Annotated in this window: 57 protein-coding genes, 3 tRNA genes, 1 pseudogene and 1 riboswitch (1 of these 62 running past the window's edge); of the genes and pseudogenes, 29 read left to right on the top strand and 32 right to left on the bottom strand. The window is 40.0% G+C overall.

The annotated features are described in order from the left end of the window. Positions 1 to 1,298, bottom strand: the 5' portion of a protein-coding gene (locus H5116_RS05595; protein WP_182715712.1) for an EAL domain-containing protein. 892 nt of this gene lie to the left of the window's left edge; 1,298 of the gene's 2,190 nt are visible here — the first part of the coding sequence; its start codon is at positions 1,296 to 1,298; the stop codon falls past the left edge of the window. A gap of 111 nt (positions 1,299 to 1,409) precedes the next feature. Between H5116_RS05595 and H5116_RS05590 the strand changes: the two genes are divergently transcribed. Together H5116_RS05590 and H5116_RS05585 are read left to right on the top strand one after the other, a co-directional pair. Further along, positions 1,410 to 1,991 (top strand): SRPBCC family protein, encoded by a 582-nt coding sequence (locus H5116_RS05590; protein ID WP_182715711.1) that lies wholly within the window; start codon positions 1,410 to 1,412, stop codon positions 1,989 to 1,991. Continuing rightward, the gene (locus H5116_RS05585; protein WP_039485422.1) at positions 1,960 to 2,847 is read left to right on the top strand and encodes a TIGR03899 family protein; all 888 of its coding nucleotides are present in this window, start codon (positions 1,960 to 1,962) and stop codon (positions 2,845 to 2,847) included. The genes H5116_RS05590 and H5116_RS05585 overlap by 32 nt, the downstream gene beginning before the upstream one ends. A gap of 33 nt (positions 2,848 to 2,880) precedes the next feature. On the opposite strand, the gene H5116_RS05580 is transcribed toward H5116_RS05585, so the two are convergent. From H5116_RS05580 to H5116_RS05545, 8 genes are all read right to left on the bottom strand, one after another. After that, a complete protein-coding gene (locus H5116_RS05580; protein WP_002957929.1) occupies positions 2,881 to 3,651 on the bottom strand; it encodes a TIGR04219 family outer membrane beta-barrel protein in 771 nt (256 codons plus the stop codon). A 3-nt stretch (positions 3,652 to 3,654) separates the two neighbouring features. Continuing rightward, on the bottom strand, positions 3,655 to 4,641 hold the full coding sequence (locus H5116_RS05575; protein ID WP_182715710.1) for a DUF2333 family protein: 987 nt from the start codon (positions 4,639 to 4,641) through the stop codon (positions 3,655 to 3,657). A gap of 8 nt (positions 4,642 to 4,649) precedes the next feature. Next, positions 4,650 to 5,159, bottom strand: a complete 510-nt coding sequence (locus tag H5116_RS05570) for a copper chaperone PCu(A)C (RefSeq protein WP_404936166.1) — start codon at positions 5,157 to 5,159, stop codon at positions 4,650 to 4,652. Between the two features lie 79 nt (positions 5,160 to 5,238). Next, positions 5,239 to 5,565 (bottom strand): hypothetical protein, encoded by a 327-nt coding sequence (locus H5116_RS05565; protein ID WP_002957925.1) that lies wholly within the window; start codon positions 5,563 to 5,565, stop codon positions 5,239 to 5,241. A gap of 172 nt (positions 5,566 to 5,737) precedes the next feature. Next, positions 5,738 to 5,944, bottom strand: coding sequence for a PspC domain-containing protein (locus H5116_RS05560; RefSeq protein WP_002957924.1), 207 nt, complete (start codon positions 5,942 to 5,944; stop codon positions 5,738 to 5,740). Between the two features lie 9 nt (positions 5,945 to 5,953). Further along, positions 5,954 to 6,634: a PspA/IM30 family protein gene (locus H5116_RS05555; RefSeq protein WP_154903844.1), complete on the bottom strand. Its 681-nt coding sequence runs from the start codon at positions 6,632 to 6,634 to the stop codon at positions 5,954 to 5,956. Between the two features lie 245 nt (positions 6,635 to 6,879). Next, positions 6,880 to 7,812: a tRNA dihydrouridine(20/20a) synthase DusA gene (dusA, locus tag H5116_RS05550; protein ID WP_259398787.1), complete on the bottom strand. Its 933-nt coding sequence runs from the start codon at positions 7,810 to 7,812 to the stop codon at positions 6,880 to 6,882. Positions 7,813 to 7,935: 123 nt separating this feature from the next. Continuing rightward, positions 7,936 to 8,556 (bottom strand): MarC family protein, encoded by a 621-nt coding sequence (locus tag H5116_RS05545; RefSeq protein ID WP_002957920.1) that lies wholly within the window; start codon positions 8,554 to 8,556, stop codon positions 7,936 to 7,938. A gap of 95 nt (positions 8,557 to 8,651) precedes the next feature. Between H5116_RS05545 and H5116_RS05540 the strand changes: the two genes are divergently transcribed. From H5116_RS05540 to H5116_RS05530, 3 genes are all read left to right on the top strand, one after another. Beyond that, on the top strand, positions 8,652 to 9,089 hold the full coding sequence (locus H5116_RS05540) for a transcriptional repressor (protein ID WP_002957918.1): 438 nt from the start codon (positions 8,652 to 8,654) through the stop codon (positions 9,087 to 9,089). Between the two features lie 75 nt (positions 9,090 to 9,164). Beyond that, positions 9,165 to 9,632 (top strand): chemotaxis protein CheX, encoded by a 468-nt coding sequence (locus tag H5116_RS05535; RefSeq protein ID WP_024595807.1) that lies wholly within the window; start codon positions 9,165 to 9,167, stop codon positions 9,630 to 9,632. Further along, positions 9,629 to 10,057 (top strand): secondary thiamine-phosphate synthase enzyme YjbQ, encoded by a 429-nt coding sequence (locus H5116_RS05530; protein ID WP_024595808.1) that lies wholly within the window; start codon positions 9,629 to 9,631, stop codon positions 10,055 to 10,057. The genes H5116_RS05535 and H5116_RS05530 overlap by 4 nt, the downstream gene beginning before the upstream one ends. Before the next feature lie 234 nt (positions 10,058 to 10,291). Here the strand turns inward: H5116_RS05530 and H5116_RS05525 are convergent. The 4 genes from H5116_RS05525 to orn all read right to left on the bottom strand — a co-directional run bounded on the left by H5116_RS05525 (position 10,292) and on the right by orn (position 11,428). Beyond that, positions 10,292 to 10,367: transfer RNA gene (locus H5116_RS05525), tRNA-Gly, on the bottom strand. 43 nt (positions 10,368 to 10,410) lie between these two features. Further along, a tRNA-Gly gene (locus H5116_RS05520) sits at positions 10,411 to 10,486 on the bottom strand. A 43-nt stretch (positions 10,487 to 10,529) separates the two neighbouring features. Then, positions 10,530 to 10,605, bottom strand: a tRNA-Gly gene (locus tag H5116_RS05515). Positions 10,606 to 10,882: 277 nt separating this feature from the next. Continuing rightward, positions 10,883 to 11,428, bottom strand: coding sequence for an oligoribonuclease (gene orn, locus H5116_RS05510; protein ID WP_004336052.1), 546 nt, complete (start codon positions 11,426 to 11,428; stop codon positions 10,883 to 10,885). Positions 11,429 to 11,549: 121 nt separating this feature from the next. Here orn and rsgA point away from each other — a divergent pair, with 121 nt between their 5' ends. Both rsgA and asd read left to right on the top strand, forming a co-directional pair. Then, complete coding sequence (rsgA, locus tag H5116_RS05505; RefSeq protein ID WP_004336055.1) at positions 11,550 to 12,608, top strand: small ribosomal subunit biogenesis GTPase RsgA; 1,059 nt, start codon at positions 11,550 to 11,552, stop codon at positions 12,606 to 12,608. Positions 12,609 to 12,623: 15 nt separating this feature from the next. Next, the gene (gene asd, locus H5116_RS05500; RefSeq protein WP_004336058.1) at positions 12,624 to 13,490 is read left to right on the top strand and encodes an archaetidylserine decarboxylase; all 867 of its coding nucleotides are present in this window, start codon (positions 12,624 to 12,626) and stop codon (positions 13,488 to 13,490) included. A 456-nt stretch (positions 13,491 to 13,946) separates the two neighbouring features. Here asd and H5116_RS05495 read toward each other — a convergent pair whose 3' ends face one another. The 8 genes from H5116_RS05495 to H5116_RS05460 all read right to left on the bottom strand — a co-directional run bounded on the left by H5116_RS05495 (position 13,947) and on the right by H5116_RS05460 (position 21,583). Then, a complete protein-coding gene (locus tag H5116_RS05495) occupies positions 13,947 to 14,696 on the bottom strand; it encodes a HesA/MoeB/ThiF family protein (protein ID WP_182693472.1) in 750 nt (249 codons plus the stop codon). After that, the gene (gene thiE, locus H5116_RS05490; protein ID WP_182693471.1) at positions 14,689 to 16,227 is read right to left on the bottom strand and encodes a thiamine phosphate synthase; all 1,539 of its coding nucleotides are present in this window, start codon (positions 16,225 to 16,227) and stop codon (positions 14,689 to 14,691) included. Before thiE ends, H5116_RS05495 begins: the two co-directional genes overlap by 8 nt. A 10-nt stretch (positions 16,228 to 16,237) precedes the next feature. Next, a complete protein-coding gene (locus H5116_RS05485) occupies positions 16,238 to 17,029 on the bottom strand; it encodes a thiazole synthase (RefSeq protein ID WP_182715707.1) in 792 nt (263 codons plus the stop codon). A 5-nt stretch (positions 17,030 to 17,034) separates the two neighbouring features. Next, a complete protein-coding gene (gene thiS / locus H5116_RS05480; RefSeq protein ID WP_024606375.1) occupies positions 17,035 to 17,229 on the bottom strand; it encodes a sulfur carrier protein ThiS in 195 nt (64 codons plus the stop codon). Positions 17,230 to 17,236: 7 nt separating this feature from the next. Continuing rightward, a complete protein-coding gene (locus H5116_RS05475; protein WP_182715706.1) occupies positions 17,237 to 18,238 on the bottom strand; it encodes an FAD-dependent oxidoreductase in 1,002 nt (333 codons plus the stop codon). Positions 18,239 to 18,344: 106 nt separating this feature from the next. Beyond that, positions 18,345 to 20,297: a phosphomethylpyrimidine synthase ThiC gene (gene thiC / locus H5116_RS05470; protein WP_220487434.1), complete on the bottom strand. Its 1,953-nt coding sequence runs from the start codon at positions 20,295 to 20,297 to the stop codon at positions 18,345 to 18,347. A gap of 140 nt (positions 20,298 to 20,437) precedes the next feature. Beyond that, positions 20,438 to 20,552, bottom strand: a riboswitch (TPP riboswitch). A gap of 107 nt (positions 20,553 to 20,659) precedes the next feature. Beyond that, positions 20,660 to 21,058: an META domain-containing protein gene (locus H5116_RS05465; protein WP_010555269.1), complete on the bottom strand. Its 399-nt coding sequence runs from the start codon at positions 21,056 to 21,058 to the stop codon at positions 20,660 to 20,662. 126 nt (positions 21,059 to 21,184) lie between these two features. After that, the gene (locus H5116_RS05460) at positions 21,185 to 21,583 is read right to left on the bottom strand and encodes a thioesterase family protein (RefSeq protein ID WP_010555268.1); all 399 of its coding nucleotides are present in this window, start codon (positions 21,581 to 21,583) and stop codon (positions 21,185 to 21,187) included. Positions 21,584 to 21,667: 84 nt separating this feature from the next. Here H5116_RS05460 and H5116_RS05455 point away from each other — a divergent pair, with 84 nt between their 5' ends. Continuing rightward, positions 21,668 to 23,806, top strand: a complete 2,139-nt coding sequence (locus H5116_RS05455) for a TonB-dependent receptor (RefSeq protein WP_182715705.1) — start codon at positions 21,668 to 21,670, stop codon at positions 23,804 to 23,806. 291 nt (positions 23,807 to 24,097) lie between these two features. Here H5116_RS05455 and epmA read toward each other — a convergent pair whose 3' ends face one another. After that, positions 24,098 to 25,072: an elongation factor P--(R)-beta-lysine ligase gene (gene epmA / locus H5116_RS05450; RefSeq protein WP_182715704.1), complete on the bottom strand. Its 975-nt coding sequence runs from the start codon at positions 25,070 to 25,072 to the stop codon at positions 24,098 to 24,100. A 57-nt stretch (positions 25,073 to 25,129) separates the two neighbouring features. Then, positions 25,130 to 25,696 carry an elongation factor P gene (gene efp, locus H5116_RS05445; protein ID WP_182715703.1) on the bottom strand — a complete coding sequence of 189 codons (567 nt, stop codon included), beginning with the start codon at positions 25,694 to 25,696 and terminating at the stop codon, positions 25,130 to 25,132. 41 nt (positions 25,697 to 25,737) lie between these two features. Here efp and epmB point away from each other — a divergent pair, with 41 nt between their 5' ends. Next, positions 25,738 to 26,751 (top strand): EF-P beta-lysylation protein EpmB, encoded by a 1,014-nt coding sequence (gene epmB, locus H5116_RS05440; protein ID WP_182715756.1) that lies wholly within the window; start codon positions 25,738 to 25,740, stop codon positions 26,749 to 26,751. A gap of 8 nt (positions 26,752 to 26,759) precedes the next feature. On the opposite strand, the gene H5116_RS05435 is transcribed toward epmB, so the two are convergent. After that, positions 26,760 to 26,969, bottom strand: a complete 210-nt coding sequence (locus tag H5116_RS05435; RefSeq protein ID WP_002960797.1) for a hypothetical protein — start codon at positions 26,967 to 26,969, stop codon at positions 26,760 to 26,762. Positions 26,970 to 27,040: 71 nt separating this feature from the next. On the opposite strand from H5116_RS05435, the gene H5116_RS05430 reads away from it, so the two are divergent. After that, positions 27,041 to 27,331, top strand: a complete 291-nt coding sequence (locus tag H5116_RS05430; RefSeq protein ID WP_002960798.1) for a hypothetical protein — start codon at positions 27,041 to 27,043, stop codon at positions 27,329 to 27,331. Positions 27,332 to 27,379: 48 nt separating this feature from the next. On the opposite strand, the gene H5116_RS05425 is transcribed toward H5116_RS05430, so the two are convergent. Continuing rightward, on the bottom strand, positions 27,380 to 27,871 hold the full coding sequence (locus H5116_RS05425; protein ID WP_024606381.1) for a DUF3016 domain-containing protein: 492 nt from the start codon (positions 27,869 to 27,871) through the stop codon (positions 27,380 to 27,382). A 276-nt stretch (positions 27,872 to 28,147) separates the two neighbouring features. On the opposite strand from H5116_RS05425, the gene galE reads away from it, so the two are divergent. Continuing rightward, positions 28,148 to 29,164 carry a UDP-glucose 4-epimerase GalE gene (gene galE, locus H5116_RS05420; RefSeq protein WP_002960801.1) on the top strand — a complete coding sequence of 339 codons (1,017 nt, stop codon included), beginning with the start codon at positions 28,148 to 28,150 and terminating at the stop codon, positions 29,162 to 29,164. Between the two features lie 567 nt (positions 29,165 to 29,731). Here the strand turns inward: galE and H5116_RS05415 are convergent. Then, positions 29,732 to 30,412 carry a Fe2+-dependent dioxygenase gene (locus tag H5116_RS05415; RefSeq protein ID WP_002960803.1) on the bottom strand — a complete coding sequence of 227 codons (681 nt, stop codon included), beginning with the start codon at positions 30,410 to 30,412 and terminating at the stop codon, positions 29,732 to 29,734. 89 nt (positions 30,413 to 30,501) lie between these two features. Further along, positions 30,502 to 32,682 (bottom strand): TonB-dependent siderophore receptor, encoded by a 2,181-nt coding sequence (locus H5116_RS05410; RefSeq protein WP_182715702.1) that lies wholly within the window; start codon positions 32,680 to 32,682, stop codon positions 30,502 to 30,504. 217 nt (positions 32,683 to 32,899) lie between these two features. Here H5116_RS05410 and H5116_RS05405 point away from each other — a divergent pair, with 217 nt between their 5' ends. The 6 genes from H5116_RS05405 to H5116_RS05380 are packed head-to-tail and all read left to right on the top strand — an operon-like array spanning position 32,900 to position 37,885. Continuing rightward, positions 32,900 to 33,673: a DUF3450 family protein gene (locus H5116_RS05405; RefSeq protein WP_182715701.1), complete on the top strand. Its 774-nt coding sequence runs from the start codon at positions 32,900 to 32,902 to the stop codon at positions 33,671 to 33,673. Further along, positions 33,673 to 34,998, top strand: coding sequence for a MotA/TolQ/ExbB proton channel family protein (locus H5116_RS05400; RefSeq protein WP_182715700.1), 1,326 nt, complete (start codon positions 33,673 to 33,675; stop codon positions 34,996 to 34,998). Before H5116_RS05405 ends, H5116_RS05400 begins: the two co-directional genes overlap by 1 nt. Beyond that, positions 34,991 to 35,371, top strand: coding sequence for a MotA/TolQ/ExbB proton channel family protein (locus tag H5116_RS05395; RefSeq protein WP_182715699.1), 381 nt, complete (start codon positions 34,991 to 34,993; stop codon positions 35,369 to 35,371). The genes H5116_RS05400 and H5116_RS05395 overlap by 8 nt, the downstream gene beginning before the upstream one ends. A gap of 4 nt (positions 35,372 to 35,375) precedes the next feature. Beyond that, positions 35,376 to 35,780 (top strand): biopolymer transporter ExbD, encoded by a 405-nt coding sequence (locus H5116_RS05390; protein WP_010555259.1) that lies wholly within the window; start codon positions 35,376 to 35,378, stop codon positions 35,778 to 35,780. Between the two features lies 1 nt (position 35,781). Next, positions 35,782 to 36,438 (top strand): energy transducer TonB, encoded by a 657-nt coding sequence (locus tag H5116_RS05385; RefSeq protein WP_182715698.1) that lies wholly within the window; start codon positions 35,782 to 35,784, stop codon positions 36,436 to 36,438. 19 nt (positions 36,439 to 36,457) lie between these two features. Beyond that, positions 36,458 to 37,885, top strand: coding sequence for a lipopolysaccharide assembly protein LapB (locus H5116_RS05380; RefSeq protein WP_182715755.1), 1,428 nt, complete (start codon positions 36,458 to 36,460; stop codon positions 37,883 to 37,885). Between the two features lie 294 nt (positions 37,886 to 38,179). On the opposite strand, the gene zapE is transcribed toward H5116_RS05380, so the two are convergent. Further along, positions 38,180 to 39,289, bottom strand: coding sequence for a cell division protein ZapE (zapE, locus tag H5116_RS05375; RefSeq protein WP_182715697.1), 1,110 nt, complete (start codon positions 39,287 to 39,289; stop codon positions 38,180 to 38,182). Between the two features lie 59 nt (positions 39,290 to 39,348). On the opposite strand from zapE, the gene rsuA reads away from it, so the two are divergent. The 3 genes from rsuA to H5116_RS05360 all read left to right on the top strand — a co-directional run bounded on the left by rsuA (position 39,349) and on the right by H5116_RS05360 (position 42,119). Beyond that, the gene (gene rsuA, locus H5116_RS05370) at positions 39,349 to 40,047 is read left to right on the top strand and encodes a 16S rRNA pseudouridine(516) synthase RsuA (RefSeq protein WP_182715696.1); all 699 of its coding nucleotides are present in this window, start codon (positions 39,349 to 39,351) and stop codon (positions 40,045 to 40,047) included. A gap of 386 nt (positions 40,048 to 40,433) precedes the next feature. Further along, a complete protein-coding gene (rluA, locus tag H5116_RS05365) occupies positions 40,434 to 41,087 on the top strand; it encodes a bifunctional tRNA pseudouridine(32) synthase/23S rRNA pseudouridine(746) synthase RluA (protein WP_170071657.1) in 654 nt (217 codons plus the stop codon). An 81-nt stretch (positions 41,088 to 41,168) separates the two neighbouring features. Continuing rightward, on the top strand, positions 41,169 to 42,119 hold the full coding sequence (locus H5116_RS05360; protein WP_182715695.1) for a DUF3530 family protein: 951 nt from the start codon (positions 41,169 to 41,171) through the stop codon (positions 42,117 to 42,119). Here H5116_RS05360 and djlA read toward each other — a convergent pair. Genes djlA through H5116_RS05345 form a run of 3 tightly spaced genes read right to left on the bottom strand, consistent with a single transcriptional unit; the run spans position 42,102 to position 44,654 of the window. Further along, positions 42,102 to 42,968: a co-chaperone DjlA gene (gene djlA / locus H5116_RS05355; protein ID WP_165734652.1), complete on the bottom strand. Its 867-nt coding sequence runs from the start codon at positions 42,966 to 42,968 to the stop codon at positions 42,102 to 42,104. The genes H5116_RS05360 and djlA overlap by 18 nt on opposite strands. A 31-nt stretch (positions 42,969 to 42,999) precedes the next feature. Beyond that, positions 43,000 to 43,656, bottom strand: a complete 657-nt coding sequence (gene murU / locus H5116_RS05350; RefSeq protein ID WP_182715694.1) for an N-acetylmuramate alpha-1-phosphate uridylyltransferase MurU — start codon at positions 43,654 to 43,656, stop codon at positions 43,000 to 43,002. Then, positions 43,653 to 44,654 (bottom strand): aminoglycoside phosphotransferase family protein, encoded by a 1,002-nt coding sequence (locus H5116_RS05345; RefSeq protein ID WP_182715693.1) that lies wholly within the window; start codon positions 44,652 to 44,654, stop codon positions 43,653 to 43,655. The genes murU and H5116_RS05345 overlap by 4 nt, the downstream gene beginning before the upstream one ends. A gap of 100 nt (positions 44,655 to 44,754) precedes the next feature. Here H5116_RS05345 and lptD point away from each other — a divergent pair, with 100 nt between their 5' ends. From lptD to H5116_RS05300, 9 genes and pseudogenes are all read left to right on the top strand, one after another. Next, a complete protein-coding gene (gene lptD, locus H5116_RS05340; RefSeq protein ID WP_039485527.1) occupies positions 44,755 to 47,007 on the top strand; it encodes an LPS assembly protein LptD in 2,253 nt (750 codons plus the stop codon). Between the two features lie 30 nt (positions 47,008 to 47,037). After that, positions 47,038 to 48,333: a peptidylprolyl isomerase SurA gene (surA, locus tag H5116_RS05335; protein WP_002960833.1), complete on the top strand. Its 1,296-nt coding sequence runs from the start codon at positions 47,038 to 47,040 to the stop codon at positions 48,331 to 48,333. A 2-nt stretch (positions 48,334 to 48,335) separates the two neighbouring features. Further along, the gene (pdxA, locus tag H5116_RS05330; RefSeq protein ID WP_024589800.1) at positions 48,336 to 49,328 is read left to right on the top strand and encodes a 4-hydroxythreonine-4-phosphate dehydrogenase PdxA; all 993 of its coding nucleotides are present in this window, start codon (positions 48,336 to 48,338) and stop codon (positions 49,326 to 49,328) included. Next, positions 49,325 to 50,131, top strand: coding sequence for a 16S rRNA (adenine(1518)-N(6)/adenine(1519)-N(6))-dimethyltransferase RsmA (gene rsmA / locus H5116_RS05325; RefSeq protein WP_002960838.1), 807 nt, complete (start codon positions 49,325 to 49,327; stop codon positions 50,129 to 50,131). Before pdxA ends, rsmA begins: the two co-directional genes overlap by 4 nt. Continuing rightward, the gene (gene apaG, locus H5116_RS05320) at positions 50,115 to 50,504 is read left to right on the top strand and encodes a Co2+/Mg2+ efflux protein ApaG (RefSeq protein ID WP_002960839.1); all 390 of its coding nucleotides are present in this window, start codon (positions 50,115 to 50,117) and stop codon (positions 50,502 to 50,504) included. Before rsmA ends, apaG begins: the two co-directional genes overlap by 17 nt. A gap of 8 nt (positions 50,505 to 50,512) precedes the next feature. Next, positions 50,513 to 51,331: a symmetrical bis(5'-nucleosyl)-tetraphosphatase gene (locus H5116_RS05315; RefSeq protein ID WP_024589801.1), complete on the top strand. Its 819-nt coding sequence runs from the start codon at positions 50,513 to 50,515 to the stop codon at positions 51,329 to 51,331. Between the two features lie 137 nt (positions 51,332 to 51,468). Beyond that, on the top strand, positions 51,469 to 53,484 hold the full coding sequence (locus H5116_RS05310) for a methyl-accepting chemotaxis protein (protein WP_182715692.1): 2,016 nt from the start codon (positions 51,469 to 51,471) through the stop codon (positions 53,482 to 53,484). Between the two features lie 438 nt (positions 53,485 to 53,922). Continuing rightward, complete coding sequence (locus H5116_RS05305; RefSeq protein ID WP_182715691.1) at positions 53,923 to 55,365, top strand: capsule assembly Wzi family protein; 1,443 nt, start codon at positions 53,923 to 53,925, stop codon at positions 55,363 to 55,365. Between the two features lie 41 nt (positions 55,366 to 55,406). Continuing rightward, positions 55,407 to 56,371, top strand: a pseudogene (locus H5116_RS05300) (IS481 family transposase). A 227-nt stretch (positions 56,372 to 56,598) separates the two neighbouring features. On the opposite strand, the gene H5116_RS05295 reads toward H5116_RS05300, so the two are convergent. Further along, entirely contained in the window at positions 56,599 to 57,603 is a 1,005-nt protein-coding gene (locus H5116_RS05295) for an NAD-dependent epimerase (protein ID WP_182715690.1), read from the bottom strand. Between the last annotated feature and the right edge of the window lie 68 nt (positions 57,604 to 57,671).

Here is a 57,671-nt window from a genome sequence, read left to right as displayed (position 1 = left end):
CATAAACCCAATCTAAAATCGATAGGCAATGTATGCTCTTCTGCACAAAATGGAACACCTAACTGCTCATTCAATTTTTTTAAGTCGAGTTCATCACGGCGAATAATAAAACCAAAAACATCAGCACCAATACGAGATAGTAACTTAGCTGTTGGGTAGTTTTCTTTTAACCTTTGCACAATGCCAATTAATACTTTATTACCGACCTCTTGCCCTAAGCCATTATTAATATCTGCAAAATTAACTATATCAAGTAGTACAAATACATAATCATTCACGTGCGGCTTTTGATAACGCTCTACCCGTTCAATAAAATTGGTACGATTTGAAATACCTGTAAGCACATCTTTATAAGCTGCATCTCTTAACTTTACAAACAGCCTTATATTATCGAGGGCAACACTCACATTTGTTAAGAAGATTTCAGCAAACTGCAATTGTGCTTGCAAAGGAACATGGTCACATTCTATATATAAAGCCGCTTTTCTATGCTTACTTTTTAATACAAATGTTGCACTTGAGTCTGTATGTTGATGCTTTGATAAATCAAAACACAACTCAACTTGTTTAAATACTTTGCTATCAACATTAATTAATTTTTCACCAAAGTAGTCTTCGTAATGCCCACAACCACCTAATACTTGAATAAAGTCATCGCCGTCTAATTTGCTGCACACAAGCCCTCGAGGTGAACACTTTAAAATAATACTCATGTGCTTGATGATTTCTTTGCATAGTTGCTTAATATCAGTAAGCCCTAAAATAGACTTTGATGCAGAAACAATCGTGTTCATTGCATCACTTTGATATTCAAGCTGGCATACCTGCTCGTAAGAGCGAATAGCGGTTATGAGCGATGTTACTAATTTAGAGCGAGTGAGTTCTGTTTTAGTTTTATAATCATTTATATCGTATTCACGTATTACTTTTTCTTCTGGTATATTACCAGCTTGCCCTGTTCTTAAAATAATTCTCACATGTTGATTATTTAATTCGTCACGCACCCTTTTTACAACCTGCAAGCCAGCATCGTCAGTTTCCATAATAACGTCTAAAAAAATAACTGAAATATCGTTATTTTCAGCTAAAATCTCTATTGCTTCAGCTCCCGAATAGGCATCATGAAATCGCAAGCCTGCCCCCAAAAACTCAACCCCAGACAAAGCTAACTTTGTTACAGAGTGGATCTCAGGTTCGTCATCAACAATTAAAATATCCCAAAACTTAGTCGGCTCAATTACTGCATCATCTTCATAGTCTTGTTCAAAAAATAAAAAATCGTTTTGATCTGACGACATTCGCTCTCCTAGGTAGCAATTTATAAATTATTTTTGGTTTATAATCTAATTCATACTATAGTCGATTAATAAAAAGTTGTTGTATTTCAACTCAAAAAACTAATAAAAGGTGTGCTTATTAAACCATTAAAAATATTAATCAAAGGCGTACTGTTATTGTTATTGGTATTAGTGCTGGTAGGGCTGATACTTCCCCAAAGTTATAATGTAAATAAAACAATAGAAATCAATGCAAATATTGACGCAGTAAAACCGCTTATTACTGACTTTAATCAATGGCAAAAATGGTCTCCATGGGAAAAAGTAGACCCCAGTATACGTTTTACCTTGGGCGAACCTAGCTCTGGCCTAGGTGCTCATCAGTCTTGGAAAGGAAAATGGGGGTATGGTGAAATGATCATAACTTCGGTGAATCAAAATAAGGTCAGCTTTAATATACTTTTAAATGCTGAGCATATTATTAGGGGGACTTTTAATTTTAGTGAGCAAAACGGTATCGTCACTTTAATATGTAAGATTAACGGACAAACAACCGCCCCTTTAATATCGGGTTACACCGCAATTTTGAGCGAATATGTGCTCCGTAATACAGTTTCAATGGGGTTAAATAACCTTAAAACTGTTGCTCAGCTTAGTCATTCACAAAGGACAATGCACAGCCATGCCAGTCAAGACAGCACAAGCGAGAATTAACCTTGCTAACATTATCGAATCCTTACTTGGTTACCCTATAACAAAAATAGGCAGTAACGGAATATTGCCTACCCCCGAACAAAATTACGATATTAAAGGCCAAGTTAAGCCGCTTTATCATATCAACAGTGAAAACTCTGTTTTAGCTCGTGCCCAAAAGCGCCAAGATTTACTACTAATAAAACAACAACAAAATATAGAGTCAATTTTAGCAATGGCTATGGGGTTTTGCCCCGATGTAGCAAGTACTAAACAACCCGATGCTGACTGGGTAGAGCATTTTATCGCACTGTGCGAAGATACTTCAAATGCGTCAATGCAAACTTTATGGGCCAAAATTTTAACGGGAGAAACACTCAACCCTGGTACGTTTTCAATTAAAAGCCTGCAAACGTTAAAGCATATGACACAGCGAGAAGCTGACTCTTTGCAAAAATGTGTGTCGCTCTCAGGCTATAACGAAAAAGACGACAGCCACTTTATTTTACTCGGCTTTTACAAAAAACCGTCATTGTTTGATTTGCTACGAAAAGGCAATAAAGTGTCTCTAAATTTAGGAAAAACAGGTATTAGTTTTCCTGATATTTTAACACTTATGGATCTTAATTTACTGTATAGAAAAGAAATTGAATCTGCAGTGCTTAAAGCGGGGCAAGAACTTACCCTTTCATTTTTATCGCAAAAAGTAACGTTAAAAGCAAAAAGCAGTGATTTGGTATTAAGCTATTATAAATTCACGCAAACAGGTGATGAGTTATCTAAACTCATTAATTTTCCTGTAAATAAAATTTATAAGCAGTTAATTAATAATGCGCTGGAGGGAGAGTTTGATTTAGCGTGGCACGCAATAAAATAATATGCCACGCTTTGTTTAATTAGAAAATACTAATTAAAAGTGAACCTGAATACCCGCAAATGGGCCTGATGCATCAATATCAGTAGTAATATCATCTACATCATCAAGTTCTAATACCATAGAGCGGTAACCTGCTTTAACAGCAACATCTACTGCTAGGTTATCAATAAGTTCCCACGCTACGCCTACTTGGTAATCTTGTACTTTGCTATCGTCAATAGCCAAAAAGCTACCTTCAAAAAATACACTTAAACCAGTAAATGGTAAGCCTGCTTCGGCACGGCCATATGCAAGAGGAACAAAACCAGAGAAGTCTTTTGTTTCGGTAAAGTTAGTACCACCATTTTGAGTAGTACCATTTACAACAATATCACCATCAAACTGCTTAGCATTTAAACCTAAGTCAATTGAGATTAAATCGTTATCAAAAATCTCATAATAAAAAATGTAATCGATGTGTGTTAAATCACTTACAGTATTTACCGTAGAGCCTACAACATAATCAGAGCCATTAAAGCTAAATGTATCTGTAAGTAGCGCAGAACCATTTAACTCAAGCTCGGTATACTTTAATTTAATATTTGGAACTAATGGTACAGGGTGCTCAAGTGCCGCGTAGTAACTTACAAAAGTCTCATCTTCAAAATTAAAATCTTGAGATGCATTATTTTTATAAGAAAATTGACCATCGTTATCTGACTTCCACCCATCAACACCTACGTATAAACCTAGTAGAGTGTCAGCTTGCGCTGCTGGTGCTAAACATGCCATTGAAAGGGCTGCTGCTAAACAATACTTTTTCATTTTTTATCCTTGAGCTAGTAGTTCGCTGAGTTCGATTAAAGCCGCATTGGCTCTAGAAATATAATTTGCCATAACTAAAGAATGGTTAGCAACATAGCCAAAACCATTACCGTTTAAAATAAGTGGGCTCCATACTATTTCTTGAGTCGCCTCAAGTTCACGTATGATTTGTTGTAAGCTTACACGTGCATTTTTCTTTTCAAGCACGTCATTAAAGTCATACTCTATCGCTTGTAAAAAATGCAGTAACGCCCAAGTAGCACCGCGCGACTCGTAAAACACATCGTCAATTTCTAACCACGGTGTTCTTACTTGCTGCTGCAGTGGCGCAAGAGTTGCTTGTTTATTAGATGAATTACCCGCTAAATCGGTGTTCACTTTTTCTTGGCCTACACTGGCACTTAAACGTTGGCTTAAGCTACCTAAACGTTTCTCAGCTTCTTTAAGCCAACTACGTAAGTTATCTGCTCGTGCGTAAAATTGGCTATCGCGCTCATGCTCATTAGCAATTTGTCCACGATATACCATTAAGTAGTCAATACCTTTTTGGTACTCACCTTCGGCACTTGGCCATGCCCATGCCTCAGAGCTTATATTAAACTGCGGCTGCGCCTTTTTAAGGGCTTCATGTTCCGTTGATTGTGATTGAGAACGGCTAAAATCTTTTCGCATAGAAAGCGATAAATCACGTACCATTTCTAGTGCGCCATATTCCCACGCTGGCATATCATCCATAATAATACTTGGTGGTATTACATCATTTGATAAGTAGCCACCCGGTTTATCTAGTAAGGTATTGGCTACCGTAATTAATGTAGAAGTAGTTACATAACCCGTTACTATTTTTTCATTACGAAGCTGCGCTTGCTCTTTCGCGTTTGCAACAACGTCAAAACGTGAAGGTTCTGTGCTCCAATAAACAGCAATTGCGTAAAAAATGATAAGCAGTAAAACAATTATTCCTGCTATTTTTCCTTTATGTTGCGACATGTGTACTCCTAATGATGAGCGTGTTGAGTAGATGGTTTTGACTGCTTAGCTTGCGCCTCAAGCGACACGACTTGAGCATTAGTAAATAAGCGATTACCGTCACTAAAATATAGTGTGAGTTTACGTTCTTGTCCTACTTTTAATAGCTCTTGTGGTTCAAATGCCATTAAATGATAACCGCCAGGCTGAAAGCTGACACTTTCGTGCGCCTTAATTTCAACCGATTCAACTTGTTGCATTTTCATCATGCCGTCTACATGTGAATGCTCGTGTATTTCAACACGCCCCAAGCCATCAATAGTTGCCTTAGTTAAAGTTGCTGCGGCTCCACTGTGATTAATAAGGGTTAAATAACCTACAGTTGAAGTACTGCCAGGTAAAAACTCTCTAACTTGCGCGTTAGTTACTTCGAGCACAGCCACATCAGAACCATGATCGTGCCCTGAGTGCGCCGCCAACGATGACGAAAAAAAACTAAATATTAATGCAGAAGCCATCGAAAAACATAGTTTCGTCATCATTATTATCCTTATGAAAACTTTAAATTACAGGCTAAATTTAACATAGTTAACCTATAATAGTCAGTCAAATTAAGGATTAAGAGGCTACTTTTTTGTTATCAGCAACAAGCCAACACAACACTGCAACAAATAGTAACGGCCATGCAATCATTATAGATCCGAATAAAAGCGCTAAAACAGTCCCTGCTAATGCCACTACACCGGCACCAACTAATCCCATAGTAATTAAAGCCACTACCGCAACTACAGCAATAATTGCGGCCAAAGCACCTACAAGCTCGAGCCCAGCCCAACTAATGTCAGCAATCCATAACGGCAACTGCCAAGAATCAATCTGCACAAACGTTATTAAATCAGTAAACAGTAATAAATAGATAATTACACATACTGCCAAAGCTTTCATAGTAATTCTCCTTATACCAACCGGCTTATACATGAGGTCTATTTAACGATAAGAAAATTGCGCTATAACTAGGCAAAAATTTTTATACCTAGCTGTTCTAAATTAAAATTTTTAACAACGTTATAGGGTGATTTAATTCGTTAAATTGTTCAAATATTTATGCCTGTTGGTATTAATACTCTTTATTTTCAAGGCAGCAATGCGCTATAAAATAGCCAAGTGCAACTGCAAACGGAAAACTCAAAAACAACAAAATAGTAACTACGCGTGTTGCCCAAACCGGAAAGTCCAATCTATGGGCTAAACCACTACAAACACCAGATATTTTTTTATTCAGAGTATCTTTATACCAACCTTGTTGACGATTAAAGCTGTTCATAGCAATCTCCTAAGCAGTGTGTTTTAAATTAGTATTTAAGTTCGCCTTTAAGCGAGCCAACTCAGCATCAACTTTTTCATTTTTAACTAACGACTCAATTTGGGCACTGGTAGAACTTGCTGTATCAGTCAGCTCATAAGCCTCTACTTGAGCTTCAATACCTTCAACACGCTGCTCTATTTGTTCAAAACGAGACAACGCATGGGCAACTTTATCGCTTTGTAGTTGCGTACTGATTCGCCCTCTAGCAATAGCAACATTATGGCGTTGCATTAACTGAGCTTGCTTAGTTTTAGCCATAGCCATTTTTTGCTGCAAGCGTTCACAATCAGACTTAATTTTTGCAATAGACTCTTGCAATGTTTCTAGTTGAGTTTGCTTATTTTCAATGCTTTCGTTAACGCGTTGCTTCTCAAGTAAAGCTGATTTAGCAAGGTCATCACTGCCCTTCTCAACCGCACGTTCTGCTTTCATTTGCCAAGCTGCTAATTCTGTTTTTTTAGTATCAATTTGGCGATTAATTACTTTCTCTTCACACAATAAAGCGGCTGCTGTACTACGACACTCATTCAATGCATCTTGCATCTCGGTAAGCATTAGGTTTAAAAGTTTTTCTGGATCTTCTGCTTTATCAAGCATGGCGACAATGTTTGATTGAATTACATCATTTACGCGGTTAAAGATTCCCATGGTATTCTCCTGTTGATTTTTAATTAATTTCAACAAGAAGATTCCAAGAGTTGTGCCAAGTCCATCAAAACAAAAATAAAACATTTAAAATCATAATGATAAACAATAATCACTCTAAATTTTAGTGACTTTAAGCTGAACAACATAGAGTGTAATTGGCCAATAAATTATGATTTTGACTAATTTTTAGGATCAAAAAAGCCACTCGAAAGTGGCTTAAATTTAGAATTTTTAAAGCTTAGTTTTTATTCTGCTACAAAGCTTAATGCTTTATCCATTACCGATAAATCAGCTTGCTTACCGTGACCACTTTCAGAAAGGTGGCGTCTAAAACCTCGCGCACCAGGCTGCCCCTGAAAAATACCGAGCATGTGACGTGCAATATGCCAAAAATTAGCACCCAAACGCATTTCTTCTTCAATGTAGTCATACATTGAACGCACTACGTCGTGGCGTGACTGCGTGTTTGCAGCATCACCATAAATTTTCTCATCAACGTCATTGAGCATAAATGGGTTGCTGTAAGCCTCACGCCCAATCATTACACCATCAATATGTTGCAAATGTTCTAGGCTCTGCTCAATTGTTTTAACACCGCCATTTAGGCTTAAGTCTAGCTGCGGATAATCTTTTTTAAGTTGATAAACACGTGGATAATCAAGCGGTGGAACTTCACGATTTTCTTTCGGGCTTAAACCATTAAGCCATGCTTTACGAGCATGAATAATAAAATCATCACACCCTACTTTATGAGACGCTTCAATAAGCGCACATAAAAACTCATACGAATCTTGCTCATCAATACCAATACGCGTTTTAACGGTAACAGGAATGCTTACTTCGTTTTTCATTGCTGCTACGCACTCAGCAACTAATTGAGGTTCAGCCATTAAACATGCGCCAAATCGGCCATTTTGAACTCTGTCTGACGGGCAACCTACATTTAAATTTATTTCGTCATAACCACGCTCACCTGCAAGTTTTGCACATTGCGCAAGCGCTTTAGGATCAGAGCCACCAAGTTGCAGCGCAACTGGGCCTTCGTGTTTATTAAAATGTAAGTAGTCGCCTCGACCAAATAAAATAGCCCCTGTGGTTATCATTTCAGTATAAAGCACAGTATGTTTAGTCATTTTGCGATGAAAAGTACGACAATGGCGATCAGTCCAATCAAGCATGGGGGCCACAGAAAAGCGTCTATCCAAAGTACATTTATTCAAAGCAAACCTCAGGGTATTAAAGTTATTAAGCACAGCTTAAAAGGCGCTGCATTTTACACAAAAGCCTAGCGAGCATCAATGTTAAGAGAAAACCTGCAAGCCAAAATAATGGGCTATGCCATTTAAAATATTGGTAACCGCAACCGAGCTTAAAATAAGCCCCATAATTCTACTTATTATACTTGCACCACTATCACCAATTAATTTATGTACATGTGTTGCAAGCAGTAACAAAACCAGTACAACCGCTAATACAGCAAGCATCATCGAAGACGTTAGTAACTGCTCAACCCAGGTATATTCTTCATTACGAGTCATTAATACGGCGCCTAACATAGCGCCAGGGCTCGCGATAGAGGGAATCGCAAGCGGAAAAATAGCGGTTTCAGTGCTGTCGCGTACACTTTTAATTTCGGCTTCTGGTTTACTTTCACCAAATATCATTGAGAGCGCAAAAATAAGTAATATGATACCGCCGGCTATTTGAAAAGCCGAAAGCGGAATTTCAATTGCGTTAAGTAATTGCTCACCTGCAAGTACAAAAAATAAGAGCACTAATGCAGATACGCCTACCGCTTTATATATAACTTTACGTTTAAATTTCTCATCATCACCACGTGTGACTGCAATAAATACAGGTACAGTACCAATGGGGTCAATAACCGCAAAAAAGAAAATAAATATAGCTAATAGTTCGTGCATTACTGGGTTTCCTAGGTAAAAAGCGCTTAATAAAAACGCTGCAACTACAACACAGTATGTTAGTATATCACGGTAGCATAAGGATAAGAGTAATGATGAATATAGAATCACTCGTAAGTAAAGCAAAACAAGTTTGTGACAACCGTGGTGCGCGTTTTACGCCTATCCGCGAGAAAGTATTTCGCCTATTAGCCAGCGCACAAGGTGGTGTTGGTGCATACGATTTGCTTGAGCAATTAAAAATAACTGAAACGGGTGCTAAACCTGCAACTATTTATCGTGCATTAGACTTTTTAGCTGAGCTAGGTTTTATTCATAAAATTGAAAGCACAAATGCATTTATGCTGTGTCATCATTTTGATCATATACACCCAGTACAATTGTTAATTTGCGATACCTGTGGTTTTGTCAAAGAATTACACTCGAGTGTAATTTCGCATGAGCTAAATAATTTAGCTGCCGAAGGTGGGTTTGTTGTATCAGGGCAGACAATAGAAGCACATGGTAAATGTGAATCTTGCAGAGCATCATAATCCTTCAAAGTTATCCTTAGTGACTATACTCAAACTATATAGTCATTTCACAGAACAAATTTAAGAGTAGCCACTATGAATGTAGAATTCATCAATCCTTTTTTATCTTCTTTAATTAATGTTTTGAGCACTATGGCTCAAACTCAATTGAAGCCAGGTAAACCTCGCATTAAAACTGATGAGATAGCCTGTGGTGATGTATCAGGTTTGATTGGGATGGTTGGCCCGCAAACGCGAGGATCATTTTCAATAACATTTGATGAAGAACTAGCATTAACCATCATGGAGCGTATGCTTGGCGAACGCCCTGATGCTATAGATGAAGAAGTTACTGATATGGTTGGCGAAATAACCAACATGGTAACAGGTGGTGCTAAAAATTTACTTGGCGAGAAAGGCTTCGACTTTGATATGGCAACGCCTATTGTGGTATCGGGTAAGGGTCATACAATTACTCACAAAAGCCAAGGTAAAAAAATCATCATGCCATTTAGCTGTGATGCTGGTAATGCAAACATTGAAGTTAGTTTCGATAAACTATGAGTTGGCAGCAAAAGCAAATTACATTAAAGCCTCGCCCGCGAGGTTTTCATATAATTGATGATGAAATATTGTCTCAGCTGCCTGAACTGGCGAGTTATAAAGTTGGTTTGTTGCATTTATTTATTCAGCATACCTCAGCGAGCCTTACAATAAACGAAAATGCAGACCCCACTGTTCGTATGGACATGGAGAGCCATTTCAATAAATTCGTTCCTGAGCGTCAGCCTTATTATCGCCACGATTATGAAGGTGACGACGACATGCCTGCACACATAAAAACCAGTACGTTAGGCTGCGAGTTAAGTATTCCTATTTCAAATGGTTATTTAGCGTTAGGTACATGGCAAGGTATTTATTTAGGTGAACATCGTGATTCTGGTGGCTCTAGACGAGTTATAGCAACTATTCAGGGGGAGCTTTTTTAACTCAAGCTTCTCGGTTTAAAATGTTAACCTCTGTTTTTCTTCAGCCATACCCTCATAGATTCAAAATACGCCACTCTATAGACGTAAATCTTAGGCGCGCGAAGTAATAATTTCTAACAACCAAAACTTTAATGCTGAATATTGTACATAGAATAAAGTAGATAAGAGAGATTTTAAATTATAATTTTATTTATGATTTTTAATACAGAGAATTTTGAAAGGATATAAAAAGATTGGAGCGGTACACGAGGCTCGAACTCGTGACCTCGACCTTGGCAAGGTCGCGCTCTACCAACTGAGCTAGTACCGCATTTTACTTCTTTTAATCACTACAATTTCTTTTGGTTAGAAATTGGAGCGGTACACGAGGCTCGAACTCGTGACCTCGACCTTGGCAAGGTCGCGCTCTACCAACTGAGCTAGTACCGCATTATATTTTCATTCAACACTACAATTTCTTTTGGTTAGAAATTGGAGCGGTACACGAGGCTCGAACTCGTGACCTCGACCTTGGCAAGGTCGCGCTCTACCAACTGAGCTAGTACCGCATTTTTTATTTCTTCAGTTATTTTACGTTGGTGCGCGACAGGTCGCTTTCAACATTCTAGCAACTGAGCTAGTACCGCATTTTTTATTTCTTCAGTTATTTTACGTTGGTGCGCGACGGGTCGCGTTCAACATTCTAGCAACTGAGCTAGTACCGCATTTTAATTATGGATGTAAAACGACCACAATAAAAACAACTCAAACACACTAACCCCGCGTGGGTTATCGTCTTGAGCGGGGCAGGATTCTACAATAATCCGATGTGTTTGCAAGTGTTTTTTACAAATTAAAGAAATTTTCTCTATAGACTTTTAATTCCATAATCGAATCTTTAATGTCATCCAAAGCAAGGTGCGAGCCTTTTTTATTCACTTTTGCAAGCACTTCGGGTTTCCAGCGACGTGCTAATTCTTTAATAGTACTCACGTCAAGATTGCGGTAATGAAAAAAATCTTCAAGTTCACGCATGTATTTATTCATAAAGCGGCGGTCTTGCCCAATTGAATTACCACACATTGGTGATACACCTGCAGGCACCCACTGTTTTAAAAAATCTAACGTTTGTGCCACGGCATACTCTTCATCGAATGTACTTGCTTTACAGCGCGCTGTTAAACCCGACTTACCATGCTGCGTAGTACACCACTCGTCCATACCATTTAGTAATTCATCACTTTGATGAATAGCTATGGTTGGCCCTTCAGCTAATATATTCAGGTCTGCGTCAGTGACAACCGTCGCAATTTCGAGTATTTTATCGGTCTCTGGTTCGAGTCCTGTCATTTCAAGATCGAGCCAAATTAAATTTGATTTATTAATAGTCATAATTACCTAAGCGGTGCTTTCCTTTAGATCCAACGCATTTCGATATATCATATTAGCATCAACCGTCGAGCTAAAGCTTTTTTTAGGAAAAGCGACATTTAACTAAGGTTATAGGCCTCCAGTGGCAAAACAGAAAAAATTAAGTAAAGGCCAATCGCGTCAGATCAAGGCCAACCACCAAAAGCGCATTAATAGCGCAGACTCAAGACCAGCTAAAAAAGGCGCGCAAGAGTGGCAAACCGATAATTTAGGTCAGGTCGAGAGCGCAATTGTGATCAGTCGTTTTGGCCAACACGCCGATGTCGAAACTGAAAATGGCGATGTACTTCGTTGTAATATACGACGTACCGTGTCAAATTTAGTGTGTGGTGATGAGGTATTGTTTCGCCGTGCCAAAGTAAGTGAAGGTGATTTAGCCGGAGTAATTGAAGCCACGCAAGAGCGTCGCTCGCAACTTACCCGCCCTGACTTTTACGACGGCGTAAAAGTTATTGCGGCTAACATTGATCAAATACTCATGGTATCGGCGGTATTACCTGAGTTTACCCCAAGTATTATCGACCGCTATTTAATAGCCTGTGAAGATATGGGTATTGAGCCAATTTTAGTACTCAATAAAATAGATTTAATTGATGACGCAGGTCTTAGCGAAATACAAAAAGTTCTCGATATCTATCGTAAACTTGATTACCAAGTACTCCTTGTTAGTAATATATCGGGTAATGGTATTGATGAATTAAAAGAAGTACTTGTTGGTAAAAATAACATTTTTGTTGGTCAAAGTGGTGTGGGTAAATCAACCCTCGTTAATACTGTATTACCTAACGCTGAAATATTAACTAAAGAAGTATCTGAAAACAGCGGCCTAGGCCAGCACACAACAACTGTTTCACGCCTTCACCATTTACCAAGTGGCGGTAACCTAATCGACTCGCCAGGAATTCGCGAATTTGGTTTATGGCATTTAGATGTTGAGCGTGTAACCTGGTGCTTTAAAGAGTTTAGAGAATTTATAGGCGGGTGCCGCTTTAGAGACTGTAAACATTTAAACGATCCGGGCTGTATAGTTAAAGAAGCTGTAGCAGATGGCAAAATTTCTCAATTGCGCTTTGACAGCTACCACCGAATTTTAGAAACAATGGCCGATGGCCGTGCAGGCGCCCGTGCGCCTCGCGTATAATTTAGGATAAATACTGTGAGTTTAGACAAATTTAAAATCGCAATGCAGTACGCAATGCCAAAACATTTTATTTCACGCGTAGTGGGTAAATTAGCCGCAGCTAAAGCAGGTGCTTTAACAACGACTTTAATTAAACTATTTATTAAGCAATATAAAGTAGATATGAGCGAAGCCCAATACCCAGATCCGGCTCATTATAAAAGCTTTAATGAATTTTTTACTCGCCCTTTAAAAGACGGCATGCGCCCAATGGTAGAAGATAGTAATATCATTATTCATCCAGTGGATGGCGCAATCAGCCAGCTAGGCGATATTGTTGACGGACAGCTAATACAAGCTAAAGGTCACGATTACAGCTTACAAGCGCTACTAGGCGGCTCACAAGATGATACAACACCATTTTTAGGCGGTAAGTTTGCAACGATTTATTTAGCACCTAAAGATTACCACCGTATTCATATGCCAATTGATGGCACACTAAGCAAAATGATTTACGTGCCAGGTGATTTATTTTCAGTAAACCCACTTACCGCGCAAAACGTGCCTAACTTGTTTGCGCGTAATGAACGAGTAGTAGCAATTTTTGAAACTGAGATTGGTCCGCTTGCAATGGTACTTGTTGGCGCAACAATTGTAGCCAGCATAGAAACGATTTGGGCCGGTACTGTCACGCCACCAGCTGGTAGCGATGTATTTAGTTGGAAATACCCAACCACTGGCGATAACGCTATCACGCTTAAAAAGGGTGAAGAAATGGGGCGCTTTAAATTAGGCTCTACTGTGGTACTAGCATGGGGTGCTGATAAAGCTGAAATACTGGATGACCAACTACCAGAAGTGGTTACTCGCTTAGGTACTGCGTTTGCAAAAATTAACGACTAAAATAAATCGTTAATTAGAAATCAAAAAACCGCGTTATTTAAACGCGGTTTTTTATTTTTGTAGGCGCAAAGCCTGCTCACGCGAAAAGCGCAGCGCCCTCTTAACCTCTTTGTGAATAAATCACTTAAAACCTTATTGCACAAAGAGAAGCAAAAGAGGAGTAAATGAGAAGACATAAAACATAGTAATTATTTATTTTTACTTCTCTAAAGCGAAGCGCCCTCTTAACCTCTTTGTGAATAAATCACTTAAGATCTTATTGCACAAATAGGAGTAAATGAGAAGACACCAAAGCATAGAAATTACGAGCTTTGCTCGTCACGCCAGCAAGCTGTGCGTCAACAAGCTTGGTGCAAAAGTTTGATATGTTGTCGGCGTGAAGCTTGCTCACGCGAAAAGCGCAGCTTTTAATTCTTTAACGCTACATTTAATAAAAGGCACAAGCCCCTCAAAAACTTATTTACCACACTCTTTACACTCTGAATCTTTAATCACTTTAAAGTGCTGTTGTTTTAAAGTGAGCGCATCAAAGGTTATAAACACACCTCCCTCTGCATGCCCCAGCAATAAGTTGAGCGTAAGTTGCGCCTGCATAGAGCCAATTACACCAAGTAACGGGCTAATAACCCCTGCGTTACTGCAATTGATAACTGGTGTAGCTTCGCCCTGTGGAAAAACACAGCCATAACACGGGCTATCACTTTGCCTAAAATCAAAGCCCATTAATTGCCCTTTGGTTGCGAGTGCAGCACCCGAAATTAACGGTGTTTTATTGCTAATACAATAACGGTTAACACTATAGCGAGTACTAAAGTTATCAGAGCAATCAAGTACTATATCAGCACCTTTGAGCATGTTAGCTGCATTACTCTCATCTAGCTTTTGACAATGCGTTACTATGTTTATTTGATTATTAAGACTCGCTAATACTTTACCCGCTGCGGCGACCTTGCTTTGTCCTAAGTGATTTATTTTATAAAGCACTTGGCGTTGTAAGTTTGAAAGCTCCACCTCATCATCGTCAATTAAAATAAGCGTTCCAATACCTGCAGCGGCTAAATATAAAAGCGCTGGGCTACCTAGACCACCAGCCCCCACTACTGCAACCGTTGAGGATTTAAGTGCTAATTGCCCTTCAAGCCCAACTTCTTCAAGCAACAAATGGCGGCTATAACGCAGAGTATCTTTATCGCTGAGCTTATCCATTAGACTGGTTTATAACACTTTTCAGCGCGCTAATCGCAGCAGTATAATCATCTGCTTCACTTATGGCTCGTACTACCGCAACACTGCCTACACCTGTATCTGCAACCTCGCTTGCACGGCTTAAATCAATCCCGCCTATTGCTACTGTTGGGTAGCTTTGCATAAGTGGTACAAACTTAATCAGCTTTTCAAGGCCTTGTATTTGACCTGTCATATCTTTTGTTGTGGTTGGGTAAATAGCGCCAAATGCCATATAACTAGGGAGATAATTATGCGCACGTAGCATTTCATAAAAACCATGAGTAGAAAGCCCAAGCCTTAACCCAGCGTCTTTAATTGCCGCTAAATTAGCAATGTCTAAATCCTCTTGCCCTAAATGCACGCCATATGCACCGTGCTTAATAGCTAACTGCCAGTAGTCATTTATAAATACCTGTGCGTTGTATTGCTTGCCCAGCTCAACAGCATGCTTAATGAGCTCATCAAGCTCGTCTTGCGTTTTATTTTTAACGCGTAACTGCGCTGTTTTAATACCTTGTTGTAAGCACTTTTCTAACCAATCGGTACTATCTACAACTGCATATAAGCCAAGCGATTTACTTTCACATGGAGCAAAATCAGCAGCCATATTAAAATCAAGCGGCACATCAAAATCTAATTCATCACCCAGCCAGCTCCCTGGCTCAATTACTTGTGGGTAGTCAGCTAAATTAGTGGGGAACGATGTATGAGCAACCGGTCCAATCCCTTCGCCATAGCGTACCGACTGTTTTAGCCCTTGGTTTATATATGCTTTAGCTAAAATAAAGGCATCTTTTAATGGGTAGTCTTTAGCTAAACACGCAGCAATGACCGAAGCCATGCTACATCCGGTGCCGTGGTTATGCGGTGTTTGTATTTTTTGATTACCTAACCAATATTCTTCGCCATTTTGTGTATTACTATCAATACAATAATCAATGCAGTAGCCACTTGGGTAATCCCAATGCCCGCCTTTAATAACAACGGCTTTTGCACCCCAGCTTAATAGCTTATTAGCCGCTTCTTTTATTGCAGCCGGGCCAATTAAATACACACCGGTTAATAACTGTGTTTCGTGGGTGTTTGGGGTTATTACATCCACCAGCGGCAGTAAACATTCTTTTATTGCACTTACCGTGTCCTCTTCTGTTAGTAAGTCACCGCTTGAGGCAATAGCGACAGGGTCATATACAATAACGGGAGGCACAGGCCACTTAGCTTTATAATGACTTATATGTTCGCTGATCAACTGAATTTGCTGCACATTGGCTAACATGCCAATTTTTATTACTTTGGCTTTCATGTCTTTTTCAAGCGCAAGTAACTGCGATTCAATAATATCGGTAGACACTGCATTAATAGCCTCTACGCCTAAACTATTTTGTGCAGTAAGCGCCGTAATTGCCGTGCAGCCATGTACACCAAAACTTTGCATTGCTTTTATATCTGCTTGAATACCTGCACCGCCGCCCGAATCAGATCCGGCAATTGTCCACACTACGTTATTCATATTCTTTCCTTCACTGCTGATGCCAAAATGGCATACCCATTGTTGGGGTTGATGGGGCTGCAACGTCTTTTTCAGGCATTGCTTTTGCTTGATATGCAAAGCGCCCTGCTTCAACTGCGGCTTTAAATGCGCGGCTCATAGTAATTGGGCAGCCCGCCCCTGCAATGGCTGAATTTAATAATACCGCATCATACCCCATTTCGAGTGCTTGGCAGGCATGCGATGGCAAACCTAAACCTGCATCTACAATTAATGTGGTATCGGGTAAACGCTCTCGAATAGTTTTTAAATTATAGCTATTTAACAAGCCTTTACCGGTGCCTATTGGCGCCCCCCACGGCATAAGCACCTCACACCCTAGCTCATTTAAGCGCTGGCAAAGTACTAAGTCATCGGTGCAATAAGGCAGTACTTTAAAGCCATCATTAATTAATATTTTTGTCGCTTCAAGTAGCGCAAAAGGGTCAGGCTGTAAATTGTAATCATCGCCAATCAGCTCCAGCTTAATCCAATCGGTGGCAAATACCTCTCGGCACATTTTTGCAAGCGTTATGGCTTCTTTAACACTGTGACACCCTGCGGTATTAGGCAGTATTTTTAAACCTGTATTTTTTATTAATTGCCAAAAGTCATCACCCGCTGCTGCACTTTGTTGGCGTCTTAGCGACACAGTTACTATTTCAGCCCCAGAGGCAACTATCGATTGGGTCATAATATCGGGCGACGGATAAAGCGCAGAGCCTATCAATAAACGACTCTTTATTTGCTCTCCATAAATAGTTAAACAGCCTTTAGTTTGCATGAGCTTTATCCGCCTTGAATGGGCGATAGCAACTCAACACTGTCGCCTTCATTAAGTACATAGTTACTGTGCTGACTTTGTGGAATAAATTCGCTATTAACAGCAACAGCAAAAGGCGCGGCTGCACCAAAACTTTGAAGTACCTCAACGAGCGCTTTGCTATTAACATTAAGTAGCTCGCCATTAATTGTAATGTTCATTTTATTCTCACTCTATTCGTGAAACTGCTTGCGCCACTAATGCCGGCGCCAACATATAACCATGTCGATATAAGCCGTTAATGCTAATTACATTACCAACTTGTGATACTTCTGGGCGGTTATCGCTAAATGCAGGGCGTAATCCGGTTTGAATATTAAGTAGTCGTGCTTCGGCAAATCCGCTGTGTACGGTATAAGCCGCTGAAAGTAACTCAAGAGTTGATCGCACTGTTGCGGCGCCGCTATCTTGCGATTCGATTTCGGTCGCACCAATTACATATTCATGATTAGGTTTAGGCGCTATATAAATTGGGTAACGCGGATGCATTAAACGCACAGGTCGCGTTAAATTTACTTCAGGTGCATATAGTCTTGCTACTTCACCGCGCACACCTCTAAGCGGTTTATCGCTTTTAGCACCAAGCCCACGACAATCTATAATATAGTCAAATGGCCGATTATTTATTTCGCCGTTTTTAATGGTTACGCGCTGGTTAAACACACACTTAACTTTGCGCTTGTTGAGCATGGTAAAACTTGCTTTATAAAAGGCTTGGTTATCTATTTGCCCCTCGCAGGGTAAAAATAGACCTTGGTTAAACCGATTAGCAAGCTCTGGCTCTAACTGCGCTATTTGCTGAGCATTTAATGCCTGAGCGCTGTGCCCTGCTATGGGCTTTATTCTCTGAGTAAAGCTTTGTAGATCGCCCTTATCTTGCTGATGCGCAACGACCAATGTACCTTGCTGCTGAAAAAACACATCCCCCTCAAGTTCACTCACTATTTCTGGCCAGCGCTTCATTGAATCAAGCCCCATTAAAGCTAGATCAGCCTCACACAATACCGACTCAGCCAGCGGTGCCAGCATGGCTGCTGCCACTTTACCGGCGCTATTTGGGGTTTGCTCATCGTCTGCTTCAAACACCGTTACATGATGCAACTTACTTAGCTCAAGGGCAGCTAAGCGCCCTGCTAAACCAAAACCCACCACAGCAATGTTATAAAACATAAAACCTCCAAAAGCAGTTATTAGTAGGTGCGAACTCACTCGCACTTCTTCAATGTTTAAAGAAGCGAGGTATAAAACCTCACCTACATCTGTATCTAACTTATTCCTATACCGCTTTGTGGTAAATTTCTGAGCCTGTTTGCTTAAACTGGGCAGATTTAGCTTTCATCTCGGCTTCTACATCAATCATTTTTATTTCAATAGCCTCGCCAGCATCATTTGGATCAATACCGCGTGTTTCTAAATCTTTAGCGTAATCGCGTACTTCTTGGCTAATTTTCATAGAGCAAAATTTAGGACCACACATGGAGCAAAAGTGAGCTACTTTGCCTGATTCTTGCGGCAAGGTTTCATCGTGATATTCACGAGCACGGTCAGGGTCTAAACCAATATTAAATTGGTCATGCCATCTAAACTCAAAGCGTGCTTTTGATAGCGCATTATCGCGCTCTTGCGCGCCTGGGTGCCCTTTTGCTAAATCAGCGGCATGCGCTGCAATTTTGTAGGTAATTAAGCCTTCTTTAACATCTTCTTTATTTGGCAGACCTAAATGCTCTTTAGGTGTTACATAACACAGCATTGCACAGCCGTACCATGCTATTTGAGCCGCCCCAATACCCGAGGTAATATGGTCGTACCCTGGTGCAATATCAGTCGTTAGCGGGCCTAATGTATAAAATGGCGCTTCGTCGCAATGCTTTAATTGCTCATCCATATTGGCTTTAATCATGTGCATTGGTACATGACCAGGGCCTTCAATAAATACCTGTACATCGTGCTTCCACGCAATTTTAGTCAGTTCACCTAATGTGCGTAGCTCACTAAACTGCGCTTCATCGTTAGCATCAGCAATAGAGCCTGGGCGAAGTCCATCACCAAGTGAAAAACACACATCGTATTGTTTTAAAATTTCGCAAATGTCTTCAAAGTGCGTGTATAAAAAGTTTTCTTTGTGATGCGCTAAACACCACTTAGCCATAATTGAGCCACCGCGCGACACAATGCCGGTCACGCGTTTAGCCGTCATTGGTACATAACGAAGTAATACACCGGCGTGAATAGTAAAGTAATCAACGCCCTGCTCGGCTTGCTCTATAAGCGTATCGCGGAAAATTTCCCACGTTAAATCCTCAGCCACACCGTTTACTTTTTCAAGCGCTTGATAAATCGGTACTGTGCCAATAGGGACAGGCGAGTTACGTACAACCCATTCGCGCGTTTCGTGAATGTAGCGTCCCGTTGATAAGTCCATCACGGTGTCTGCGCCCCAGCGGGTAGACCACACCATTTTTTCTACTTCTTCTTCAATAGATGAGCTAACCGATGAGTTACCAATGTTGGCATTAACTTTTACTAAAAAGTTACGACCTACAATCATAGGCTCTGTTTCTGGATGGTTTATATTATTTGGTAAAATAGCGCGACCGCGGGCTATTTCGTCGCGTACAAATTCTGGGGTAATAAATTCAGGAATACTCGCACCAAACGACTCGCCTTTATGCTGCGCGGCAAGTAATTCTTTACGAATTTCTGCACGTCCCATATTTTCACGAACAGCTACGTATTCCATTTCAGGGGTAATAATCCCTTGGCGTGCGTAGTGCATTTGCGTTACGTTTTTACCAGCGACACCACGGCGAATTTTTGGAAGGTGATCAAAGCGAATATGATCCAACCCTTCATCTGCCATGCGCTGCTGCGAAAACTGCGACGTCACTGATTCTAAAATTTCGGTGTCACCACGGTTTTCAATCCATTGTTCACGAAATTTTGGTAAGCCTTTGCGCACATCTAGTTTAAAGTTAGGATCGGTATACGGGCCCGACGTATCGTAAACACGTAGCGGATCGTTTGACTCATAAACAGGGTTTTCATCTGTGCCGCCAATAAACGTGTCACTTAACGTGATTTCACGCATACCAACACGCACACCTGGTTGAGTACCTTCAACGTATACTTTATGAGAATTTGGGAACGGTTGACCCGTTAAGTTATAAATATATTCAGACGCGGCAGCACGAGTTTCTCGGCGTGACGCTTTATTTGTAGTATTTGACATGACTTGCCTCATTGCTTAAGGGTTGTCTTGTCAGATATTCCGAGGAATAGAGAAAGATCGTAAAGTAGCGTACATGCTACTTTGCAGCCTAAAAAATAAATCACTTTATTGTGCGCATAAAAAAAGACGCACAAGCGTCCCATTTTAGGCAGCTTGTTCCCTACGCAGGTATTAACCTGATCAGGTTCACGGATCCCGCTTTCGCGATCTCAGCCAAAAACTAATTACTTAGCTTTGGCACTCCGACAAGTATTGATATATAAATTTTGTTCGTCGATTCGAAGATATTATTCAACAAATCTGCGCTGAGTGTACGTCAGTTAAAAACTGCCCGCAAGGGGCTGTTTTTCAAAAACTTAAAATTATTTAGGGATAAACACAAATGTTTGCTCGCCTTGCATGACTAATTGCTGGTCTTGCATTTTAAGCTCTGCACCTTGCTTTAAGGCTTGTAATAACTGCTGCTCAAACTCATCAAGGTCTTCGCCGCATGACTTGCGCGTCATTCCTAATTTACTTACGGTAAGGTTACTTTCTTCAAGCGAGCCTTCACCAAAAAATTTGTTACAGCCAGCAAAACCGTTTACTTGCAGTGCTTCAATAAAGCTCATTGATGCATTAAACGAAGGTGGAATTGCTAAACCATCAACACGTGATAATTGCCATTGGGTGTATTTAAGCTGCTCACTGGTAACCGTCCCTGTTGATGCGCAACCAACACATAAACCGACTATAAGCATCGGTATTGCTGCTAATTTCATGCTACTACTAACTAATTGTCTAATTAATGTAATAGTAACAATATTTATGCCCTTTATCCGTTAAAAATGCATGTTTTAAATGTAAATTTTTGTTCTATGATAGTTTAAAAGTTGTCCGATTAAGTACTAAGTTGTAGTTTTGAATACGTTATCTATTTGCTCTGGTAAAAATGGCCTACCTTTTTCATTAACAGACGTTCCTATAACCAGTGCATTGAGCATTACTTTTTCATCGCTTTTACGTATAACCGTTTGCTTAAAGGCAAATTTTAAACGACTAATACGCTGCGGCTCTACAGCCACATAAAATTCATCACCTGGTAATAGTGAATGTTTATAGTCCATTTCGCTGCGCATCACGACTAGGTTAATTTTATCTTTTGCTAACTGAGCAAAATCAATACCGTGTGCGTACAAGAACTCATGTCGAGCATGCTCTAAATAATTAAAATAGACGCTGTTGTTTACAATACCTTGTAAGTCACATTCGTAATCACGTACCTTGAAGTCAACTTTAAAGGTCATATTAGTAATCCTGATTATTTAACGTATAATTGCCGCGTTTATAGCACATGTGTTTAAATAATTGCTACCATACGAGTCCCTAAAATGGAGTTAAGTAACCCAATGAACTTACGTTTGTCTTTAATTACTGCCGCACTTTTACCGCTGCTTGGTGCACCAATTGCAGCTAACGCTGATGATAGCGACCTAGAAAGAATTGTTGTAACCGGCGATTTTCAGCGCGAAAGCATTCAAACTTTAAGCGCAAGTGCGAGCTTATTCAGCGAAGATGAAATTAATCAACGTGGTGCAAGTTACTTAGACGAAATGTTAGGCAGTACCGCCAATGTAAATTTTGCATCTGGTGCGTCGCGCGGTCGTTATATTCAAATTCGTGGCGTGGGACTTCGTTCACAATTTGTAGACCCTATTAATCCATCTGTAGGCTTAGTTATTGATGGTATTAACTATTCTGGCCTTGGTGGCAGTTCATTATTATTTGATATAGACCAAGTAGAAATTTATCGTGGCCCACAAGGTACACGCTTTGGCGCAGACGGTATGGCCGGTATGATCCAAATGGGTTCAGCTAAAGCCACAAGCGATCCAAGCTTAAAATTACAAGTAGGTGCTGGCACATACAACACCCGCGAAGCAGGCATTGCAGCAAGCACTGGCTTAACAGATGACACTAGCGCACGCGTTAGCTACTTTCGTAGAAAGTCAGACGGTTACGTAGATAACCTGTACTTAAATGACGAAACACAAAATCAAGACGAACAAGTAGCCCGTTTTAAATTAAACAGCCAGCTTACAAAGCATTTAAATACTGAGCTAAACCTGCACTATATTGATATAAACAACGGCTATGATGCGTTTACGCTTGATAACAGCCGCAATAGTGTTGCCGATGAACCAGGACAAGATAATCAACAAAGCTACGCTATAGGCGTTAATAATACTTACACGGGTTTTGACGCTTTTGATGTAAACCTAAACCTATCGGCTATTGATACCGAATTACTTTACAGCTTTGACGAAGACTGGGTATGTAACGATACAAGTGAGCCAAAGTTATGTGCTGCTGGCTTACATCCAGATGGATACAGCTATGAAGACGCTTACTATCGCGATCGTGATGATAGAGCAGCTGAATTACAGCTCAGTGGAAAATTAAAAAATTGGGTCTTGGGGGCATATTACCAAGTGCGTGATGTAGACCTTGACCGTCAACGTAGAAAATTTTCTGAATACCAAACCTTTAATTCTCGATATGAAGTAAGTAATACTGCGATTTATGGCCAAGTAGAGACATCAATTGGTCCAAAAACTACATTAATTACTGGTTTACGTGTAGAGCAATACCAAGGTGACTACACCGATAGCAATGGCTTTATAGAAGATACTGACGATGTAATGGTTGGCGGTAAAATTGCGCTAGAGTATCAGGTAATTGATCGTACGATGATCTACACCAGCATTACGCGTGGCTACAAAGCTGGCGGTATTAATTCAGAAGCACTGGCTACAGCAAAAGATGAAGGCTTAAACCTAAGCGCTGATTTTCTCCAGCAGCACACCAGCTTCGACCCTGAATATTTATGGAGTGGCGAATTTGGTGTTAAAGGTTCATCGCTTGATGACAAATTTACACTTCGCTTAGCCGCATTTTACATGCATCGTGACAACATGCAGTTAAAAGGATGGTTAATAGAAGATCAACAATTTACCAGTTATGTTGATAACGCAAGTTCTGGCAGCAATTACGGACTAGAAGTTGAAGGAAGTTACCAACTAACCGATAACCTGTTTTTAACAGGTAGTGCTGGTTACTTAAATACTGAAATAGACGATTTTGTTGCTAGATCTAATATCTATCAAGCCCCTTTAAACCAAGACGGTCGTGAGCAAGCACAGTCACCTAAATACCAGTATGCGTTTACTGCTCGCTATAACTTTACAAGTGAGCTTTACGGTATGATTGGTGTTGAAGGTAAGGACGATTACTACTTCTCAGACAGTCATAACTCACAAGCACCAAGCAGCAACTTAGTTAATTTAAGCTTTGGCTACGAAGCAGACATGTGGGCAGTTCGCGCATGGGCTCGTAATGTATTTGACGAAACAGTCCCTACACGTGGTTTTGAATTTGGTAATGACCCACAAGATGGTTACGCAACGCATACCTATACACAATTAGGTGAGCCTCGCGTAGCAGGTGTTACGTTCACACTTAATCTGTAAAGCATAGCCGTTGGCTTTCAAATGAAAGCTACAGCAAGCAATAAAAAAACACCGCGTTTAATTTAAACGCGGTGTTTTTTATTTGTAGGTGAGGTTTTATACCTCGCTTTTTATAAAGTTAAATTACACGAGCGCGAAATAAATTCGCACCTACAAGTTTGTCGTAGGTTGTTGGGGTTGATGTTTATTGTAGGTGAGGTTTTATACCTCGCTTATTTATAAAGTTAATTTACATGAGCGCGAAATAAATTCGCACCTACAGGTTTTCCACCTACGCCTACAAGCCAAGCATCACGCTCTTTGCATATCAAACGCGATTACGTCTTTAATTTTTTCTTTATTTGTTGCGAGCATTACAAGCCTATCTATACCCAAAGCCACCCCTGCGCACTGTGGTAATCCATGCTCCAGCGCTTTAATTAAACGCGTATCCATTGGCACTTGCTTTAAACCGTTTTCAGCGCGGTATGCGTTATCTTCATTAAAACGTTTAGCTTGCTCGCTGGCATTTGTGAGTTCGTTAAAGCCATTCGCCAATTCCATATTTTTGTAATAAAGCTCAAAGCGCCCTGCTACGCGTGTATCGTGTTCACAAATTTGTGCAAGTGCCGCTTGAGAAGCTGGAAAGTGATACACAAAACATGGCTTATCTTGTCCTATTATTGGCTCCACTTTCATACAAAATAATAATTGCAGTAAGGTATCTTTATGCGTTTCATTTTGGGCTATATCAGCAAACCCCTGCTCACACGCTAGCTGCTTTAATTGCTCTATATTTGCGGTTAGCGGGTCAAGTCCGAGTGCTTGTTCAAACGCTTGCTGATAGGTAAGTCTAGTTGCAGGATCGACACCTAAAACAAGCTGCATTAGTTCATCCATTTCATCCATAAGTGCAAATTCATCAAAGCCTGGGCGATACCATTCCAGCATAGTAAATTCAGGATTGTGATGGCTACCCGCTTCTTCATTTCTAAATGCTTTACAAAGCTGAAAAATAGCGCCTGAGCCTGCTGCTAACAAGCGTTTCATGGCAAACTCTGGAGATGTTTGTAAAAATAAAGGAAGCCCACCAGCATGCCCTGGACCTACAAATGTGGTATTAAAACTAGCTAAGTGCACATCGGTTACACTGGCAGCACTTAAGCTTGGCGTTTCTACTTCTAAAACATCACGTGCATAAAAAAATTCACGAATGCTACGTAATATCGCTGCGCGTTGTTTTAGTGTTTCAATGCTTGCGCTTGGTGCCCAAAGATCTGCTGACATATTTTCTCCAAAAAAAAATCCCAGCGTAAGCTGGGATTTTATAAACAATGTTAAAGCTTACTTAACACGGCTTACGTATTCACCGTTACGAGTGTCTACTTTAATTACTTCGCCAATTTGTACGAATAATGGAACTCGTACTACAGCGCCTGTGCTAAGCGTTGCTGGTTTACCACCAGTACCCGCTGTATCGCCTTTAAGGCCAGGATCTGTTTCAGTGATCTCAAGCTCAACAAAGTTAGGTGGTGTAACAGCAATAGGGCTGCCATTCCATAATGTAATTGTGCATAAATCATTTTCAACTAACCATTTTACTGAATCGCCTAGTGCTTTTTCGTCAGCAGCAATTTGCTCAAATGATTCATTGTTCATGAAATGCCAAAATTCGCCATCTGTATATAGATACGCTAAATCAGTATCCATTACATCAGCACCTTCAACTGATTCACCCGATTTAAAGGTTTTTTCAAGCACCTTACCAGAGATAAGTTTACGGATACGAACACGGTTGAACGCCTGGCCTTTACCAGGTTTTACCATTTCATTTTCTAAGATACTGCAAGGCTCGCCGTCCATCATAATTTTTAGGCCGCCCTTGAACTCGTTGGTGCTATAATTCGCCATCGTTTCCTCTATTTATATTTTTTCGAGTAATCTACATGCCAATGATACAAAGAAATGAAGCAAATTTGCATAAAAACTGGCAAAAAGAATTAGCAAATGTAGTTACCTGCCCAAAAACCTTGCTTGAAATGGTCGGTTTATCGAGCCAAGTCCATGAAAACGACCTAAAAGCCCGTAGTTTATTTCCGGTACGCGTGCCTATCCCTTTTATAAAAAAAATACGCAAAGGCGATCCAAACGATCCTCTTTTATTGCAAGTCATGCCACGCCATCAAGAATTTTTAACTAAGTCGGGTTTTAATAAAGATCCCCTACTTGAGCAAGATAACGAACAACCCGGCCTTTTACATAAGTATAAATCGCGTGTTTTAGTAATGTTTAAAACCGGCTGTGCAGTCAATTGTCGTTACTGCTTTAGAAGGCATTTTCCGTATCAAGAAAACCAACTTAATAAAAAAAACCTGCTTGAAACACTGAGCTACATAAAATCTGATGCCAATATAAACGAAGTGATTTTAAGTGGTGGCGATCCGCTGATGGCCAAAGACGATGCAATAAGTTGGTTTTTAGATGAGCTTGAGCAATTACCACAAATTAAACGAATGCGAATTCATAGTCGTTTACCAGTAGTTATACCGGCGCGAGTAACCGATGAGCTATGTGAGCGATTAGCAAAGTCGCCATTAAAAATTATTTTTATTAATCACATAAACCACGCCAACGAAATAGACGCTGACTTTAAAGCAGCCATGCAAAAGCTTAAACAAGCAAACGTAACGCTTTTAAACCAAGCTGTAATTTTAAAAGATGTGAATGATACGCTCGATGCGCAAATAAATTTAAGCGAAGCGTTATTTGACGCAGACGTATTGCCGTATTATTTGTATTTGCTCGATAAAGTTGAAGGGGCCAGCCACTTTGATATTAACGAAGAAGACGCTATAAAAATAATGGCAGAGCTATTAAAAGCCCTGCCTGGATTTTTAGTGCCTAAATTAGTGAGAGAAATAGGTGGTCAAAAAAGCAAAACACCTATCGATCTTAAGCTAATTTAAAACAGCATTTAAACGTATATATTTACGTTGTTACCCAATGATGCAGTTACCGACTTAGCCGGTGTTTGTGCACTTGACGATTGTGCAGCACCTTCAATAAGTGCAAGTGCTGCTGCGCCATCTGCTAGTTGCTGCTTTTTAGATAAAGCAGCGCTATAAAGCTCACTGCCTTGGCCTGAGCCAGAAACAGCGGGTAAACTTGTGCCTGATATATTCATATAACAAACCTGACTTTTAAATGTAATCCAAGTATTATGTCGGCCATGCAGTACAAAGCTTTAGGAAAACCATGGATTCAATTATTGAACAACTCAATACTAATTTAAAAATTGTTTATCGTCAGGCGCTTGATGCCGACAAAAAACTCGATGAACTACAACAGCAAGGCCATGGCAAATTTAAAGCCTTATTTGCACAAGATGCTGGTTTTAGCTTTGAAGCTAAACGCTTTAAGCCGTATGTTCTTGACGTAGCCGCTGACGTTGAAAGCTTATCTAACGATGGTTTTGATGAAGAAAAACTTAAAACAACCGTTATTAAGTTACAACAAATACTCACGCTGTTAGCTACTTTTAAGTAAAGATTAAAAAGCAAAAATGCCGCTATTTAGCGGCATTTTTATTTTAAGTTAATCTAAACTTGGTAATATTTGCTCACCAAACCACTCTGTTAATAAGCGTTTTTCGTAATATAGTGATTCGTCGCGGCCCATTTTAATTTTATCCATAAAGCCCATATCTTTGAGCTCCACATCAGTATCTTTACTAAGCACTGTACCGTCGTTATCGGTTAACGAATAATTAAGCTTAATGCGTGGAAAGTATATTGGTTTTACTACACGAATTTCCTCCATACCACCATAACGCACATCTCCCGCTAAATCTAAATCAGTAAACTCTACGTTTAACTTATAATCTTTTGGTAGTTGCTCAGCTAATTTAGACATATGTTTTTCAAAACTTGCCGCAATACTTTTGTGATACGAGCCCTTAGCTTGGTTAGACGCTCGCACATCACGATAATCATTAAAGTCATTCCATTTAACAACAGACTCACCAGCATGGGCAAGCGCAGGTAATGCGATACACATTGTTGTTGCTATTTTTTTAACTAAATTCATATCTTTCTCCAAAGAGGTAACCAATCACAAAAGTGTGGATTGGAGTAAACCTAGCATCAGCTATTACTAAAGCTATTTTAGCACTTGTTTATTAACTATAACTTAATCTTACGAATCAAGTGTTACTTGTTTTGCACAAAATGTAATCAAAAGTATTTAATGTGCTGATATCAAAAAAATACGATTAAAATCATATAAATTACAGATAAAACATGTAAATCACCTCTATTTATGGTGAAATTAACTTAATTGATAAAAGGTACCCACGGAGCTTTCATGACTATTTTAGTAACCGGTGGCGCAGGCTATATTGGCTCGCACACTGTTTTAGAACTTTTACAGCAAGGTAACGATGTTGTTGTTATTGATAATTTAAGTAACTCATCACAAGAATCACTTGCGCGCGTAAAAAATATAACAGGTAAAGAAGCCACTTTTTACCAAGGCGATATTCTCGATAAACCCTTTTTAGATTCTGTATTTGCAAAACACACGGTTGATAGTGTTATACATTTTGCGGGTTTAAAATCAGTAGGCGAGTCGGTTGCAAAGCCAGTTGAGTACTATCAAAACAACGTTCAAGGTACGCTTACGCTTGTTGATGCGATGCGCGATGCGGGTGTATTTAAATTAGTATTTAGCTCGTCAGCCACGGTTTACGGCGACCCAGCAAGCTTACCAATCAAAGAAGACTTTCCTGTAGGCGGTACTACCAACCCTTACGGCACATCTAAGTTAATGGTTGAAATGATGCTACAAGATATCGCTAAATCAGATGAACGCTTTGCGTTTGCTATTTTGCGTTACTTTAATCCAGTGGGTGCACATGAGTCGGGCTTAATTGGTGAAGATCCTAATGGTATCCCAAATAACCTTTTACCGTTTATCGCACAAGTAGCGGTAGGTAAATTAAAGCAACTCGCTGTATTTGGTGATGACTACGACACAGTTGATGGCACTGGTGTGCGCGACTATATACACGTTGTAGATTTAGCTATTGGCCATTTAAAAGCGCTTGATAAAATTGCCAGCAGCACAGGTGCATTAGTTTATAACCTAGGTACTGGTAACGGGTATTCTGTACTACAAATGGTTAATGCATTTATTAAAGCAAGCGATCAGGCTGTACCCTATCAGGTTTCACCTCGCCGCCCTGGTGATATCGCAGCGTGTTATGCCGCACCAGAAAAAGCACTTAATGAACTTGGCTGGGAAGCAGTGCGCGGTATTGATGAAATGATGCAAGATACCTGGCGCTGGCAGTCAAATAACCCTAACGGTTATAAGGGTTAAGCAAAAACGGCAAGTGAGAAAACATAGTAATTATGTAGTTTTGCTTCTCTAAAGCGCAGCGTCCTCTTAGCCTCTTTGTGAATAAATCACTTAAAATCTTATTGCACAAAGAGAAGTAAAAGAGGAGTAAATGAGAAGACATAAAAACATAGTAATTATGTATTTTGGGTTCTCTAAAGCGCAGTGACCTCTTAGCCTCTTTGTGAATAAATCACTTAAAACCTTATTGCACAAAGAGAAGCAAAAGAGGAGTAAATGAGAAGACATAAAACATAGTAATTATGTATTTTTACTTCTCTAAAGCGCAGCGACCTCTTAGCCTCTTTGTGAATAAATCACTTAAAACCTTATTGCACAAAGAGAAGTAAAAGAGGAATAAATGAGAAGAAACCAAAACCTAGAAATTACGAGCTTCGCTCGTCACGGCAGCAAGCTGCGCGTCTACAGGTAATTTAACTACAGCGTTAAGTTTTGGCTGTAAGCGTAGCGCTTACCACGCGAAAAGCGCAGCTTTTAATTACTTATATTTAAATACTTATATCCAATATTTAATAACGAGTATATTCGTTATGTCTGTGCCCACTGTCTTAGTAAGTTATGGTACACACCTGTTAATTGAATAATCTCTGGGCTATCTTCTACTTTGCTGCGCAAACTTTGAATCGACATATCTAAATCAAACAATAACCCGCGTTTTTCATCGCTGTTTACCATGCTTTGCAGCCAAAAAAATGAGGCTAATCTGCGCCCACTCGTTACTGGCATTACACGATGTAAACTCGTTGAAGGGTACAACACCATACTGCCTGCGGGCAGCTTTACACTGTGTGAGCCATAAGTGTCTTCAATAACAAGTTCACCGCCCTCATAGTCTTCAGGGTCATTAATAAATAACGTCATTGATACATCTGTACGAATTTTTACTGGCGTACCCGGCACTTGTCTAATTGCATTATCTACATGCACACCAAACGATTGCCCGCCTTGATAGCAATTAAATAACGGAGGAAAAATTTTTGCAGGAAGCGCTGCCGACATAAACAAATTACTACGCGCAAGTGCTGCCATAATAATATCGCCAAGCTCTTGGCATTCAGGACTATTTTCAGGTAGCTGTAAGTTATTTTTTGCTTTGGTTGATTGATGACCTGCGGTAATACTGCCATCGGCCCACTGTGCTTTAAGCAAAACCTCATGGCAATACGCCACTTCTTCTTTCGTTAATAGCTCTGGAATTTTAACTATCATGTGCGCCCTCTCACATTTTCATCAAATAATTAAGGGCAGGTAATAGGCCTGCCCTTATGCTTACTTTTATTTTTTAATTTGTTTTAAAATTAAAAAGAGTAGCTCGCTGTTAAACTAAACTTACGACCATCACCTGGTACAAAGTGTCCACCACCTAACTGATCAACGTAATCTTTATCACCTAGGTTTTCACCATTAAGCTGCAGGCTCAAATCTTTTGATATGTCATACGCAACCATCAGGTCAAAAATAGTATAACCTGGCGCACGAGAGCGTGTTGACGTAGTGCCGTTGTAACGCTCACCTACATACTGCGCACCTAAACCAAACGATAACTTATCCGACATATCGTACGTAGTCCAAACACTTGCGCTATTTTTAGGCGTACGCGCAAGCTCGTTACCAACTTGAGTTGCGTCGTCGCCTAATGCTTCAGTTACTTCGCTATCTTGGTAAGTGTATGAAGCAATTACAGTCCACTCTTTAGTAATTAGGCCCGTTGCTGAAAGCTCTAAACCTTGAACGCGCTGCTCACCACCGAGTATTTCGTCACTTGAGCTATCTGCAAATGGGTCATCAGTACGGGCATTGGTTTTTTCAGTACGGAAAAGTGCAGCATTAGTTTGCAGGCGGCCATCCATTAGGCTCCATTTAGTTCCTAATTCATAACTGCGGCTTTCTTCTGCGTCTAAATCAGCTGCATTTGAACGCGTAGATACCGTTAGGCTTTCCGCTGATGGATTGAATGAATTACCTGCGCCTAAATATACACTGCCGTTCTCTGTAGGTTTATAAACTACAGCTGCATTCCAGCTAAATAAGTCGTCACTTGTAGAAATTAAAGCGCTTGGGTCATTGTAATCGTTGTGATAATCCGTAGTGAAGCTATCAAAGCGAATTCCACCTGTAACTTCCCATTGCTTGTTAAGCGTCACTGTATCAAATGCATAAATAGCTTGGTTTTTAGCTTTAGCTTCAATGCTTGTACCATCACGGCCGTACACACCCGTAAATGCAATTGTTGCGTCAGGGTTGTATAAGTCGTTACGTATTCCATCTTCAATTAGGTTATCAGGCGTAGTTGCAACAAAGTTATGGCGTGTAAACGTTTCATTTGCAAGTTCAACACCCACTACTACGTCGTGAGTAAAGCCAGCAAATTCATAGTTACCAATTAAATCAACTTGAAGTGCAGCAAGTGAATTTTCAGTATCACGTGTTTTTTCATCTGCAAAGGTAATATCAGTGTCTGTTGTAACCGAGAAATAACGCGGTGCAGTTGTTACTGACTCACGCTTAACTTTACCTAAACGACCTTGCACACGTAACGTAGTATTTTGAGAAAAATCATACTCATAACGAGCTGTTGTTGAGTAAGCTTCAATATCTTCGTAATCACGGTAAATATTACCGTAAAAGTTATCAAAGTCGACAGGAGAAGGTGAGCGTGCACTATCTGCAAGTTCAGCTACTGGCGTATCACTGTAAACCCAAGGAATACCATAATCTGGTAAATTGTCTTGGCGTTGATACTCTAGGTTTAAATCAAAACGGCTGTTTGTACCAAGCCCTGTTGCAAATGCAAACGCAACAGCATTGGTTTCGTTTTCAACATGATCGCGACCTGCAACATCACCTTTATCAGTAAGAAGATTAATACGTAGTGCGCTTGTGTCGTTTACTTGAATGTTAGTATCAAAACGACCACGGTAATCGTTTTCTGTACCTAAACGTAGAGAAACGTCGTTAAAGTTGTCTAACTTCGCCTTTTTACTTTCTAAATTAACACTACCACCTGTTGCGCCACGACCAGAAACTGCAGAGCCTGGGCCTTTTGCAACTTCAACGGCTTCAATGTTGTAAATATCACGTGTGTAACCTGCAACATCGCGAATACCATCAACAAAAATATCATTTGTTGCACTAAAACCACGAATCGACATGCTATCGCCAGTAGGTGAGCCACCCTCACCTGCTGCTAAAGAAATACCTGAAACATTACGCAAAGCATCACGTAGGCTATCTACGTTTCTGTCTTTCATTACCGCTTGGTTGATTACTGTTACCGTTTTAGCTGTATCGAGTAGCGGTTGAGTGTATTTATGCGACGTTGATTTTTCTACAACATAACTAGACTCAGTTTTAGTTTCTGCTTTGGTTACCGATAGTTCTTGAACATCCTCTGCACTTGCCCAAGTTGAAAGCGTAGCTGTAACAACCGCTGCAATTGGCTTCACGTACGCATTTCCTTTATTCGATGGCTTACTCATGGTTACTCCGTAGTTTTTATTAAGCACTTAACTATTGTTAATTTAAGGTACATATTTAATTTCGGCGAAATCCTACCACTCAAACAAGGCAATGTAAACGATAACTGTTATCAATTGCATTGTTATGTGAATTCCTATATTGTATACACACTCAAAAATTAACAGTAATTACGTCCTTGTAATTGCTTGTCGTAACTTTCAGGATTGTTGTTAAGTAATGCGAAGCTTAATTAAACCAATTAGCGTAGTTATCGCGCTTTGTAGCACTATGGCAGTAAAAGCCGACACTGTTAGTGAGCTAGAACAACTCGTTAATAAATGGCTACAAATAGAAAATCAAAACACAGAATTAAATACTCATTGGCTTGAACAAAAAAGCAGTATGGAGCAAACCTTAACGCTTCTAAATGCTGAGCAGCAGCAACTTAGCGAGCTTAATCAGCGAAGAAAAAAAAGCACCAGTGAGCTTGCCCAAAAACGCGAACAGCTTGTTACTCAGCAATCAGAACTTGAAAATGATCAACAGCAATTAAATGATCAACTAGCACGTATTTCTGGGCAATTACTTTCATTACAAGTGCAATTACCCCCGCCACTTTTAAGTAGTTGGAAAAACGCCGGTGATTTAAGCGACTCACAACTCAGTACAACTGACAAATTACAAACAGCGCTAAAAATGCTGACCCTACTTAATGATTTTCAACAACGTATTTCTATTCACGAAATGGCTATTAAGCATCCTGACGGGCAAGAAGTGTGGGTTAAGCAGCTTTATTTAGGTGCAGCTCAAGCATGGTTTGTAAGCGAAGACTTAAGTTACGTAGGTATTGGTTTTCCAAGTGACTTAGGTTGGCAGTGGGAGTTTGATTCAAGCATTAATGCTGAGCAAGTTGCACTGGGGATTGCTGTACAGCAAAAAAAGCGCGCTGCTGATTGGGTAACACTCCCAATATTAAGTTATGTAAATAAAAACCAGCAAGGGGCTAAATAATGGCTACTAACAGCATAATTGCAGCATTTAGCGCCACAGTGTTACTTTTTAGTGCAAATATTTCTTTTGCAGCTAGCAGTGATGATGCTAAACAAAGTATTTTAAGTGATATTAAAACAGCGCAACGTACTCTAAATAAAACTCAAAATAGTATTTCAAAAGAGCAAGCTACCCTTGCAAAGCAAATTTTTACCAAGCAGCAATCTCTCAGTAAATTGCGCGCGCAAGCAGCCGTTAATCGCCGTCTAGCTGACGAAAATACGTTAAGCCTCGATCAGTTACAAACCCGATTAGACACTTGGCAACAGCAGCAGCAATACCAATTAAACTTACTTAGCCGTTTTGTGCGCCAAAATACCAGCAATAGTGCTAGCAGTAACGAGTCGACTAATAATCAAAACGAGTTATTAAACCGCGTTATATCGCAAATTAATAATCAAGAACAGGCACTTTACCCACACTTTAATAAGCAATCGATTGTGCTCAGTAATGGCGAATTAAGCCAAGCTAGTACTCTTCAAGTAGGGCCTGTTGCATGGTTTAGTACGCAAACACCTAAACTTATGGGCTTATTAAATTTGGATGATGAATCTAGTGCGCTAAAAGTAGCGTTAGTGCAATCAACAAGTGACGATAACCCACTCGACAATACTTTAAATCAAAACGGTGCAGGCTCAACATTACTTACTTTTGATCCTAGTTTAACGCACTTAGTAACTAGCCAAGCCCAACAAGAAAGTCCGCTTGAACACTTAGAAAAAGGCGGCTTATGGGCTATCCCTATTATTTTGTTTGCCTGCTTTGCACTAACTATTGCGCTATTAAAAGCCGCACAACTACTGCGTTTAAGTAAAATTAAAATGCACTCTCAAATGCAATTACAGCAATTTTTTAAAGCTGAAAATAGCAGTGAATTTGCAGGCATGCAGCAGCAGTTATTTAACTTAACGCTGCAAAGCGAAAAAGGCCAAATACGAGACGATCAATTATTTAATCAATTAATTCACGATAAGCATAAACTCGATAACTTTATTGGCGCTATTGCCGTTACAGCTGCAGTAGCTCCACTACTTGGCTTGTTAGGTACTGTTAGCGGCATGATCGAAACATTTAAAATGATGACCTTGTTTGGCTCAGGCGACCCAGAAGTTGTATCGGGCGGTATCGCACAAGCCCTTATAACAACTGAATTGGGTTTAGTCGTGGCCATACCTGCTCTGGTATTAAATGCACTGCTATCGCGTAAAGCAAAAGCGTATTACAGCCAGCTAGAAGGCTTTGCATTACAGCTTAGTCAACTAGAAAAAGGAGAAACCAATGTTTGAGAAAATCGTTAGTAACCCTATTTGCTGGTGTATTCTTTTACTCGCTTTATTTGTATACCAGCTGATTTTTCATGACTTACTACACCTTAAACAATACCAAGCGCAGCGCAAAGGTTATTGGCAAGAGGTTAGCTCTATTTTAACTGCAGCGCTTCCGCTACTTGGTTTATTAGGCACCATTGTTGGTTTGCTTGATACATTTAAAGTAATGGCGCTGGGCCATAACGAGCTAATGAGTGACGCCATTGGTGATGCATTACTAACAACTCAATTGGGCCTTGTGTGCGCTATTCCTGCGTGGTTAATGCAAGCGTATTTAGCGTATTCGCAGCGTAACCCTAAATTACATACGTTAAATAAGCAGTTAGGGTAACACTATGCAATCACGATTAAAGCACAAGCTAGAGCAAGAAGCGGGGCAACATATTGATATGTCGCCACTACTTGATGTGGTATTTATATTGCTAATATTTTTTATTGTTACAACCGTATTTGTACGCGAAAGCGGCGTTGAAGTTGATAAACCACAAGCCGTATCGGCCAGTCGTCTTGAGCAACAAGTCATCTTTTTAGCAATAACCGACTCTCAACAAGTATTTTTTGATGGTAGCCAAATTGGTGTTGCTGGCGTGCGTAGTAGTGTCGAGCAAATGTTAAAACAGCAACAACGCCCTGTAGTTATTCAAGCTGATAAAACAGTACCTACTGAGTTACTTGTTCAAGTAATTGACGAAGCAAAGCTGGCAGGCGCGGCGCAAGTTAACTTAGCGACCAAGCAATAATATGCACACGATTAACCCGCTTCAAAAAACAAAAAACAATCGCCATCCACTTTTTGCATTTGGCCTTAGCTTAATTGTACTTAGCGCTGCATTACTGCTTTTATGGCTTGGGCAACTTGCAGAGCATCATATGCAAGATAAAGTGATTGTACGTGAGATTGCTATGGTGGCACTGCCACCACCTCCTCCACCATCAATATCGCAACAGCAAACAAGTGAGCCAATGCAGAGCTTAGCGGTAGAAGGTGCAGGCGCGTCTATTCAAGCCGTAAAAATTAAGATCACCAGCAATTTAACTATTGTAAAACCCGATACACCCAACGTAAAAGTAAGCGCGCCACAATGGCAATCAATGAGTGTAAATTGGGATGCATTTAGCTTAAATCAACTCGATGGTCTCCCAACTTTGCTCACTCCTGTTAAGGCCGTTTTACCAAAAAGCTTAACCCGTCGAGGTGTTGATGTATTTACTGTAAAACTCGATGTATTTATTGATGAAAGTGGCAAGTTAAGTTTAATTGAGGTAGTACAAAATCCATACCCTGAACTTAAACCAGCTATCGACAAAATTATTAAACAAAGCCGCTTTAGTGCACCTAAAAAAGAAGGTGAAACCGTACGCGCTCGCTTTATTTGGCCAATCGAATTTAAACCTTAAGCCTATTAAAATGAAAAACATGAATGTAATTAAAACGCTAAAACCATTAACTCGCGCAGTTATCACTACTTTGATGTGCTCACTCCCTTTATTAGGTGTAAGTAGCGTGCATGCAAGCGCCGTGAGTACACCATTAAAAAGTGCGCCACTAAAAGTAACGTTATCGCCTAGCGATCCAACATGGCAGTTAGCTATAAATAATAAATTACTGGGTCCTACAGAAGTTCTTATTGAGCCGACCGAGCGCGGTTTTGCTCGCCAAGTACAACCACTATTACAAGCCGGTAATTACAGTGAAGTTGCGGCGTTATTTAAAGGCCGTGATATAAGCCAAGATAGCACCGCTTTAAACTTATTACGTGCACAAGTACTGCTTTCAACAAAAGACTTTAATAACGCTGAACTAGCTTACTTAGCGTGTTTAAAAGCCTCACCTGATTTAGTAAAAGCACATCAAGGTTTGAGCCTTTTATACATGCAACAAGCAAAGTATGACAAGGCGCAAACGCACCTAGTTCACAGTATTGAACTTGGCCAAGCTGATGCACAAAGTTATGCGCAACTTGCTTATATACACGTGCAGCATAGCCAACCTTGGAGCGCAGTAGCGGCGTACCGCCAAGCGCTTATGCTAGCGCCAGAAACAAGCCAATACCAACAAGGGCTATTGTATGCGTTAATTGAATCGGGTGATTTAAGTCAGGCAAATGCATTATTAAAAGAATTACTTAATAAAAGCCCTGATAAAGCTGAACTTTGGCTACAACGTGCACAAATAGCACTACAGCTTGATCACAAAAAGCAGGCGCTTGCTGCTATTGAAGTGGCCTTAAAACTCAACCCTAAAGATACCAGCAACCAGCTTTTAGCTGCCCAGTTGCATTTAAGTGAAGGCAGCACTGAACGCGCTGTTAGTTTATTAAAGCAAGGTTTAACACACGCAAATAAAAAACAGCAAATTGAGGTTATTAATACCACGATGCAAACGCTAGCTTGGCTTGTATCGGAGCAAAAATGGGATTTAGCTAAAGAGCTAATAGGCAGCGCAAAAAGATTAACTAAGCAGCTACCCCGTGATGAACAAGCTCAATTTTCTGTATACAGCGCACAACTTGCTATGCAGCAAGGTAATACTACGCGCGCTCTTAACAGCTTAAATAACGCACTTAAAATAAACCCGAATTTAGGTGATGCCCTACTTAGTTTAGCCAGTATTTATCGCAGTAAAAATCAGCTTACCCAAGCAAAACTTATGTATGTTCGTGCACAAGCCCTACCTGATTATCAACTATCGGCATGGCTTGGATTATCGCAAATAGCGATTGATTCTAAAGACTATCCGAGCGCGTTAAAGCATCTTAGAAAAGCATTACAAACAAATCCGGAGCGCCAGGATTTAATTACCAACATTCGCGCCCTTGAGAATATAGTGCGCCAAGAAGGATAAGTTTAACGCCGTGGTTAAATTTGCTTGTAGATGCAGCGCTTGCTGGCGTGACGAGCAAAGCTCGTAATTTCTATATGCAATAAAATCTTAAGTGATTTGTTCACAAAGAGGCTAAGAGGGCGCTGCGCTTTAGAGAAGTAAAAATACATAATTACTATTGTTTTATGTCTTCTCATTTACTCCTCTTTTGCTTCTCTTTGTGCAATAAGATCTTAAGTGATTTATTCACAAAGAGGTTGAGAAGGCGCTGCGCTTTTCGCGTGAGCAAGCTCGTTTACAATATATATTAAAGCGTTACCAATTTTGCATTTCGACTATGCGTGATTGCGTGCGCGCATATTCAAAGCTCAACTTTTTACCTTTATACAAATGTTCAATGTCGGTTTGCGCATTTATTACCAGCAATTTATGGCAATCGTAAAATTCATCGACTAAGGCAATGAAGCGCCGTGCTTCGTCGTCAAATGTGTGCTCATCAAGCGTTTGTTTTTCGCGTTGGTAGCTATCTTCTATACCGTGAACAATAACTTTACCCGTTGCTTTAACACCCATTTGCGGCACGTTCGATACATATAACACATCAAATTGCGTTGCTAAAAACATATAATCGTTAGCACTACGCGGGCCGGAGCATAGCGCCATAAAATCAATCATCAAGGCATTATCGGCTCTTAATAAATAATGTAAATCGCGCCCATGCACAGTAATTGTATTGCTGCATGTTACAGCCGGATACGAAGCTAAAAACTCATTTTGAAAATCGCGTTTAGGTAAATTAATAAAATAGTGACGGCTGTTTTTACCATATCTAAAGCGGTGATCGTCCTCCCCTGCTACGTTAATTATATGGCAATGGTTATTAATTAAATCGATAGTAGGTAAAAATCGCGCCCGTTGCAGGCCGTTGTAATAAAGCTGCTCTGGCTTTGCATTCGATGTGGCCACCAGCACAACACCTTGTTCAAACAACGCATTGAACAATCTGGCCATAATCATGGCATCGCCAATGTCGCTCACAAAAAACTCGTCAAAACACAGTACTCGAATATTTTTAGCCCATTGTTTTGCAATTAGAATGAGTGGATTTTTTTGACCTTGTAGCTGCGAAAGTTGGGCATGCACTTGTGCTATAAAATGATGAAAATGCAGTCGCTGCTTTTGCTCAATAGATAGGTTTTTATAAAATAAATCCATTAACATGGATTTACCACGCCCTACGGGTCCATATAAATAAATGCCTTTTATTAAGGGTGCTTTTTGCCACCATGATGTGTGAGCTTGAAGTTGCTCGCTTAGCGTATTTAAAGCTTCCACCGCATTTTGCTGCGCAGCATCAAAACACAGTTCACCTGTGTCTATTTTTGCTTGGTAAAGGCTTAAAATTTGTGTGCTGTGCACTGTCATGGTATTTCACTATCGGCTATAATCGCGCCCATTGTAGCCGACTAAAAATGTGAACCAAAATGAAATTCCCTTGCCGCTTAGATAAATTTATTAGCCACTTAGCTGAAATACCGCGCACGCAAGCCCGCGCGAGTATAAAGCGAAAAGAAGTAAGCGTTAATGGCGAAGTAATCACATCACATAATTTTCAGCTAACCCAGCAAGATGAAGTACTGCACCAAGGTACGCCTTTGGTATTTTTAGGTAAACGCTATTACATGCTAAATAAACCTGTTGGCTATGTATGTGCTAACAGTGACGAGCTACATAAAACCGTTTTTGACTTACTTGATGAGCCAAATATGAGCGACTTTCATGTGGCAGGTCGCCTTGATATAGATACTACAGGGTTAGTTATTATTACTAATGATGGCGATTGGTCACATAAAATTACGTCGCCTAAAAGCAATAAATTTAAAACCTACCTAGTAGAAACTCAAGAGCCTATTACCGATGAAGCACTTGAGCAATTACGAACAGGTGTCATGCTGCATAACGAAAAAGATTTAACCCGCCCCGCTATAGCTGAAAGACTTGCTAATTACGGCCTGCGTTTATCAATAAGCGAAGGAAAGTATCATCAAGTTAAGCGTATGCTTTACGCAGTAGACAACAAAGTAGTTGAGCTACATCGCGAGCAGATTGCGGGAATTCCCCTAGATGAAAACTTGGCTAGTGGTGAATATCGACTATTAACAACTCAAGAAATCAAACTATAAAAGCGCTTTAAAGGAGCCTAAGTTTGGATATACTAGGGCGTGTTGAACTTTGTGGATTGAAATTTGTTCAATCTAGGGGCGATTTAATCGCGGCGCGAGGTTTGTAACCTAGTGGGCTAAGTAAAAATCGAGCAACAAAGAGTTAATCGCCCCTAGAAAGAACCCAAAGGGCAGAGCATGTTTGGCATTTATGCTGCGTTATCGCCTAATTATGGGGAATAACCACACTACATAGGCTCTGCCTTGCCTAAAAACCAAACATACTACTGCAAATTCAACCACCAACGTTCAACACGCCCTAACTAAAACAATATAGCCAAATTTTTACTTGAGCCTGTTGGCTTGCTCTACTAAAATAGCGCCCTTCAAAATCACTAAGGTCGGCCGTGTTAGTTAACTACAATCCCCCTATGAGTCCGTATTTAACAATACTTTTTCAGGATGACGACTTACTTATCGTTAATAAGCCAAGTGAGTTATTAACTGTTCCAGGTAAAGATCCTAAACATGCCGACAGCTTAATTAATCGTGTTAATCGTGTTTTTCCAACAGCGAGAATAGTACACCGCTTAGATATGGCGACTTCTGGCATACTGTGCCTTGCCATGAATAAAGCCGCGCACAGACATTTAAGTATGCAGTTTCAAGAGCGCGAAACAGCTAAACGTTACATAGCACGTGTATACGGACAACTTGAAGCTGAAACAGGATCAGTAGATTTACCCCTTATTTGTGATTGGCCTAATCGCCCTAAGCAAATGGTTGATCACGACAGAGGTAAACCTTCGCTTACGCATTTTAAAATACTTGAGCGTGAAGAAAATGCAACCCGTGTAGAGCTAACCCCCATCACTGGTCGCTCGCATCAACTACGTGTGCATATGTTAAGCCTTGGTCATCCTATTTTAGGTGATAGACTTTACGCTCATAAAGAGGCACTTGCTGCCGCTCCTCGCTTACAATTACATGCACAAATGCTGCAGTTGAAGCACCCAACCACTGAGCAAGTACTTACTTTTGAAGCCGAGCCTGAATTTTAACTGGCTCAAATACTTCGTAAATTATTAAACTTTTAGATAACTTTGCCGATACCTAACTAATTGTCATTAGTTAGGTGCGTTATGCTATTTTCACGGTTTTTAAAAGGCGCTTTTTATATACAGCTCAGCTGTGCGCTACTTTTAGCTAACCCTATCAGCGCGGCGGAACATATTGCCCCACCTAGCCTATCAAGTATTGAAAATAGCGACATTGAGCGACTTCTTCCAAGCGATGAAATAAAACCAATATTAGCGGGTGAAACAGAATTTTTAAGTCTTTATAGCGAATATATGAGCGCTGATTTTAGAGGAGTCGTATTACTTATACCCGATTGGCACTCTTCACCTACCAATAACTCAGGCATGAGTTACTTGCGTAAAGAGCTTAATAATTTAGGTTACAGCACCTACGCAATGACAGTGCCCGACATTGATTGGCAAACTAGTAAAATGGCAGAAACAACGCCCAGCGAAACCGAGGCTGCGCCGAGTAACGCCGAGGAACCTGCATCACCCGACACAACAGCAAACGCCCAATCGCAGCCTGCAAAAGTAAAAGAAGAACCTCATTACGTTAATGTAATTGAAAAAGTAACTGACGACATACTTGATAACTATAAAATAAATCTCATCTCTCGTTTTAATGCGCTGTATCAAACCGCTATGGAAGATTCGAGTAATATAGTGGTTATAGCACAAGGCACGAGTGCGGGTGTGTTGTTGGAGTACTATGCAGATTTTCCAGATGAGAGACTGGATGCGTTTATAAGTTTAAGCAGTTATCTACCTAATACCAAGCGTAACGAAAGCTTGAGCCAAACGGCATCACTTGTTGCACCCGCTTTGCTTGATATTTACTACGCAAATGACAGCACAGACATTTTAATGAGCCTTAAAAATCGTCAGCGCTGGGTTGAGCGAAATGCAAAGTTTGATTACCGCCAACGCCAGTTGTTTGGCCTGCGCGATCAACCCGATCAACACGCACGCCTAACAAAAGAAATAGACGGTTTTTTACGCCGACTTTTTTAAATACTCATAAGCAGCTTGAATATCTTGGCTCTTTTTAACAGCCAGTTCCATCATGTGTTTTGGTAGGCCTTGCGACACTAACTTATCAGGGTGGTGTTGCGACATAAGTTTACGATACGCTACTTTTATATCACGCTGCGTTGCATCGCTATTTAAACCTAATAACGCCAATGCTTGCGCACGGTTCATGTTATTATTTGGCGGTACATGGTGCCCAGAACCTTCACGGTAACTACTACTTTGACCTTGATTTTGTTGCTGCTGATTAAACTGCTGTTGTTGCTTTCTAAAGTTAAACTCTGCTTGGTAGCGCTTTAATACAAATGCAAAACGTGTTTTAGAAATACCTAACTGTTTACTTACTTCTGCTAGTAATTGCTTTTCTTGTTCAGCTAATACCCCGTCAGAAAATGCCATTTGAATTTGTATTTCTAAAAACAACTGTATTAGATCGTTTCGTTTAGCAAAGCGTTCTTTAAAATCGTGTACTGTTTCTTTAAGTGAAAAGTCGCTCTCTTTACCTGACTGAAATGCATGTTGTGCTTCGCGGCGTTCTTCGCCCTTTAAGCCCATTTCATCCATAAACAAGTTAGCCGCTTTTATATGTACTTCGCTAACTCGACCATTCGACTTCGCAATGTGCCCCATGACAGCAAAGCAACTTGAAAAGAATAAAGCTTGGCGCTCGTGAACATCGTCACCACTAAATAAGCTAGAAAAACCGCCTGCTTTATCAAAGTTATTTTTTAAGCTTTTATCAAATAAATGACCTAGGTATAAACCTAAAATAGCACCAAATATTTTGCCAAACATAAAGCCAAAACAAAAACCGAGAATTTTTCCCCACATCTATAATACTGCCTTCTTAAAAATTGAGTTGTTACGCCTCAAGGCGCGTGTTTAATTGGTTTAAACGCTCTGGTGTACCAATGTCATCCCATTGCCCTATATAGAGCTCAGTAGAGACTAAATGTTCATTTAGCTTTTCACGTAAAATAGGCCCTAAAGGGCGAATACCTTGCGTTAATCCTTTAAAAAAATCAGCCTGATAGCGGCCAATCCCCGAAAATGTATATTTTTGACTATCAGGCGACAAATGGCTCAACGCAAAGTCGCCATTAGGATTATGTGGCGGATTTTCTATAAGCACTATGTGCGCCTCTCCGGGCTGTAAATGGAGTTGCATTAGCGCACTTACATCATAGTCGGTGTATACATCACCATTGACTACAATGAACGAGTCACCCAACAGCGGTAACGCTTCAATTATACCGCCAGCCGTTTCAAGGCCACCTTCAACTTCTTGGCTGTAAAGTATATTTACACCAAATTGGCTGCCATCTTTAAAGTAGTCTTTTATTTTATCACCTTGCCACGCAAGGTTTATTACAATATCGGTAATGCCGGCAGCTTTCAGGTTATTTATATGGTGTTCAATAAGTGGTTTTTCTGCCACTTTTAACATTGGCTTTGGCATATTTTGCGTTAGCGGCATCATACGTTGCCCGCGCCCTGCCGCTAAAATCATCGCTTTCATGAGCGCTCCTTTGCTAACTTTTCAGTCACTTTGGGCACAATGGTATTTTTTGTCCACTCACTCAATGCTTTAAGCTCTGGATAATTTGCCGCTACTTCAATAATGTAATCAAGCGTCGGTAAAATATTATCTAAATAACCTGTTTTACCGTCGCGCAAATATAATCGACAAAATATACCCGCAGCTTTTAAGTGGCGCTGTAATCCGGTTAAATCAAACCAATATTTAAACTCCTCAAATGAAGTGTTAACCAGTAAATTTTGAGTCGTAAATTCTTGATAAGCAAAATCAAGCAAGCTTGTTAACTCTTGTTGAGGCAGTTTAAAGTAGCAATCGCGCAGTAGCGATACCAAGTCGTAGCAAAGCGGCCCGCGTACAGCATCTTGATAATCTATAATGGCCCACTGGCCGTTACTGTTCATAATATTACGGCTATGGTAATCGCGATGAACGGTAACAGTGGGTTGCTCAAGCATGGCCTTTATTAATAGATCTGAACTTGTTTGCCACATTATTTTTTGTTCGGCACTGAGTGACTCATTAATAAAGTCGCTTACTAACCACTGGCTAAATATATCAAGCTCTAGCTTTATAAAGTCTGCGTTATACGCTTGCATAGCAGAAGCTGTGGGCGTTTTTGCCCACTGAGCACTTAAACTAATTAATGCTTGGTAATGCTCGGTGCGGTTTGCATCATCAAGCATGTCAGCTAGGTGCGTACTGCCTAAATCACTGAGGATAAAAAAGCCCTGTTTCTCATCACTTGCAATAATAGTGGGAAGTAAAAAACCTTGCTCAACAAACACCTGGTTTAGCAAAATGTAAGGTTCGTTATTCACTTTTTTTGGATCTGAGTCCATCACTATTAAATGTTTATTATTGTGATTTAAACGATAATAACGGCGAAAGCTAGCATCCCCCGTGATCGCGTTTAAAGTATGCGACTTGGCATTAAGGTGTGTGTTTATAAATTGTTGTAAATTCTCAAAGCGTGTCATTTTATTAGATATCTATTTTTATAGGTCAATTACTGTAATTGCCATTATTTTCCTTTATTATGTGTATATTATATTAAACACAAAGTATTAAGGTCGATAAATGAGCAAAACCTGGGGCATATTGATGCTAAGCGTAGTTAGCGCACCATCGCTTGCCGAAACTGAACTGGCACACAACCTTTGTGGCATTTCAATGCAAACCAGAGCTTGGCAACCACTTGAAGGCCTTAACCTTGGTGAAGTTGATATCCAAGCTGATGATGTTGAGCTACTTGGCACTCAAAGCGCTGAATTTACCGGCAATGTTGATATTAACACCCTTAAGATGAGTTTGTCCGCACAAACTGCGTTGATAGACAAACAGCGTGGTTTATTAAATGCAACGGGGCCAATTACTTATCAAGACTACGTAAGTAAAGTAAACAGCACCGGATTAAATGCCGATTTAAATAATTCAGAAGTCAGTTTGTTAGGCGCCGACTACAGCCTAACCGAACAACAAGGTAAAGGCGGCGCTGAAAAGCTCACTGTTAATCAGTCTGGCCTATTACTCATGAATGCAAGCTTTACTACTTGCCCAAGTGACACCCCAGCATGGGAAATTGAAGCTGACGAAATAAACCTTTCACGCGAAGAAGGCTGGGGCGAAACATATAACGCCGTATTGCGTATTTTAGATACACCGGTTTTATATTTACCTTATTTTACATTCCCGCTAGATGAACGCCGTAAATCGGGCTTACTTACCCCGACTATTTCAAGTTCTGACAAATACGGCCTTGAAACAATTACGCCGTATTATTTAAATATTGCACCTAACTTTGATGCCACCATCACCCCTCGTTATATGTCTAACAAAGGGCTGCAATTACAAACAGAGTTTAGATACCTAACAGAGCAACACGAAGGCTTAGTAGGGATTGAATACTTAGATAGTGATGATTCTGAGCCTGATTTGAATGAACGCTACATGTTTCATTGGCAACAGCAAAGCTACCTAGGTGAAAACTGGCGCGCAAACGTTGATGTAACCAATGTGAGCGATGATAACTACATCACCGACTTAACTTCAAACTACGCAAGTAAAACCGATACTCAATTGTATCGTACTGGTTCACTTACCCATTTGGGTGATACATGGCGCACCGATATTAAAGTGCAAAACTTTGAAGTACTCGGCGATCACTTAGAATCATACACTGCAATACCACAAGTTAATTTTACGCAAACAGCGCCTTGGCGTTTTGATAATTTTGACTTTAGTGTGTCGGGCGAGATTAGCCATTTTACTAATGATTCATCAGAAGTGGCCATAGACAGCGCAACTCGTGTACACGTAGAGCCAAAAGCACGCTACAACTATGCTACGCATGCGTGGTCATTTTTGTCTGAAGTAAGCTTATTACAAACAAATTATAAGCAAAGCGGAAACTTAACCGGCACGCAATATAGCGATACCGTATCGCGTACTATTCCTAAAGTACGTTTGTATTCTCAGCTTAATTTTGAGCGTGACGCATCTTACTTTTTTGAAGATGGTATACAAACACTAGAGCCACAAATTCAGTATTTATATACACCTAATAAAGATCAGTCAGACATTGGCTTGTTTGATACAACCAAACTGCAAGATGATTATTATGGTTTATTTAGAGACGTGCGCTTTTCGGGTGTTGACCGTATAGCAGCTGCTAATCAGTTTACTTTAGGTGCTACAACGCGCTTATTTGATAAAAAACAAGAAGAAGTGTTTAACTTTAGTGCGGGCCAAATATTTTATTTAAGTGACGATGCTAAGCCAACAGAGCAAGGCTTAAACTCAGACACTAATTATAATGCACTATTTGCAGCTCAAACCATGTTACATTGGCACCGCCGTTGGTACCTCGCTGGAGGTATTCAATATGATACAGATGGCAAGCAAATGGTACAGTCAAATGTAACGCTTGATTATAAAGGTGATAATAATCAGCTAGTACAATTGAACCATCGCTATGCAAATGATGTCTCAGGAAATACAATCGAGCAAGCAGGTGTATTTACAAGTATTCCTATTAGCGACGAATGGCAATTTATTGCGAGCTATCATCGAGATCTTGAAAACAACAGAAGTATCGAAGTATTGAGCGGATTACAGTATGAATCATGCTGTTGGGCTATCCAAATTACTGGCCATCGCCAAATTGAAACTGATTTAAATCAGTCAATAGGACAAGAACAAGCAACTTTTGATTCAGGTATTAGTTTGAATTTTGTATTAAAAGGACTTGGCAGTAAAAGCCGTTATGATGCACAAAAATTATTACAACAAGGTATTTTTGGCTATCGTAGACCGTATTTTCTTAGTAACTAGAGTACTATCAGCAAGAGTAGTAAAAAGAATATGAATTTAAAAAAATTATTAACATCAGCAGTTTTAAGTGCCAGCCTTTGTCAAAGTGTAATGGCTGCACCAGTAGAAATAGATAAAGTTATTGGCGTTGTAAACCAAGGCGTAATTTTAAAAAGCGAAGTAGACACCATAATTGATCGTGTTAAAAAGCAAGCACAAGAACAAGGCCAGCAATTACCAAAAGATGAAACACTTCGTGTACAAGCTGTAGAGCGTTTAGTTAATCAAGCGCTTATGATGCAAATGGCTGAGCGTATGGGATTACAAATCTCAGACAGCCAACTCGATCAAACTCTCGCTAACATGGCAAAAGAGCAAGGCGGAACAATCGCCGACTTACGCCGCACTATTGAAGGTTCGGGCGAAAGCTTTCAAGCTTACCGTGAAGAAATTCGTAAAGAAATCACAACGCAGCAAGTAACACGTGCAAGCGTTGATCGTCGTATTTATATTAGCGAACAAGAAGTTGATAACCTTTTAAAAATTATGGAAACCCAAGGTCAAAGTGCTGAAGAGTACGACATTGGTCATATTTTAATAGATATCCCTAACGATGCGACAGCTGACGAAATTGCTGATGCAAAAACACGTGCAGATAAGGTTATTGAGCTATTAAACGATGGCCAAGAGTTTAAGCGTATTGCTATTTCATCATCAAGCGGCTCTAAAGCACTTGAAGGTGGACAACTTGGTTACATGGGCATTAACGAAATGCCATCGCTTTTTGCTGAAGCAGTAAAAGGCCAAAAGAAAGGCGCTATTGTTGGCCCACTTCGCTCTGGTGCTGGTTTTCATATCATTAAAGTACAAGACGTTCGTGGTCTACAAGTTGTAGAAACAACTGAAGTACGTTCACGCCATATACTTATTAAACCTTCAATTATTTTAAGTGAAGAAAAAGCACGCTCAATGCTTGCAGGCTTTGCAAAAGACTTACGTGCAGGAACAGCCGACTTTGGTGAACTTGCTAAAGAGTACTCAGAAGATCCAGGCTCTGCACTTAAAGGTGGCGAGTACGATTGGACAGATCCAACTACCTACGTACCTGCGTTTAAAGATACATTACTTTCTCTTAAAGAAAATGAAATAAGCGAACCGTTTAGAACACAGTTTGGTTGGCATATTGTGCAGTTACTTGGCAAACGTGTAGCTGATAAAACTGAACTAGCTAAACGTAACCGTGCTCATGGCATGTTGTTTAACCGTAAATTTAAGGAAGAAAGTTTTAACTGGCAGCAAGAAATGCGCGAGCAAGCTCACGTTGAAATTTTCCCTATAGACCAATAAATATGACTCTAAGAATTGCTATTACACCGGGTGAACCAGCCGGTATTGGCCCAGATCTGCTACTCACGCTTGCTCAGCAAGCGTGGGACGCTCAACTTATAGCGATTGCTGATGGCAAACTATTAAAAGAGCGTGCAAAGCATTTAGGCTTAACAATAAATTTAATTGAATTTGATGATAATGCCCCCGCCATAGCAGCACCTGCGGGCAGTTTGTATATTCATCAGGTTGATTTAGGTGCGGATGTAGAGCTTGGCGTACTAAACGACGGTAACGGCCAATACGTGTTAGATACCTTGCGTATAGCAAGCGAAAAAAACATGGATGGCACGTTCGATGCGGTTGTTACGGGCCCTGTTCACAAAGGCATTATTAACAAAGCGGGCATTTCATTTAGCGGACACACTGAGTATTTTGCGCAGCAATCAAATACTGCAGATGTAGTTATGATGCTTGCAACTGAAGGTTTACGCGTTGCACTTGTAACCACGCATATTCCACTTGCGTATGTGTCGCGTGCCATTACTCCTGAGCGCTTAACTAAAGTAGCGGGTATTTTAAATCACGACTTACAAACTAAGTTTGGGATAGAAAAACCACGTATTTTAGTGTGTGGCTTAAACCCACATGCAGGTGAAGATGGCCATTTAGGCCGTGAAGAAATAGAAACAATCACCCCAACGCTTGAAATACTTAGAAGCGAAGGGATGAATTTAATTGGCCCACTACCGGCCGATACCTTATTTCAACATAAATACCTATCTGAAGCAGATGCAGTACTTGCTATGTATCACGATCAGGGATTACCTGTGCTAAAATACAAAGGATTTGGTAAATCGGTAAATATTACCCTTGGCTTACCATTTATCCGCACCTCAGTTGACCACGGTACTGCTCTCGATTTAGCAGGGACTGGTACAGCTGACGTTGGCAGTTTTGAATTAGCGATCCGCGAAGCAATTAAGCTCGCCCAAGAAAAAGCACAAAATCAATGACCGATAAAGTACATTTAGGACACCGCGCTCGTAAGCGTTTTGGGCAAAACTTTTTATTTGATGAATCTATCATCGATAAAATAGTCTCTGCGATTGATCCTAAACCAGAAGACAACTTAGTAGAAATTGGCCCAGGCCTTGGCGCAATTACTGAGCCAGTAGCCGACTTAAGCGGCCATTTAACGGTTGTTGAATTAGATAAAGACTTAGCACAACGATTAATTGAACACCCATTTTTGGGTCCTAAATTAACCGTTAACCAAGGCGATGCAATGACGTTTGACTTTGCAAGCTTGGTTCGCGATGACAAAAAATTAAAAGTGTTTGGTAACTTACCTTACAATATTTCGACACCGTTATTGTTTCACCTTTTTGAATTTTCAGATCATATTGAGCACATGCACTTTATGCTTCAAAAAGAAGTAGTAAAACGCATGGTAGCAGGCCCAGGTAGTAAAACATTTGGTCGCTTAAGCGTAATGACTCAATACTACTGTAATGCAATGCCGGTTGTTGAAGTACCACCTGAGTGCTTTAAACCAGCGCCAAAAGTTGACTCTGCTGTTATTCGTTTAATACCTAAAAAGCCAGAGCAACGTACAGCAAAAAGCGTTAAAATTTTAAACACCGTGTGTTTAGAAGCATTTAACCAGCGCCGTAAAACGCTACGTAATAGTTTAGGTAACTTACTTACCGCAGAAGAACTAACTAGCATTGGCATTGATATAACGCTGCGTGCTGAGCGCTTATCTTTACAACAATTTATTGATATAGCTAACTGGATTTATGACAACAAGCAGTAACATTGGATCGCCTGTAAAGGTATCTGTCGAAACATTTTACGTAGAAGGCCAATCTCAACCTGAGCTTGAAAAATACGTATTTGCTTACTCGGTAACAATTAAAAACCATAGTTTATGCAGTGCAAAATTACTGAGCCGCTATTGGTTAATTACCGACGCAAATGGCAAACAAGTAGAAGTTGAAGGCGAAGGCGTTGTTGGCGAAATGCCAGATATTGGCCCAGGCGAAAGCTATAAATACACCAGCGGTGCAATTTTAGATACACCTGTAGGCACTATGCAAGGCCATTACACGTTACGCAACGAGTTTGGCTCTGAGTTTCAGGCGCCTATTAATGTGTTTCGTTTGGCTTGCCCTAACATTTTGCATTAAGCACTTAGATGGCAGATTATGCGATAGGTGATTTACAAGGGTGTTTTAGTGAATTTAACACCCTTTTACAACGGGTTGATTTTAACCCAAGTAAAGATCACCTATATTTAGTTGGCGACATAGTTGCTCGCGGGCCAGACTCCCTAGCCTGCTTAGACTATATTTACCAACATCAAAATAGCATGACCATTACTTTAGGCAATCACGACCTTCACATGGTTGCCTGCTACTTTCTTAACAAACCCACTAATCCAAAAGATAAATTAAACTCAATATTTGAAAGCCCTAAATTGGCTAACTACATCGCTTTTTTACAAACCCAGCCTTTGGCTTTAGAGCTTAAAAAACATAACTGCTTTATATCTCACGCGGGGTTAAATCCCGATTGGTCTGTTGAAGATGCGCTAAAACAAGCTCAATTTGCACAAAGCTGTTATCAATCAAGTAACGCAAAAGCGTTTTTTGAACACATGTACCAGGCTCACCCCGCTAGGTGGTCTAACACCCTTGATGACTTTGCAAAGTTTAGATACATAGTTAATTACTTTACCCGCATGCGTTTTTTAACAAGTGATAACAAACTCGAGCTTAATGCAAAGGGTGCAATAACCGACAGCGAAACTCTCACTCCTTGGTTTAACCACCCCAATATAGCTAAATCTAAACACGATATTATTTTTGGCCACTGGGCCGCTCTTGAAGGTAGAACAGGTAATTCACGGGTTCACGCCCTAGATACAGGCTGCGTATGGGGTAACACCATGAGCCTAATGGAGCTGAGTACTAAAAAAGTAATTGTAGAAAATTCCCACCTTTCGTCTAAATAAACTGAAAAAAAACAATACATCTGTTAGATTTATCAATTAATAGTTAAAATTAATTAAAGTAATTGATTTTAATTACTTAACTTATTGGTACAAACGCCGATAAGTCTTAATTGAAGTACTTTTTGAGTGGAAATCTTATGAACCTGACAGTAAGCCAGCGTATTTGGGGTGGTTTTATATTTATCACACTATTATTACTAATAATTGGTGGTAATTCCTTAATAAAAATTGCAAATATTGACCGTTCCACTCAAAAAGTGAACCAACTATCACTCCCAGCATTAAATAAAAGCTCTGAGCTACAAGCCGAATTTATTTTAATGAGTAAAGCCGCACAAGCGAGCTTTTACACAACATCAGCCAATGAGCTTGCGCCAATAAAAGCACAAGTTCTTGAGCAAAAACAGCAATTCAACACGCTGCACCGTGAGCTTCAAGACGTAGTAAAAAACGATGCTGCACTTAATCAAAGCAGCCAAAACGTAGAAAAAACTTATTTAAGCTTTTTAAGCACCGTTGAAAATTTATTAGCAGATAAAGGCAAGCAACTAGCATTAAATAAAACATTAAAAGCACAATTAGAAAACATAGAACTAAGTGCAGAAGATGCTAACTCTGTTGTACTCGACATTATCGACATTGACGGATTTGAACAAAACCACCCTCGCGCTTATCAAGCTGCAAATAATTTAGAAAACAACTTTATGTCGGTAGTTAGTAACAGCACCGACATGCTAACTGTTAAAACGCTTAACACTCTCGATATTGTTAAAAACGAGCAAACGTATTACCTTGAAGAAGTAGTACGCACCGTTGATTTAATTAAGCCAGCAATAGAGCAAACGCATAGCGACTTATATTCAAGCCTAAAAGAATATGTTGATATTTTAGAAACTAACATAAAGGGCAGTAACAGCTTAGCAGCAAACAAAAAACGTTTAATTGATTCGATTACGCTTACGCAATCAGAGCTTGCACAGTCAGAGCAAGCCACCAAAATGGCACTTAACCAAATTGACGAGCTAGTTAATCAAGCGAGTGACGTTGCGTTTAAATTACAACAAGGTGTGCGCAGCGATGTAGACTCAGCTAATTTATGGACCTGGGTTGGTATGGTTATAGCCACTCTTTTAGCAATTGTGATTGCCATTATTACTGTTAGCCGCATTACTAAACCACTTGCCGAAGTTAATCGCATTTTGGATATTGTTGCCAGTGGCGACATGACACAACGTTTAGACGACAGCGCTCAAGACGAGTTTGGCGAACTATCTAAAAGTTGTAATACACTAATTGACAGCCTACGCAGCCTAATTAAAGGTATTATTTCGCGCTCTACTCAGCTTGCAGCAGCATCAGAGCAAACATCGGCCATTACCTCAGAATCAAGCCAAGCAATTCGTAACCAACAAGCACAAGTTGAACAAGCAGCTACTGCAACAACCGAAATGAGCAGTACATCGCAAACAGTTAGTAACAGCGCTCAACAAGCGCTTAGCGAAATTAAAAATGCTGATAAAGAAGCTGAACGCGTTAAAGGTATTTCGAATAACAATAAAGCAACGATTGAACAGCTAGCACGTGAAGTAGACGACGCCTCACAAGTCATTAATAAACTGCATCAAGATAGCGCATCAATAGGCAGCATTTTAGATGTAATACGCGGAATAGCGGATCAAACTAACCTACTTGCACTAAATGCCGCAATTGAAGCTGCACGTGCAGGCGAATATGGCCGAGGCTTTGCTGTTGTAGCTGACGAAGTACGCTCTCTAGCAAGTAAAACTCAAGAGTCAACCCAAGAGATACAATCAATGATTGAATCGCTACAAACAGGCGCTGAAGCTGCCGTAACGGCAATGAGCAAAGGTAAGCAACGCGCTGTATCGTGTGTTGAGCAAACCGACCTAGCAAGTAGCGCACTTGATTCGATTACATTTGCAGTTTCGCAAGCCCACGACGTAAGTGAAGAAATTTCGACTGCAGCACTTGAGCAACAACAAGTAGCACAAGAAATTAGCGAACGCCTTGAGTCGATTGTAGCCATTGCAGAGCAAACAGCCGAAGGCGCAAATCAAACTAATATCTCAAGTTCAGAAGTAGCAAAACTTGCTGAAGAGCTTCGCTTGTCGGTAGACGAATTTAAAGTTTAAGTTTATTAAAACAATTAAAAAACCCCGATGGTACACAGTACCATCGGTTTTTTTGTTTATTAGGGCTTTAAAGTGAGGTATAAAACCTTACCGGTAAGCGCCGCTCTTACTCACGTAAAAACGCAATTTTAAACATTTATATTACCTACTTTTGCCTTCACTAAAGTGCAGCGCCCTCTTAACCTCTTTGTAAATAAATAACTTATAAATCTATTTTTTGTAGGTATAACTTATTAAATGCGTTCGCCACCTGCTTTATAGCAAAACACTACATGCAAAAACGCGCTCGAATTTAACGGATAGCCTATCACCTGCGAATGATAGCCTACTCCTATATATCCCCACTAATATATCGCTTTTTTCTTCCTTACTTAGGCGTTTATTGCTAACCTCGCGTTAACGTTTTTACTTAAACAAATTTTTGCTAACGGAATAATTATGCTCAAAAAAATATCACTGTTTATCGGGATGGCAATCAGTGCAAATGCTGTTGCTAAAGGTGGCGTATCACCCTACTTACCTTTAAATCAAGCCCCAGAACTTGAGCACCAAGTACAACGACTTTTAGCCGTGAGTAAAAACACACATATTATGAGTAAGCCCTATAAAGCTCACGATATTTATAGAGTACTGCAAACAGTAAGGCATACTTACCCAGAACTATATCAAACACTTTCGTACCAACTTAGCCCTTATATTCAAAGCGACGCGGGGGCATTTGCAAAAGTAACACTTGCTGCTGGCACAAAAGATAAAACACTGCCTAACCAACGCGGCCAAACCACTAAAACTAATTTAATTGTTGAAGGTGGCGCTTATGCTAACTTTGGCCGTTATTTTGGTGTAAGTGTTGCAGGCATAGCCAACGAAGACGAAATATTACCTACACAAAGCTTTTTTTACCTTGGCAATAAGTACGCGCAGCTAGATGTAGGTTACCGAGAGCATTGGTACTCACCATTTAACGACAGTGCCATGTTACTAAGCACACAAGCTAAAACAACCCCTTCTATAACGCTTAGCAATGTAGAGCCAATAACCAGCTTTAATATTCGTTACGATATATTTATTAGTAAAATGACAGAGCAACGTGGGATATTAAGAGAGGGAAGGCAAGATGGTGTAGCTAGGGTTTATGAACCAGGAAAACCATATTTGTTTGGCTTTCACACTAGCTTGGCAGCAACCGATAATTTAACAATAGGCTTAAGCCGCTTAATGCAGTTTGGTGGAGGCCCGCGAAGCGTTACAATTAAAGATTTTACAGAAGGATTTTTTAGTCCTGGTAGTAAAGATAATATCAATAGCGATGACGCTGAAGAGTTAGGTGAAGATTATGAGCTTGGGGATCAACTTGGCTCTATTACATTTGCCTACAGCAATAGTATTTATGCACTCCCTTATGAACTTTACGGTGAAGTAGCACTTGAAGATACATTGGGTGGTGGTAGAAATAACGCTTATAGCTTTGGTATTTACTTACCTTTTATAGCTAATAACCACAGCCTACGTTTTGAGCACAGTAATTGGCAAGTTGGCTGGTATAGTAACCACTTGTATTTAGACGGCAACCGTAACTCAGGGAATGTAATTGGCCACTGGGCCGGTGATGAACACGACTACACAGACTACACCCCTGCTAAATCGATGAGCGTAAACTGGCATTGGCAATTAAGTAAAATAGAAAGTTTAAATACCACCATCCGCATGCTTGAAAATAAAAACGAAGGGTATAAAACAAGTTATGAACTGCAAACAGCGTACACACGCAAGTTAAGTAAACCAATAATGGGTGCTAAAAGTTGGGGAGCTGAGCTATATCAAGGAAAGGATGTATACGGGGAAACATTTGCTAGGTTAGGTGTATTTGCTAATTTTTAATTGTGTGATTCATAGAGATCGTTTCAATATACTATGACGCTATGAACAAAGAAATTAAACAACGTTTAAAGTGGATTGAGCTTTACGAAAAACTAATAATGCGGGCCTAGTTTGTCGTCGGTGTGGAATTTCTAGGCCCACTCTTCGAAAGTGGTATAAGCGATACAAAGAGAAGGGACTAGACGGCCTACAGGACGTTTCTAGACGCCCGCACAGCTCCCCAAACACTAAAATTAATAATCGAATTGAAGAGTGGATTCTTAAACTCAGAAAAAATAGAAAACTGGGTGCCAGAAGAATTCAAAATGAGCTTCTTCGCGAGCATAATTTTCAGCTATCGCTTGCTTCAATTCACAAAGTGCTGACCAAACATGAGGTAAAACCAATAGTTTTTCAGCGGAAGAAAAAAGACTTCATTCGATACCAAAGACCTATTCCTGGTGACCGAGTTCAGATGGATACATGTAAAATTGCACCAGGGATTTATCAATATACTGCTGTTGATGATTGCTCTAGATATCGCGTGTTGGACGTTTTTAAGCGTAGAACGGCAGCCAATACTCTTACCTTCATCGATAAGGTAATAGAAGAAATGCCATTCCCGATACAGCGAGTTCAAACTGATCGCGGAACGGAGTTTTTTGCTGAAAAAGTACAGCTCAAATTGATGGAGCATGGCATTAAATTTCGCCCCAATAAGCCAGGCTCTCCTCACTTAAATGGCAAAGTTGAAAGGTCACAAAGAACTGATAAGGAAGAGTTTTATTCGACCGTTAATTTGGATTTGGACGAACTCAAAAATGAAACGTTACCTGAGTGGCAGCATTACTACAATTGGCAACGCGCTCACGGCTCATTCAAAGGTAAAACTCCAATGGATGTTGTATGTGAACGGCTTGAAAAAACACCGCTTTGGGAAGACGTTCACGCTAACTACGAAACTGAAAATGAACGCATTCAGTTATCGAATTATCAGCGTGATCTTCAACTACGAAAAGTGAAATGATGTCTATGAATCACACATTTTAATACCCTTGTTGGCGCGAATTTACTTCGCGCTCATGTAATCTAACATTACAAAAGCGAGGTATAAAACCTCACCTACAACATATGCACACCCTGTAGGTGCGAATTTACTTCGCGCTCAGCTAACTTAACTTTATTAAAAGCCAATAAAAAAACACTGTCTTAAATTTAAAACAGTGTTTTTAAATGACTTACAAGTTGTAACTTTTATTTATAAAAGTCTTTATACCACTTAATAAGCTCACTTACGCCTTGCTGAACACCTACTTGCGCTTTATAACCTGTTGCATTAAATAAATCTGTAGTATAAGCATAAGTTTTATAAACATCGCCAGCTTGCATTTCACGGAAGTTCTTTTTAGCTTCAGTACCTAGTTCAGCTTCAATGGCTTCAATAAACTTCATTAGGTTTATTGGGCTACCGTGGCCAATATTATAAACCGCATACGGAGCGGAGCTAGAAGCAGGCGAACCAGTTTCAACTCTCCAATCTGGGTTTGCAACAGGTATAACATCGGAAGCACGAACAACACCTTCTACTATGTCATCAATGTAAGTAAAGTCACGCCACATATCGCCGTTGTTATTTATATCAATAGTGTCGCCGGCAAGTATTTTTTTAGTAAAAATATACGGTGCCATATCTGGGCGACCCCATGGGCCATAAACAGTAAAAAAGCGTAAGCCTGTTGTAGGTAAGCTATATAAATGAGAATAACTATGCGCCATTAGCTCATTCGCTTTTTTAGTTGCAGCATAAAACGACACTGGGTGATCGACACTGTCGGTTGTTTCAAACGGTGTTTTTTCGTTTAAGCCATATACAGAGCTAGATGAAGCATAAACCAAGTGCTTAACTTTAGTATTACGACATCCTTCAAGCACATTTAAATGCCCTACTAAGTTAGAGTCTGCATAAGCATCAGGGTTTTCTATTGAATACCTAACACCGGCTTGCGCCGCTAAATGTATTACTTTATCAAACTGCTGTGTTTTAAATAACTCGCTCATTGCTGGGCGTTCACTTATATCAAGCTTAATAAATGTAAACGCTTCATGGCTTTCAAACTGCGCTAAACGAGCTAGTTTTAAATTTACATCGTAATAATCGTTAAGGTTATCAATACCGACTACTACATGGCCAGCCGCTAACAATTTTTGACATGTTGCCGCGCCAATAAAACCAGCAGCACCCGTTACTAAATATTTCATAATTTCCTAATCTTTAAGCTGATAAAGTTGAAAGTTGAAAGTTGAAAGTTGAAAGTTGAAAGTTGAAA

The sequence above is a fragment of the Pseudoalteromonas sp. SG45-2 genome (assembly GCF_014164115.1).
Lineage (GTDB): Bacteria > Pseudomonadota > Gammaproteobacteria > Enterobacterales > Alteromonadaceae > Pseudoalteromonas > Pseudoalteromonas distincta.
This window is presented reverse-complemented; position numbering and strand designations above follow the sequence as displayed.

Coding starts and splice junctions, on each gene's coding strand:
- H5116_RS05585 (WP_039485422.1), top strand. CDS start 1,960: ATGCCAGTCAAGACAGCACAAGCGAGAATTAACCTTGCTAACATTATC.
- H5116_RS05580 (WP_002957929.1), bottom strand. CDS start 3,651: ATGAAAAAGTATTGTTTAGCAGCAGCCCTTTCAATGGCATGTTTAGCA.
- H5116_RS05575 (WP_182715710.1), bottom strand. CDS start 4,641: ATGTCGCAACATAAAGGAAAAATAGCAGGAATAATTGTTTTACTGCTT.
- H5116_RS05570 (WP_404936166.1), bottom strand. CDS start 5,159: ATGACGAAACTATGTTTTTCGATGGCTTCTGCATTAATATTTAGTTTT.
- H5116_RS05565 (WP_002957925.1), bottom strand. CDS start 5,565: ATGAAAGCTTTGGCAGTATGTGTAATTATCTATTTATTACTGTTTACT.
- H5116_RS05560 (WP_002957924.1), bottom strand. CDS start 5,944: ATGAACAGCTTTAATCGTCAACAAGGTTGGTATAAAGATACTCTGAAT.
- H5116_RS05555 (WP_154903844.1), bottom strand. CDS start 6,634: ATGGGAATCTTTAACCGCGTAAATGATGTAATTCAATCAAACATTGTC.
- dusA (WP_259398787.1), bottom strand. CDS start 7,812: ATGCTTGATTGGACTGATCGCCATTGTCGTACTTTTCATCGCAAAATG.
- H5116_RS05545 (WP_002957920.1), bottom strand. CDS start 8,556: ATGCACGAACTATTAGCTATATTTATTTTCTTTTTTGCGGTTATTGAC.
- H5116_RS05540 (WP_002957918.1), top strand. CDS start 8,652: ATGAATATAGAATCACTCGTAAGTAAAGCAAAACAAGTTTGTGACAAC.
- H5116_RS05535 (WP_024595807.1), top strand. CDS start 9,165: ATGAATGTAGAATTCATCAATCCTTTTTTATCTTCTTTAATTAATGTT.
- H5116_RS05530 (WP_024595808.1), top strand. CDS start 9,629: ATGAGTTGGCAGCAAAAGCAAATTACATTAAAGCCTCGCCCGCGAGGT.
- orn (WP_004336052.1), bottom strand. CDS start 11,428: ATGACTATTAATAAATCAAATTTAATTTGGCTCGATCTTGAAATGACA.
- H5116_RS05495 (WP_182693472.1), bottom strand. CDS start 14,696: ATGGATAAGCTCAGCGATAAAGATACTCTGCGTTATAGCCGCCATTTG.
- thiE (WP_182693471.1), bottom strand. CDS start 16,227: ATGAATAACGTAGTGTGGACAATTGCCGGATCTGATTCGGGCGGCGGT.
- H5116_RS05485 (WP_182715707.1), bottom strand. CDS start 17,029: ATGCAAACTAAAGGCTGTTTAACTATTTATGGAGAGCAAATAAAGAGT.
- thiS (WP_024606375.1), bottom strand. CDS start 17,229: ATGAACATTACAATTAATGGCGAGCTACTTAATGTTAATAGCAAAGCG.
- H5116_RS05475 (WP_182715706.1), bottom strand. CDS start 18,238: ATGTTTTATAACATTGCTGTGGTGGGTTTTGGTTTAGCAGGGCGCTTA.
- thiC (WP_220487434.1), bottom strand. CDS start 20,297: ATGTCAAATACTACAAATAAAGCGTCACGCCGAGAAACTCGTGCTGCC.
- H5116_RS05465 (WP_010555269.1), bottom strand. CDS start 21,058: ATGAAATTAGCAGCAATACCGATGCTTATAGTCGGTTTATGTGTTGGT.
- H5116_RS05460 (WP_010555268.1), bottom strand. CDS start 21,583: ATGACCTTTAAAGTTGACTTCAAGGTACGTGATTACGAATGTGACTTA.
- H5116_RS05455 (WP_182715705.1), top strand. CDS start 21,668: ATGGAGTTAAGTAACCCAATGAACTTACGTTTGTCTTTAATTACTGCC.
- epmA (WP_182715704.1), bottom strand. CDS start 25,072: ATGTCAGCAGATCTTTGGGCACCAAGCGCAAGCATTGAAACACTAAAA.
- efp (WP_182715703.1), bottom strand. CDS start 25,696: ATGGCGAATTATAGCACCAACGAGTTCAAGGGCGGCCTAAAAATTATG.
- epmB (WP_182715756.1), top strand. CDS start 25,738: ATGATACAAAGAAATGAAGCAAATTTGCATAAAAACTGGCAAAAAGAA.
- H5116_RS05435 (WP_002960797.1), bottom strand. CDS start 26,969: ATGAATATATCAGGCACAAGTTTACCCGCTGTTTCTGGCTCAGGCCAA.
- H5116_RS05430 (WP_002960798.1), top strand. CDS start 27,041: ATGGATTCAATTATTGAACAACTCAATACTAATTTAAAAATTGTTTAT.
- H5116_RS05425 (WP_024606381.1), bottom strand. CDS start 27,871: ATGAATTTAGTTAAAAAAATAGCAACAACAATGTGTATCGCATTACCT.
- galE (WP_002960801.1), top strand. CDS start 28,148: ATGACTATTTTAGTAACCGGTGGCGCAGGCTATATTGGCTCGCACACT.
- H5116_RS05415 (WP_002960803.1), bottom strand. CDS start 30,412: ATGATAGTTAAAATTCCAGAGCTATTAACGAAAGAAGAAGTGGCGTAT.
- H5116_RS05410 (WP_182715702.1), bottom strand. CDS start 32,682: ATGAGTAAGCCATCGAATAAAGGAAATGCGTACGTGAAGCCAATTGCA.
- H5116_RS05405 (WP_182715701.1), top strand. CDS start 32,900: ATGCGAAGCTTAATTAAACCAATTAGCGTAGTTATCGCGCTTTGTAGC.
- H5116_RS05400 (WP_182715700.1), top strand. CDS start 33,673: ATGGCTACTAACAGCATAATTGCAGCATTTAGCGCCACAGTGTTACTT.
- H5116_RS05395 (WP_182715699.1), top strand. CDS start 34,991: ATGTTTGAGAAAATCGTTAGTAACCCTATTTGCTGGTGTATTCTTTTA.
- H5116_RS05390 (WP_010555259.1), top strand. CDS start 35,376: ATGCAATCACGATTAAAGCACAAGCTAGAGCAAGAAGCGGGGCAACAT.
- H5116_RS05385 (WP_182715698.1), top strand. CDS start 35,782: ATGCACACGATTAACCCGCTTCAAAAAACAAAAAACAATCGCCATCCA.
- H5116_RS05380 (WP_182715755.1), top strand. CDS start 36,458: ATGAATGTAATTAAAACGCTAAAACCATTAACTCGCGCAGTTATCACT.
- zapE (WP_182715697.1), bottom strand. CDS start 39,289: ATGACAGTGCACAGCACACAAATTTTAAGCCTTTACCAAGCAAAAATA.
- rsuA (WP_182715696.1), top strand. CDS start 39,349: ATGAAATTCCCTTGCCGCTTAGATAAATTTATTAGCCACTTAGCTGAA.
- H5116_RS05360 (WP_182715695.1), top strand. CDS start 41,169: ATGCTATTTTCACGGTTTTTAAAAGGCGCTTTTTATATACAGCTCAGC.
- djlA (WP_165734652.1), bottom strand. CDS start 42,968: ATGTGGGGAAAAATTCTCGGTTTTTGTTTTGGCTTTATGTTTGGCAAA.
- murU (WP_182715694.1), bottom strand. CDS start 43,656: ATGAAAGCGATGATTTTAGCGGCAGGGCGCGGGCAACGTATGATGCCG.
- H5116_RS05345 (WP_182715693.1), bottom strand. CDS start 44,654: ATGACACGCTTTGAGAATTTACAACAATTTATAAACACACACCTTAAT.
- lptD (WP_039485527.1), top strand. CDS start 44,755: ATGAGCAAAACCTGGGGCATATTGATGCTAAGCGTAGTTAGCGCACCA.
- surA (WP_002960833.1), top strand. CDS start 47,038: ATGAATTTAAAAAAATTATTAACATCAGCAGTTTTAAGTGCCAGCCTT.
- pdxA (WP_024589800.1), top strand. CDS start 48,336: ATGACTCTAAGAATTGCTATTACACCGGGTGAACCAGCCGGTATTGGC.
- rsmA (WP_002960838.1), top strand. CDS start 49,325: ATGACCGATAAAGTACATTTAGGACACCGCGCTCGTAAGCGTTTTGGG.
- apaG (WP_002960839.1), top strand. CDS start 50,115: ATGACAACAAGCAGTAACATTGGATCGCCTGTAAAGGTATCTGTCGAA.
- H5116_RS05315 (WP_024589801.1), top strand. CDS start 50,513: ATGGCAGATTATGCGATAGGTGATTTACAAGGGTGTTTTAGTGAATTT.
- H5116_RS05310 (WP_182715692.1), top strand. CDS start 51,469: ATGAACCTGACAGTAAGCCAGCGTATTTGGGGTGGTTTTATATTTATC.
- H5116_RS05305 (WP_182715691.1), top strand. CDS start 53,923: ATGCTCAAAAAAATATCACTGTTTATCGGGATGGCAATCAGTGCAAAT.
- H5116_RS05295 (WP_182715690.1), bottom strand. CDS start 57,603: ATGAAATATTTAGTAACGGGTGCTGCTGGTTTTATTGGCGCGGCAACA.